Annotated in this window: 38 protein-coding genes, 1 tRNA gene and 2 pseudogenes (1 of these 41 cut by a window edge); 15 read left to right on the plus strand and 26 right to left on the minus strand. The window is 70.4% G+C overall.

The window, feature by feature from the left end:
- The 3 genes from EAO75_RS01055 to EAO75_RS01065 all read right to left on the minus strand — a co-directional run.
- Nucleotides 1–477, minus strand: partial view of a hypothetical protein gene (locus tag EAO75_RS01055; RefSeq protein WP_147993123.1) — the 5' portion only. Its footprint begins 336 nt before the window's first position; only the first 477 of its 813 coding nucleotides appear in the window; it begins with the start codon at nt 475–477; its stop codon lies off the left edge, out of view.
- 109 nt (nt 478–586) lie between these two features.
- Nucleotides 587–1,285, minus strand: coding sequence for a response regulator (locus EAO75_RS01060; protein WP_147993124.1), 699 nt, complete (start codon nt 1,283–1,285; stop codon nt 587–589).
- A 56-nt stretch (nt 1,286–1,341) separates the two neighbouring features.
- On the minus strand, nt 1,342–1,713 hold the full coding sequence (locus EAO75_RS01065; protein ID WP_147993125.1) for a DUF4333 domain-containing protein: 372 nt from the start codon (nt 1,711–1,713) through the stop codon (nt 1,342–1,344).
- Between the two features lie 150 nt (nt 1,714–1,863).
- On the opposite strand from EAO75_RS01065, the gene EAO75_RS01070 reads away from it, so the two are divergent.
- From EAO75_RS01070 to EAO75_RS01105, 8 genes are all read left to right on the plus strand, one after another.
- Nucleotides 1,864–3,045, plus strand: coding sequence for a sensor histidine kinase (locus EAO75_RS01070; RefSeq protein ID WP_147993126.1), 1,182 nt, complete (start codon nt 1,864–1,866; stop codon nt 3,043–3,045).
- A 97-nt stretch (nt 3,046–3,142) separates the two neighbouring features.
- Nucleotides 3,143–3,787, plus strand: coding sequence for a helix-turn-helix domain-containing protein (locus tag EAO75_RS01075; RefSeq protein ID WP_147993127.1), 645 nt, complete (start codon nt 3,143–3,145; stop codon nt 3,785–3,787).
- A gap of 52 nt (nt 3,788–3,839) precedes the next feature.
- Nucleotides 3,840–5,177: a M24 family metallopeptidase gene (locus EAO75_RS01080; RefSeq protein ID WP_147993128.1), complete on the plus strand. Its 1,338-nt coding sequence runs from the start codon at nt 3,840–3,842 to the stop codon at nt 5,175–5,177.
- A complete protein-coding gene (locus EAO75_RS01085; protein ID WP_147993129.1) occupies nt 5,177–6,154 on the plus strand; it encodes a thiamine pyrophosphate-dependent dehydrogenase E1 component subunit alpha in 978 nt (325 codons plus the stop codon). The genes EAO75_RS01080 and EAO75_RS01085 overlap by 1 nt, the downstream gene beginning before the upstream one ends.
- Nucleotides 6,142–7,122 (plus strand): alpha-ketoacid dehydrogenase subunit beta, encoded by a 981-nt coding sequence (locus EAO75_RS01090; RefSeq protein ID WP_147993130.1) that lies wholly within the window; start codon nt 6,142–6,144, stop codon nt 7,120–7,122. The genes EAO75_RS01085 and EAO75_RS01090 overlap by 13 nt, the downstream gene beginning before the upstream one ends.
- A gap of 22 nt (nt 7,123–7,144) precedes the next feature.
- A complete protein-coding gene (locus tag EAO75_RS01095; protein ID WP_147993131.1) occupies nt 7,145–8,497 on the plus strand; it encodes an amidohydrolase family protein in 1,353 nt (450 codons plus the stop codon).
- Entirely contained in the window at nt 8,494–9,369 is an 876-nt protein-coding gene (locus EAO75_RS01100) for a cupin domain-containing protein (protein WP_147993132.1), read from the plus strand. Before EAO75_RS01095 ends, EAO75_RS01100 begins: the two co-directional genes overlap by 4 nt.
- On the plus strand, nt 9,366–10,058 hold the full coding sequence (locus EAO75_RS01105) for an SDR family oxidoreductase (protein WP_147993133.1): 693 nt from the start codon (nt 9,366–9,368) through the stop codon (nt 10,056–10,058). The genes EAO75_RS01100 and EAO75_RS01105 overlap by 4 nt, the downstream gene beginning before the upstream one ends.
- A 36-nt stretch (nt 10,059–10,094) precedes the next feature.
- Here the strand turns inward: EAO75_RS01105 and EAO75_RS01110 are convergent, their stop codons facing one another.
- The 4 genes from EAO75_RS01110 to EAO75_RS01125 form a co-directional block, all read right to left on the minus strand.
- A complete protein-coding gene (locus EAO75_RS01110; RefSeq protein ID WP_147993134.1) occupies nt 10,095–10,901 on the minus strand; it encodes an SAM-dependent methyltransferase in 807 nt (268 codons plus the stop codon).
- Between the two features lie 158 nt (nt 10,902–11,059).
- Nucleotides 11,060–11,392 carry a DUF3140 domain-containing protein gene (locus tag EAO75_RS01115; RefSeq protein WP_147993135.1) on the minus strand — a complete coding sequence of 111 codons (333 nt, stop codon included), beginning with the start codon at nt 11,390–11,392 and terminating at the stop codon, nt 11,060–11,062.
- Nucleotides 11,393–11,441: 49 nt separating this feature from the next.
- Nucleotides 11,442–11,924, minus strand: a complete 483-nt coding sequence (locus tag EAO75_RS01120) for a Dps family protein (RefSeq protein ID WP_147993136.1) — start codon at nt 11,922–11,924, stop codon at nt 11,442–11,444.
- Nucleotides 11,925–12,050: 126 nt separating this feature from the next.
- Nucleotides 12,051–12,860: an alpha/beta fold hydrolase gene (locus EAO75_RS01125; protein WP_147993137.1), complete on the minus strand. Its 810-nt coding sequence runs from the start codon at nt 12,858–12,860 to the stop codon at nt 12,051–12,053.
- A 150-nt stretch (nt 12,861–13,010) separates the two neighbouring features.
- On the opposite strand from EAO75_RS01125, the pseudogene EAO75_RS01130 reads away from it, so the two are divergent.
- Nucleotides 13,011–13,466 (plus strand): annotated as a pseudogene (locus EAO75_RS01130) (beta-ketoacyl synthase N-terminal-like domain-containing protein); the annotation flags it as partial.
- 17 nt (nt 13,467–13,483) lie between these two features.
- Here the strand turns inward: EAO75_RS01130 and EAO75_RS01135 are convergent.
- Nucleotides 13,484–14,224: pseudogene (locus tag EAO75_RS01135) on the minus strand (thiolase family protein); the annotation flags it as partial.
- A 92-nt stretch (nt 14,225–14,316) separates the two neighbouring features.
- Here EAO75_RS01135 and EAO75_RS01140 point away from each other — a divergent pair.
- Nucleotides 14,317–15,090, plus strand: a complete 774-nt coding sequence (locus EAO75_RS01140; RefSeq protein WP_147993138.1) for a sulfite exporter TauE/SafE family protein — start codon at nt 14,317–14,319, stop codon at nt 15,088–15,090.
- On the opposite strand, the gene EAO75_RS01145 is transcribed toward EAO75_RS01140, so the two are convergent.
- Nucleotides 15,070–15,888 carry an HAD-IIA family hydrolase gene (locus EAO75_RS01145; protein ID WP_147993139.1) on the minus strand — a complete coding sequence of 273 codons (819 nt, stop codon included), beginning with the start codon at nt 15,886–15,888 and terminating at the stop codon, nt 15,070–15,072. The genes EAO75_RS01140 and EAO75_RS01145 overlap by 21 nt on opposite strands.
- Before the next feature lie 35 nt (nt 15,889–15,923).
- Nucleotides 15,924–17,390 (minus strand): hypothetical protein, encoded by a 1,467-nt coding sequence (locus EAO75_RS01150; protein ID WP_261989099.1) that lies wholly within the window; start codon nt 17,388–17,390, stop codon nt 15,924–15,926.
- 276 nt (nt 17,391–17,666) lie between these two features.
- Here EAO75_RS01150 and EAO75_RS01155 point away from each other — a divergent pair, with 276 nt between their 5' ends.
- Nucleotides 17,667–18,416, plus strand: coding sequence for a cobalt-precorrin-6A reductase (locus tag EAO75_RS01155; RefSeq protein WP_147993140.1), 750 nt, complete (start codon nt 17,667–17,669; stop codon nt 18,414–18,416).
- Nucleotides 18,417–18,634: 218 nt separating this feature from the next.
- Here the strand turns inward: EAO75_RS01155 and EAO75_RS01160 are convergent, their stop codons facing one another.
- The 3 genes from EAO75_RS01160 to EAO75_RS01170 form a co-directional block, all read right to left on the minus strand.
- Entirely contained in the window at nt 18,635–20,629 is a 1,995-nt protein-coding gene (locus EAO75_RS01160) for an MDR family MFS transporter (protein ID WP_410092140.1), read from the minus strand.
- Between the two features lie 212 nt (nt 20,630–20,841).
- The gene (gene cobF / locus EAO75_RS01165; RefSeq protein WP_147993142.1) at nt 20,842–21,615 is read right to left on the minus strand and encodes a precorrin-6A synthase (deacetylating); all 774 of its coding nucleotides are present in this window, start codon (nt 21,613–21,615) and stop codon (nt 20,842–20,844) included.
- Nucleotides 21,564–22,091: a DUF309 domain-containing protein gene (locus EAO75_RS01170; RefSeq protein ID WP_147993143.1), complete on the minus strand. Its 528-nt coding sequence runs from the start codon at nt 22,089–22,091 to the stop codon at nt 21,564–21,566. The genes cobF and EAO75_RS01170 overlap by 52 nt, the downstream gene beginning before the upstream one ends.
- Before the next feature lie 116 nt (nt 22,092–22,207).
- Between EAO75_RS01170 and EAO75_RS01175 the strand changes: the two genes are divergently transcribed.
- Nucleotides 22,208–22,281: transfer RNA gene (locus tag EAO75_RS01175), tRNA-Pro, on the plus strand.
- Between the two features lie 205 nt (nt 22,282–22,486).
- The gene (locus EAO75_RS01180) at nt 22,487–23,149 is read left to right on the plus strand and encodes an NUDIX domain-containing protein (protein ID WP_147993144.1); all 663 of its coding nucleotides are present in this window, start codon (nt 22,487–22,489) and stop codon (nt 23,147–23,149) included.
- Between the two features lie 29 nt (nt 23,150–23,178).
- Here EAO75_RS01180 and EAO75_RS01185 read toward each other — a convergent pair whose 3' ends face one another.
- Nucleotides 23,179–23,892: a TetR/AcrR family transcriptional regulator gene (locus EAO75_RS01185; RefSeq protein ID WP_147993145.1), complete on the minus strand. Its 714-nt coding sequence runs from the start codon at nt 23,890–23,892 to the stop codon at nt 23,179–23,181.
- An 86-nt stretch (nt 23,893–23,978) separates the two neighbouring features.
- Here EAO75_RS01185 and EAO75_RS01190 point away from each other — a divergent pair, with 86 nt between their 5' ends.
- Complete coding sequence (locus EAO75_RS01190) at nt 23,979–25,805, plus strand: glycoside hydrolase family 15 protein (protein ID WP_147993146.1); 1,827 nt, start codon at nt 23,979–23,981, stop codon at nt 25,803–25,805.
- Here the strand turns inward: EAO75_RS01190 and EAO75_RS01195 are convergent.
- The 4 genes from EAO75_RS01195 to galE form a co-directional block, all read right to left on the minus strand.
- Nucleotides 25,714–26,490, minus strand: a complete 777-nt coding sequence (locus tag EAO75_RS01195) for a class I SAM-dependent methyltransferase (RefSeq protein ID WP_147993147.1) — start codon at nt 26,488–26,490, stop codon at nt 25,714–25,716. The two genes, EAO75_RS01190 and EAO75_RS01195, sit on opposite strands and share 92 nt — an antisense overlap.
- Nucleotides 26,491–26,497: 7 nt before the next feature.
- Nucleotides 26,498–27,754, minus strand: coding sequence for a pyridoxal phosphate-dependent aminotransferase family protein (locus EAO75_RS48165; RefSeq protein ID WP_315986976.1), 1,257 nt, complete (start codon nt 27,752–27,754; stop codon nt 26,498–26,500).
- A gap of 18 nt (nt 27,755–27,772) precedes the next feature.
- On the minus strand, nt 27,773–30,925 hold the full coding sequence (locus EAO75_RS01200; RefSeq protein ID WP_315986977.1) for a putative bifunctional diguanylate cyclase/phosphodiesterase: 3,153 nt from the start codon (nt 30,923–30,925) through the stop codon (nt 27,773–27,775).
- Nucleotides 30,926–31,131: 206 nt separating this feature from the next.
- On the minus strand, nt 31,132–32,220 hold the full coding sequence (gene galE, locus EAO75_RS01205) for a UDP-glucose 4-epimerase GalE (protein ID WP_147993148.1): 1,089 nt from the start codon (nt 32,218–32,220) through the stop codon (nt 31,132–31,134).
- A 185-nt stretch (nt 32,221–32,405) separates the two neighbouring features.
- Here galE and EAO75_RS01210 point away from each other — a divergent pair, with 185 nt between their 5' ends.
- Entirely contained in the window at nt 32,406–33,392 is a 987-nt protein-coding gene (locus EAO75_RS01210; RefSeq protein WP_147993149.1) for an aldo/keto reductase, read from the plus strand.
- Here the strand turns inward: EAO75_RS01210 and EAO75_RS01215 are convergent.
- The 8 genes from EAO75_RS01215 to EAO75_RS01250 all read right to left on the minus strand — a co-directional run bounded on the left by EAO75_RS01215 (nt 33,389) and on the right by EAO75_RS01250 (nt 43,660).
- Complete coding sequence (locus EAO75_RS01215) at nt 33,389–34,612, minus strand: FAD-dependent oxidoreductase (protein ID WP_147993150.1); 1,224 nt, start codon at nt 34,610–34,612, stop codon at nt 33,389–33,391. The genes EAO75_RS01210 and EAO75_RS01215 overlap by 4 nt on opposite strands.
- On the minus strand, nt 34,609–35,943 hold the full coding sequence (locus EAO75_RS01220) for an ATP-grasp domain-containing protein (RefSeq protein WP_261989100.1): 1,335 nt from the start codon (nt 35,941–35,943) through the stop codon (nt 34,609–34,611). The genes EAO75_RS01215 and EAO75_RS01220 overlap by 4 nt, the downstream gene beginning before the upstream one ends.
- A 136-nt stretch (nt 35,944–36,079) precedes the next feature.
- The gene (locus EAO75_RS01225; protein WP_147993151.1) at nt 36,080–37,429 is read right to left on the minus strand and encodes a GH39 family glycosyl hydrolase; all 1,350 of its coding nucleotides are present in this window, start codon (nt 37,427–37,429) and stop codon (nt 36,080–36,082) included.
- Nucleotides 37,422–38,198, minus strand: coding sequence for a polysaccharide deacetylase family protein (locus EAO75_RS01230; RefSeq protein WP_187284256.1), 777 nt, complete (start codon nt 38,196–38,198; stop codon nt 37,422–37,424). Before EAO75_RS01230 ends, EAO75_RS01225 begins: the two co-directional genes overlap by 8 nt.
- A 20-nt stretch (nt 38,199–38,218) precedes the next feature.
- Nucleotides 38,219–39,265, minus strand: a complete 1,047-nt coding sequence (locus EAO75_RS01235; RefSeq protein ID WP_147993152.1) for a glycosyltransferase family 2 protein — start codon at nt 39,263–39,265, stop codon at nt 38,219–38,221.
- A 54-nt stretch (nt 39,266–39,319) separates the two neighbouring features.
- Nucleotides 39,320–40,567, minus strand: a complete 1,248-nt coding sequence (locus tag EAO75_RS01240; RefSeq protein WP_187284250.1) for a lipopolysaccharide biosynthesis protein — start codon at nt 40,565–40,567, stop codon at nt 39,320–39,322.
- Nucleotides 40,568–41,099: 532 nt separating this feature from the next.
- Nucleotides 41,100–42,782, minus strand: a complete 1,683-nt coding sequence (locus EAO75_RS01245) for a glycosyltransferase (protein ID WP_187284251.1) — start codon at nt 42,780–42,782, stop codon at nt 41,100–41,102.
- A 383-nt stretch (nt 42,783–43,165) separates the two neighbouring features.
- Entirely contained in the window at nt 43,166–43,660 is a 495-nt protein-coding gene (locus EAO75_RS01250) for a hypothetical protein (protein ID WP_147993154.1), read from the minus strand.
- Nucleotides 43,661–43,711 lie beyond the last annotated feature (51 nt).

A 43,711-nucleotide genomic window follows, 5' to 3' on the forward strand; every position in this document is an offset into this window, starting at 1 on the left:
GAGCCAGGCCAGCGCCTCCTGCGGGTCGGTCCGCTCATAGGCGGCCACCTGGTACAGCAGACGCGAGTCGCCCTGCTGGAAGCCGCGCAGCGCCGAGGCGCCGGACGGCTTGCCCAGCAACTGGTCGGTGTACAGGCCGTCGAGCAGCCGCTGGCAGTCCGCGGCGTCCGTCTTCCCGGTGAGGAAGTCGTCCACGTCGACGTCGCCGATGAGCAGGCTGTCGTGCCAGTTGGCGACGTCCGAGTCCTTCACCTGCGTCCAGTCGTCCTCGATGTCCGCCGCGGTGATCAGCGCGGCGACGGCACCGGCCTCGGTGAGGGTGCCGGTCGGCGAGGCGCTCGTCGTCTGCCGGGCGACCGCACCGGCCTGGGAGACGTCCTCGCCACTGTCGTCCGAGCAGGCCGCGGTGGTCAGCAACGCCCCGACCGCCAGGGCAGAGGAGAGTACACGGACAGGACGGGACGGGCGACGGATCATCTGGGGTGCCTCCTGAGGACGTGACGGGTGTCCCCAGCGCACCACCGGTTCTGACGACCCACCAGCGGCGCCGGACCGTTCGAGTGAGCGCCACCGGAGGACGGTCGAGTCACCCGCCGGGCTGCCCGTACCCGTGCTGCCAGGCCCAGGCCGCGACCTCGACGCGATTGCGGGCGGAGAGCTTCAACTGGACGCTGGACAGGTGCGTCTTGACCGTGGACAGGGAGACGTACAGCTCGGCGGCGATCTCGGCATTCGTACGGCCGAGGGCGACCAGGCGGACGACGTCGAGTTCGCGGTCGGTGAGGGGCTCCACGGGCACGGCGGGCCTCGCCGGGGCGGCGGCGCCGGTCTGCGGGGCGGTGACGTGCTTGAGCAGACGGACCGTCACCGACGGCGAGACCAGCGAGTCGCCGGCCGCGGCGGCCCGGACCGCCTCGGCGAGCAGGGTGGGCCCCGAGTCCTTGAGCAGGAACCCGCAGGCGCCGCCGCGCAGCGCCCCGTACACGTACTCGTCCAGGTCGAAGGTCGTCACCACGACCACCCGCATCGGGTCGGCCACGTCCGGCCCCGCCAGCAGCCGCGTCGCCGCCAGGCCGTCCAGCTTCGGCATCCGGATGTCCAGCAGGCACACGTCCGGGCGCTCCCGCCGGGCCAGCGCCACCGCCTCCTCACCGTCGGCGGCCTCGGCGACCACGGTGATGTCGGGCTGGGCGTCGAGGAAGAAGCGGAAGCCCGTGCGGACCATCTCCTGGTCGTCGGCGATGAGGACGCGGATGGGCGCCCCGGACGGGGAGGGGGTGGTCATGGCTCGATCATGCCTCAAGGGGTACGGGCAGGGCGGTGGTGGAGCCGTACCCCGTCTCAGCGCTCGAACGTCCAGGTGACGCTCCCTGCGTCGGCCCTGGTGACGTGGACGGGGATGCGGACGGTCCCGCCGCCGCTCTTGTGACCGGTGCAGGTGAGGGAGGCTCCGGCCACGGCCTTCAGACCGGTCGGGCAGGTGACGCCGGAGAGCTTGTCGCCGACCCAGGCCAACGGGTGGAACTTGCTCTCGGTGCGGCCCGCGACGACATACGCGGCGAGCGCCTTGTGGCCGCCCACGGATGTCGAGCTGTACTCGTCCAGAGCGCTGGTCGACTCCGTGCCGGAGATCAGACGGGTGCCGAGACCGCCCAGCGCGACCACGGCTGTCGCACCTGAGACGACGCCCACGGCGAACCTGCTGAGCTGCATCGCGAACTCCCGTATGTGCGTGGTGAAGAAGCGCCACCACACTCGCCCGCGCGCCCGGGCACGCGCCTCGGCCGAAAGGCCGGCGCCGGCGGCGAGCCCTCGGCCGATCGGCCGATCCGGCCGTGCGCGCGCTCGCCTACCGTGATCGCCATGAGGTCCGTTTCCCCCCGTGGCTGTGCCCGGGGCTTCGCCGTCGGCGTCCTGATCGCCGCGTGTGTCGTCGACGTGCTCTACGCGGGTTCCGACGGCACGAGCGTCCTGCCGACGGCGAGCCCCGCCTGGCCGACCCTGGCCGTGCTGCTGGTGGGCCTGGCCGCGGTGCTCTGGCCGCAGGGGCGGCGGCCCGCATGGCTCACACCCCAGGTGCGCACCGCGGTCCCGGCCCTCGTCTCGGCCCTGTACTCCCTGGGCTCGCTGGTGACCCAGAAGGCGAACGTCTTCGGCCCCGCCGAGGTCCTGATCCTGCTGTGCCTGCTGTTCCTCGCGGTACGGCACTGCCCGCCGCGCTGGGCCTGGGGCTGCGGCGCCCTCGACGGAGGCGCGCTGCTGCTGTTGTCGCTTCGCCCCCTCGGGCCGTTGGACGCCGCCGTACTGGGCCTGGTGGTGGCCGGCCTGGTCCTGATCGGCGTCGTCGCCGGGCTCGCCGTGTATCTGCGCACCATGGACTACCGGCGGACGCTCGCCGTCAGCGAGACCCGGCGCTCCGAACGGCTCGCCATCGCCGCCGACCTGCACGATTTCGTCGCCCACCATGTCACCGGGATCCTCGTGCAGACGCAGATGGCCCGCATGATGGCGCAGACCCAGCCGCAGGAGCTCGACCCGGTGCTGGCCGGCATCGAACGCGCCGCCACCGAGGCCCTCGCCTCGATGCGCCGCACGGTCGGCGTGCTGCGCGACGCCGGGGACGAGGCGACCGACCGCCGCCCGGTCGGCGACCTGGCGGGCATCGCCGATCTGACGGACGGCTTCGCGAGCCCGGTCCAGCAGATCACCCTGCGCCGCGATCCCGCCGTGTCCGACGTCCTGCCCCACGAGGTGCAGGCCGCCGCCTTCCGGGTCGTGCAGGAGGCGCTCACCAACATCCGCCGGCACGCGGCCGACGCCACGCACATCGAGGTCCGCCTGCGCGGCGCCGCCGGCCGGCTGGAGGTGTCGGTCGCGGACGACGGCCGGGGCGGCACGCAGCTCCCTTCGGCGGCCCACGGCGGCGGCTTCGGCCTCGTCGGCCTGAAGGAGCGGGTCACCGCACTCGGCGGCGAACTGCGCGCCGGGCCTCGCGCCGGCGTGGGCTGGGAGGTGCGGGCCGTGTTCCCGGAGGGGAAGGCCTGACGCCGTCGGTTTCCGGTACCGATACCCTTCGGGCGCCCTGCGCTGTTCAATGAGAGCGAACGGTGTCCGTCCCCGGGACGCCGAGAGGAGCCGTCCCATGCCCCCTGCCGCCGTCCCGCCCGTCGGCGCGCGCATCCGGCAGGCGCGCCTCGCACGCGGGACGAGCCTGCGGGCGCTCGCCCGGGAGATCGGCGTGTCGGCGAGCCTCGTCTCGCAGATCGAGAACGGCAAGAGCCAGCCCTCGGTCAGCACCCTCTACGCCATCACGACCGCCCTCGGCATCTCCGTCGAGGCGCTCTTCGACGCGGGAGAGCCCGTGGTGGCGTCCCCAATGGCGGCAGCCCCCGGCACCGTCCTGCACGCCCTCGCCGCCTTCGCCGCCGATCCCGGCCGCCGCATCGGCCCGCTGGTCACGCCGGACGACCGGGAGGTGCTGGAGCTGGACTCCGGCGTGGTGTGGGAGCGTCTCGGGCACGTTCCCGGCACCCACGTCGACTTCCTTCAGGTGACCTACCGGCCCGGCGGAGCCTCCTCCAGCTCGGGCGGTCTCATGCGCCACGCCGGCACCGAGTACGGGTATCTGACCTCGGGCGAACTGATCCTCACCCTCGGTTTCGACGAATACACGCTGCGCCCGGGCGACGCCGTCTGCTTCGAGTCGACGACCCCGCACCGCTACCGCAACGATGGAGAGGTACCGGCCATCGGTACCTGGTTCGTGTCCACGGACATTGTTCAGTGACACTTGACACCCGTCGGGGACAGTCGTTCACTCCGAAGTGGGGGTGGTCGCCATGGCGATCCGCACATTCGGGCCCAATGCTGTCGACTGGGAAGAGCGCGTCGACCTCGACCGGCTGCGCAGACAGCGGCTGGCCCGCCTGGGCGAGACCCTGGACCGCTCCGAGCTGGGCGCGGTCCTCAGCTTCGACTTCGCCAACATCCGCTACATGACCGCCACGCACATCGGCACCTGGGCGATGGACAAGCTGATCCGCTTCGCCCTGCTGGTGCGCGGCGGCGAACCCGTCGTCTGGGACTTCGGCTCCGCCGCCCGCCACCACCAGCTCTACAACCCGTGGCTCGACTACAGCGACGGCAAGGACGGCCCACCCACCGGCGCCCGCGCAGGCATCTCCACCCTCCGTGGCGCCTTCCACCCGGATGCCGGGATAGCCGAGGACGTCGCCCGGAAGATCGCCACCGAGCTGCGCGAACACGGCCTGGCCGGCGAACCGCTCGGCATCGACGTCACCGAGATGCCGATCCTCACCGCCCTGCGCGCCGAGGGCATCGAGGTCGTCGACGGACAGCAGGTCTTCCTGGAGGCCCGCCGCATCAAGACACCGGACGAGATCTCCCTGCTCACCCAGGCCTGCGCGATGGTGGATGCCGCGTACGAGGAGCTGTACGGCTATCTGCGCCCCGGAGTGCGCGAGAACGAGTGCGTCGGCGTGGTCAGCAAGGTGCTGTACGACCTCGGCAGCGAGTACGTCGAGGGCGTCAACGCGATCTCCGGCGAGCGCTGTTCACCCCACCCGCACGTCTACAGCGACCGCCTGATCCGGCCCGGTGACCCCGCCTTCTTCGACATCCTGCACAGCCACCTCGGCTACCGCACCTGCTACTACCGCACCTTCGCCGTCGGCAGCGCCTCCGGCGCCCAGCGCGACGCCTACGTCCGCTGCCGTGAGTACATGGACCGGGCCATCGCCCTCGTCCGCCCCGGCGCCACCACCGCCGACATCGTGCGGGTCTGGCCGCGCGCCGAGGAGTTCGGCTTCGCCGACGAGACGGCCGCGTTCGCTTTGCAGTACGGCCATGGCGTCGGCCTGTCGATCTGGGAGAAGCCGATCTTCAGCCGACTGGTTTCCCTCGACCACCCGGAAGTCCTCGAAGAGGGCATGGTGTTCGCCCTGGAGACCTACTGGCCGGCCGCCGACGGCTGGTCCGCCGCCCGCATCGAGGAGGAAGTGGTCGTCACCGCCGACGGCTGCGAGGTCATCACCAAGTTCCCGGCGGAGGAACTGCTGGTCGCGGGCCGCAAGTACTGGACGGTGGGCGGCGAGCTCAACACCCGGCGCGAGGCGCAGTCCCACCTCAACACCTCCCACGGCAACGGGACGCGCTGATGGAACCGGCCGAACTCCTCGCCGCCTACGAGCAGATGGCCGTCATCCGCCGTACGGAGAAGGCCGCCCACGACCTGTTCCTCCAGGGCCTGGTCAAGGGCACCACCCACCTCGCCGCCGGACACGAGGCCATCGCCGTCGGCGCGAGCGCCGCCCTGCGCCCCGACGACTACGTCTTCGCCACCTACCGCGGCCACCATCACGCGATGGCCCGGGGCGCCACCCCCGAGGAGTGCCTCGCCGAACTCATGAGCCGGGCAACGGGCCTGTGCAAGGCCAAGGGCGGCTCCATGCACCTGACGAAGGCGTCCACCGGCATGCTCGGCTCCTACGCCATCGTCGGCGCCCACCTCCCGATGGCGGCCGGCGCCGCCTGGTCGGCCAAGCTGCGCGGCACCGACCAGATCGCGGTGGCCTTCTTCGGCGACGGCGCGACCAACATCGGCGCCTTCCACGAGGCGCTCAACCTGGCCGCCGTATGGAAGCTGCCGGTGCTGTTCGTCTGCGAGAACAACCTGTACATGGAGTACACGCCGATCGCCGACGTCACGGCGGTGGCCCGGCCGGCCGCCGACCGGGCGCCCGCGTACGGCATCCCCGGCGAGGTCGTGGACGGCAATGACGTGGTCGCCGTTCAGGAGACGGTGACCCGCCTCGCGGCGCGGGCCCGAGCGGGAGACGGGCCCGCACTGCTGGAGGCGCAGACCTACCGGCACTTCGGGCACAGCCGCGCCGACCCGGGCACCTACCGTCCCGCCGAGGAGGTCGAACGCTGGCTCAAGCACGACCCGCTGGACCTGGCGCGCGGGCGGCTGGTCGGGACGGGGGTGCCCGAGGCGGTGGTCGGTGAGGCGGACGAGCGCGCAATGACCCTCGTGCGGAAGGCAGTTGAGGCCGCCAAGGCCGCCCCGCCGCCCGATCCGGACCAGGCGCTGACCGACGTATGGGCCGACGGAGGTGCGGCGTGGCGGACGTGATCAGCTACCGGGAGGCGGTCGCCGAGGGCATCGCGCGGGAGATGCGGCGCGATGCGTCCGTCGTCTGTCTGGGCGAGGACATCGGCGAGGCCGGTGGCGTGTTCAAGACGACCGTCGGGCTGTTCAAGGAGTTCGGGCCCGAGCGCGTGTGGGACACGCCCATCTCCGAGCAGGCCATCGTGGGGGCCGCCATGGGCGCCGCGATGACCGGGATGCGGCCGGTCGCCGAGATCATGTTCTCCGACTTCCTGGCCTGCTGCTGGGACTACCTCGCCAACGAGATCCCCAAGGTCCGGTACATGACGGGCGGTCAGGTCACCGTTCCGCTGGTCGTGCGCACCGCCAACGGCGGCGGGCTCGGCTTCGGCGCCCAGCACTCCCAGGCCACCGAGAACTGGGCGCTCACCGTGCCCGGACTGAAGATCGCCGCACCGGCGACCCCCGCCGACGTGATCGGCATGATGGCGGCGGCGATCCGCAGCGACGACCCGGTCGTCTTCTTCGAGCACAAGGGGCTCCTCGCCGCCAAGGGCACACCCGCGCCGCCGGACCACCTCGTCGAGCTGGGCCGCGCCGCCGTCGTCCGGGAGGGCGCCGACGTCACGCTCGTCGCGCTCGCCTCGATGGTGCCGGTCGCGCTGAAGGCAGCCGAGCTGCTGTCCGGCGAGGGCATCGACGCCGAGGTCGTCGACCTGCGCTGCCTGGTGCCGCTGGATGTCACCACCGTGCTCGCCTCGCTCGGGCGGACCTCGCGGCTCGTCACCGTCGAGGAGAACCCGTACCAGGGCGGCTGGGGCGCGACGCTCGTCTCGGTCGTCGCGGACGAGGGGTTTTCTCTGCTGGACGCGCCGGTCAGGCGGGTGGCGGGGGAGTGCGTCCCGCTGCCGTTCGCCGACGTGCTGGAGGAGCGGGTGATCCCCACCGTCGACAAGGTCGTGGCGGCCGTACGAGGCCTCGCCGCTTACTGAACATCCCATGGGAGGAAGGGCGATGAGCAATCGGATACTCCTGCGAGGCGGTCACGTACTGTCGATGGACCCCGACGTCGGGGACCTGCCCCAGGGGGACGTCCTCATCGAGGACGGAAAGATCGTGGCGGTGCAGCGGGAGATCAGCGCCGACGCGGAAGCGCTCGACATGACCGGCCGGATCGTGATCCCCGGCTTCGTGGACACCCACCGCCACACCTGGGAGGCGTCCATCCGCAATGTCGCCCCGGACGCCACCTTGGACGACTACTTCGTCGACATCCTCGACACCTTCGCCCCGCTGTACACCCCCGAGGACGTGTACGCGGCCAACCTCGCGGGCTCGCTGGAGTGTCTGAACGCCGGCATCACCACGCTCGTCGACTGGTCCCACATCAACAACACGCCCGCCCATCCGGACGCCGCGATCCAGGCCCTCAAGGAGACCGGGATCCGCGCCCAGTACGCGTACGGCAGCGCCAACACCTCCCTCGCCGACTACTGGTTCGAGAGCAGGATCGCGATACCCGGCGACGACGTCCGGCGCATCCGTGAGACGCACTTCGCCTCCGACGACGGGCTGCTCACGATGGCGCTCGCCACGCGCGGCCCCGGCTTCTGCGTCAACGACGTCGTCACCGCCGAGTGGGCGCTCGCCCGCGAGCTGGACATCCCGATCACCGTTCATGTGGCGATGGGCCGCCTCGCGGGCCGCTTCGGGATGGTCAGGCAACTGAGCGACCTGGGGCTCCTCGGTCCCGACACCACCTACATCCACTGCTGCTACCTCCACGAGGACGAGTGGCAGATGGTCGCCGACAGCGGCGGTACGGTCTCGATCGCGCCGCAGGTCGAGGTGCAGATGGGGCACGGCTGGCCGCCCGTGATGAAGGCCGTCGAGTACGGGCTGCGGCCATCCCTGAGCATCGACGTCGTCACCACCGTGCCCGGCGACATGTTCACCCAGATCCGCGCGGCCTTCGGAGCCGAGCGCGCCCGCGTCAACGCCGACTGCTGGAAGGCCAACATGCCGGTCCCCGACAGCATGTTGACGGCACGTCAGTTGCTGGAGATGGCGACACGCAACGGCGCCCACGTCGCCGGCCTCGAACACCGCACCGGCTCCCTCACACCCGGGAAGCGCGCCGACGTCGTCGCCATCGACGCCACCGCCCTGAACGTCGCCCCGGTGCACGACGCGGCCGCCGCGGTGACCCTGTCGGCGGACGTCTCCAACGTCGACACGGTCATCGTCGACGGAGTGGTCCACAAGCGCGACGGCCGGCTCGTCGCCGATGTCGACCGGGCCCGGCGGCTGGTCCAGGAGTCCTGCGACCGGCTCCTGGCCGCGAAGGAGGCGAAGAGCGCGGCATGACCCGACACCTGGTGCGCCTCGCCGCAGACCTTCAGGAGCCGCCCTACAGTGAACTCGGGTACGGGCGGCGGGAGTTGGTGGGCGAGGAGGACGGCAGCGTGCACACCGGCTTCGGCCTGTGCGGGATACGGCCCGACGGCCGGGTCGCCGCCCATGTGCACTCCTACGAGGAGAGTTTCCACGTGCTCGACGGGGGCGTGGTCCTCGACGTGCCCGAGGGCTCGTACCTCCTCGAAGAGGGCGACTACGGCCTCCTCCCGACCGGCGTACCGCACGCCTGGCGCGGCGCCGGGGACACCGGCGGGCGCTGGGCCGACATGCTCGCCCCGGTGCCGCGGGCCCGCTACGGCCACGACACCCAGGCCGTCCCCGCGCTGCCGGAGCGCGACCCCGTCCGCGTCGACGTCCGCGACCCGCGCACCCGGTCCCTCGGCCACTTCGAGCCCGCGCAGATGGACCCCGGCAAACAGTCTCAGGACCTGCTCGCGGTGTCGGCGAGCATGCGGACCGCGCTGCTCGTGTACAGCGGGATCACGGTGAAGACGATGGTCGACAGCGATCTCGGCGCGGTCGCCTCGACGATGTTCATGGTGCAGTACGCGCCGGACGGGGTGGCCGGCACGCACGACCATCCCTTCGAGGAGACGTACCTGTTCCTGGAGGGGGTCGTGGACGCCACCTTCGACGGTGAGCGGTACCGGCTGGGCCCGGGTGACGTGGCGTGGGCGGGCGCCGGCTGTGTGCACGGGTTCTCCAACGCGGGGGAGGGGCCGCTGCGTTGGCTGGAGACACAGGCACCGCAGCCGCCGTCGCGGCACTCGTACCGGTTCACGCGGGACTGGGAGTACCTGAGGGAGGCCCTGGGCCGATGAGCAGTGTCCTTGTCGTGGGCGGTACGTCCGGGATCGGCCGCGCGTTCGCCCGCTTGCGCGCGGGGCGGGGCGACGAGGTGGTCGTCACCGGCCGGGACGCCCACCGTGCCGGCACGGTGGCCAAGGAGATCGGGGCCGGCCAGGGCTTCGCCCTCGACCTGTCCCGGCCGCGGGAGATCGCCGCCGCGCTGGCCGGGGTCGGGCGCGTGGACCACCTGGTGATCGCGGGCATCTCGCGTGACGAGAACCGTGTCGCCACGTACGACATCGAAGCCGCTCTGCGTCTCGTCACGCTCAAACTCGTCGGCTACACCGAGGTCGTGCACGCCCTCGGCCCACGGCTGCACGAGGACAGCGCGATCGTGCTGTTCGGCGGTCAGGCCAAGGAGCGGCCCTATGTGGGGGCGACGACGGTGGCGACCGTCAACGCGGGCGTGCGCGGTCTGGTGAACACCCTTGCCGTGGAACTGGCGCCGGTGCGGGTCAACGCCGTGCATCCCGGGGTCGTGGGGGACAGCCCGCACTGGCGGGACAAGCCCGAGGAGGTGCTGGCGGGGTTGCGTGCCAGAACGCCCACGGGGCGGCTGGCCACGATGGCCGACGTCGTGGAGGCGGTCGACTTCCTGCTCCGCAACCGGTCGGTCAACGCGGTCGAACTCGCCGTGGACGGAGGGTGGTTGCTGGGCTGAGCCGCTCGTCGAGCGGGGTGCGGGCTCGGGCGCGGGTCAGCGCTTGAGGCCGACCGCTCCGTACAGGGACACGGGCTCGCCGCGCTCCCCGTCCTCGCTCTCGCCGGGCCGCCAGTCCGACAGGGAGACGATGCCCGGCTCCAGCAGCTCGAGTCCCTTGAAAAGACGACCCATTTCGGCGTGCGAGCGGGCCACGAGCGTCACCCCGCTCGCCTTGTAGGCCGCGATACCCCGATGGACGTTCTCCGGTTCGAAGTCGGCGGTCATCGCCGACAGGACCAGGCAACTGCCCGGCGCCAGCGCGCCGACCAGCGTGTCCACGAGTTCATGGGCGCCGTCGTCGTCCGCGATGAAGTGCAGCAGCGCGACCAGCGACAGGGCGACCGGCCGGCCGAAGTCGAGCGCGGAGGCGGCCTGTTCGAGGATCCGCTCCGGTTCCCGCGCGTCGGCCTGCACATACTCGGTCACACCCTCAGGGGTTCCGCGCAGCAGGGCGTCAGCGTGCGCGAGGACGATCGGGTCGTTGTCGACGTACACCACCCGTGCGTGCGGGACGACGGACTGGGCGATCTGGTGCAGGTTCGGCTCGGTCGGGATGCCGGAGCCGATGTCCAGGAACTGGCTGATTCCCGTTTCCTGGACGATCGCCCGCGTGGCCCGTTCCATGAAGCGGCGGTTGGCGCGCGCGTGCCGTGGAGCGTCGCCCTGCATCGCGGTGATCCGCCGGCCGAGTTCCTCGTCGACGGGGTAGTTGTCCTTGCCGCCGAGGAACCAGTCGTAGACCCGGGCCGGATGCGGCCTGCTCGTGTCGATCCTCGATATGGCCGGCTCGGACCCGGTCACACGAATCTCCCTGCGCTCGACGACGGTGTGTCCGAGCAGTCTGTCACGATCATGAGGCCCGACGGAGGCTGTCTTCGGCCACCTCGTCGGTCAACAGCTCGCTCCCGTCGTCGAGTTGGGTGGCTCCAAGACCAGCGATACGACGCGCGGGTCGTCGCTCATGGCCTCAGCGGATCATGGCCGATCGTCATCAGCTGATGCCGCCTGCGCGTCTGCTCCGGCTCGGGTTCGTTCTCCAGGTCCGGTTCCTCGGTCACGGTGTCCACGACGTCGTACATCACCTGGATGTCGTCGTCCGTGAGGTCCATGCGCCGCTTCTGGAGGATCGCGAGGACATGCTGCCCGGTCGGCGGGCCGGCCCGGTCCGGCAGCGGCTCGCTCTCCTCCTCCGCGTCCCTGACCCGCAGCCAGCCTGCCAGCTCCTGGGAGGTCATGTTCACCACGCGGTGGAAGTCCTCCCACAGCGCGTCGAGTTCGAGGGCGTCGGTCACGGTGTGCCCCTTGTCTCCGGGTAAGGCTGTCGGCGTGCGGCGCGTGGTGTCACTCGGCGCGCGGCCAGTTCTCGGCGTCGAACATCCACCGCTGCTTCTCCAGCTCGCTCGTGATGCCGATCAGCAGGTCCTGGGTCACCGGGTCCGGCTCGGCGGTGGCGGTGATGCGGGCGCGCAGCCGCTCGATGGCTCCCGCCAGGGTGTCCACGACCAGCTGGACGACCTCCGTGTCGCGCACCCAGCCTTCCTTCGGGCCGGGCAGCGTGTAGGCCGCGGCGATCGTCTCCGGCCGGCCGTCGGGCGGCAGGCCGAGCGCCGCGCAGCGTTCGGCGACCGTGTCCGCGTACGTGCGTGCCGTCGAGACCACCTCGTCGAGCTGGAGATGGATCGACCGGAAGCGCGGGCCCACGATGTTCCAGTGCGCCTGCTTCCCGATCAGCGAGATTCCGAGAAGATCGACGAGCGTGCTCTGCAGGGCGTCCCCGGCGACTCGGCGAGCCGGTTCGGGCAGGGTGCTGTTGACCACAGGCATTCCGGGCTCCTCCTTCTGGCGTGATCCAGGCCGACATGGAGCGTGCGGCGCCCACCACTGAGGTCACTGCGACCACTCCATGCCGGCGCGGGTGCCCAGGCCGAACCGGTGCAAACGCGACGTGTCTCAGGGTGCGAACACACCGTCCAGGAAGTGGATCAGGTCCGCGAAGACCTGCTCCTTGTTCGTCTCGTGGAACACCTCGTGCCGGGCCCCGGCGTAGACACGCTCGGTCGCGTCGTTCCCGCGCAGCTCCTCGATCCCGACGCGGCTCCCGGCGAGCGGGACGAGCCGGTCGTCGTCGCCGTGCAGCCACAGCAGCGGCAGGCGCCCGATGCCACCGCTCTTGGACACGGTGTCCAGCATCCGCACGAACGCCTCCACCGTCGGCCGCTTCATCGGCCCGTGCCAGACCAGCGGATCCCTCGTGTACGCGACGCCCACCTCCGGATCGCGCGAGAGGGCGGCCGGGCTGATGGGGGTGTCGGGGATCTCGGCGTGGGAGAGCAGCCGCCGGGGCAGCTCCCAGTCGCCGATCACGGGCCCGGACAGCACCAGGGCGGCCAGCTCGTCGCCGTACAGCTGCGCGTACCGTGCCGCCACCAGTGCGCCCATCGAGTGCCCGACCAGGACGACCGGTACATCCGGATGCGCGGCCCGGGCCAGAGCGGCGACGGCGTGCACATCGGCGACCACGTCCTCGAAGTCCTCGATCACCACACGCTCGCCCGCCGACCTCCCGTGACCGACGTGATCCGGCCCGAACACGGCCGCGCCATGCCTGGCCAGCACGTCCGCCACCTCGGCGTATCGGCCCACGTGCTCGCCGTAGCCGTGGAGCACGAGCGCGACGTGCCGAGGCCGAGGATTCGGCCATTCGCGTACGGCGATCGATCCCCGGCTTCCGTCGAGGGCATGCTCGCGGGTGTCGGCCATTGGTCCTCCGGCTGCGTTCGGCTGCTTCCGGCTCCGTCGCTGAAGCTTCCCGGGGATCTTCCCAGGGTGCCGCAGGTCGGTCTATAGTCAAAAACTAGCGGTGCTAATTAACAGGGTGCCGATCCATACTGCCCGGTCAGGAGTCCTGTCGTGCGTCCCGTCCACTTCGCGGCCGCCCGCCGCACCCCCATCGGCAAACTGCGCGGAGCACTGTCGTCCGTACGGCCCGACGATCTCGCCGCGACCGTGATCAGGGGCCTCGTCGCCGACGTCCCCGCACTCGATCCGGCGCGCATCGACGACGTCTACTGGGGCGCAGCCAACCAGGCCGGCGAGGACAACCGCAACGTCGCCCGGATGGCCGCGCTGCTCGCCGGCCTCCCGGAGTCCGTGCCGGGCGCCACGGTCAACCGCCTGTGCGCCTCCGGCCTGGAGGCGGTGACGACGGCCGCCCGCACCATCGCGGCCGGCGAGGCCGACATCGTGCTCGCCGGCGGCTCCGAGTCCATGAGCCGCGCCCCCTTCGTCCTGCCCCGCAAGGCCCTGGCCCGTGCCGACTGGACGATCGCCGACGTCCAGGAGGCCGAGTTCAACGAGGCGTTCGCCGCCCAGGCGCTCGCGTGCGTGGACCAGCTCGGGATCGACCCCGTCCGCCGCATCCGGTGCAGCAGCGTCGTGAGGATCCGTGCGCCCGAGCAACCCAGCGGATGGCCCAGCGCGATGGCGCCGCCACTGGCGTTCACCAGGTCGGGGTCGATCCCGAGCTGGTCCACGCACGCGAGCGCCTGGGCGGCGAACGCCTCGTTGAACTCGGCCTCCTGGACGTCGGCGATCGTCCAGTCGGCACGGGCCAGGGCCTTGCGGGTGGCGGGGACCGGGCCGATGCCCATCACGTCGGGATGGACGCCCGCGGAGGCGCCCGCGACGTAGCGGCCGAGGGACTCCAGGCCCAGTTCGTTCAGGGCCTCCTCGCTGACCAGGAGCAGGCCGGCGGCGCCGTCGTTCATCGGAGAGGCGTTGCCCGCGGTGACCGTGCCGCCCTCCCGGAAGACGGCCTTCAGCCGGGACAGCTTCTCGTACGAGGTGTCCTCGCGGATGCACTCGTCGCTGTCGACCAGCACGCCGTCCGGGCGCGTCACCGGCAGGAGTTCGTCGTCGAAGTGGCCGTTCTTGCGGGCCTCGGCGGCCCGTTGGTGGCTGCGCAGCGCGAACTCGTCCTGTCGCTCGCGCGGGACGCCGTAGCGCCCGGCGACCTCCTCGGCCGTCTCGCCCATGGACAGCAGGCCGTGGAGTTCCTTCATCGCCGGGTTGACCAGGCGCCAGCCCAGCCGGGTGTCGTAGGTCTCGATGCGGTGGGGCAGGGCAGCGCGGTGCTGGTGGAGCGGCACTAGCAATCTCCCAACTGGCGAGACGGTCATTACCAGTCCTGTTGTCTGCACATACCATCGGTCTCCGCATGGACACGATGACGCTTTGGCACATAACAGGCTGGGAGTTCGCCGCGCTCGCCTTCGCGGCCCTGCTCGTCGGCTTCTCGAAGACGGCCGTGAGCGGGGCCAACACGGTCAGCCTGGCGGTCTTCGCCGCCGTACTGCCCGCCCGCGCCTCCACCGGCATCCTGCTGCCGATCCTGATCGCCGGCGACGTGCTCGCCGTGCTCACCTACCGGCGGCACGCCCACTGGCCCACCCTGTGGCGGCTGTTCCCCGCGGTCGCCGCCGGCGTGGTCTTCGGCACGCTGTTCCTGGTGTGGGCGGACGACGAGATCGTGCGTACGTCGATCGGCGCGATCCTGCTGCTGATGGCGGGCGTGACGGTCTGGCGCCGCCGTACGGCGGACAGGGAGGCCGGGCCGGACTCCGTCACCACCCGGGCCGGCCGGGTCAAGGCCCGCTCGTACGGCGTCCTCGGCGGCTTCACCACGATGGTCGCCAACGCGGGCGGCCCCGTGATGTCGATGTACCTGTTGTCGGCCGGCTTCCGAAAGCTCGGCTTCCTGGGAACCTCCGCCTTCTTCTTCCTGATCGTCAACGTCTCCAAGGTGCCCTTCAGCGCCGGACTCGGCCTGATCGACGGCTCCTCGCTGCTGCTCGACGCCGCGCTGGTGATCTTCGTCGTGCCCGGCGCGGTGCTCGGCAAATGGGCCGTGGACCGCATCAACCAGCGGCTGTTCGAGCAGCTCGTGATCGCGGCGACGGTCGTGGGCGGCCTACAGCTGCTGCTGCGCTGAGCCCCGCAGCTCCCTCAGCAGGGCGGGCAGATCGGCGAACGAGTCGATCACATGGTCCGGCGTACCGCTCGCGTCCCGATGCGTCTGCGGCAGATACTTCCCGGTCCGCACCAGCACACCCGTGACACCGGCCCGCTGCGCCGCCAGCACGTCCGACTCGATGTCGTCCCCCACCATCACCGCCTCGTCCGCACCGACCCCGACATGCGCCAGCGCCGCCGCGAAGAACGCGGCCGACGGCTTCCCCGTGATCTCCGCCTCGACCCGCGCGGCCTTCTCCAGCCCGGCCAGGAAAGCGCCGGTGTCCAGCCGCAGCCCCCGGTCCGTACGCCAGTACAGATTCCGGTGCATGGCCACCAGCCGCGCCCCGCGCTGGAGATACCCGAAGGCCCGGTCGAGCGCCGCGTACCCGAACTCGGGCCCGGCACCGCCGACAACCACGACGTCCGGCGCGCTCTCCCCTCCCTCGTCCTCGCCGACGAGGGTGACTCCACCCAGATCCTCCGCGATGTCCCCGCTGTTCAGCAGCACACAGCGCGCACCCGGGAAGTGCTCGGCGAGATGGGCGGCGGTGACGGCGGGCGCCGTCAGGATGTCGTCGGCGGACACCGGGAACCCGGCGTCCGCAAGGGTGTGCGCGATCGACGCCCGTGTCCGCGAGGTCGTGTTGGTGACCAGCGCGACACGCAGCCCGGCCGCGCGGATCTCCCGCAACGCCTCGACCGTCCCGGGCAGCGGCTGCCACGAGACGGTGAGGACCCCGTCGATGTCGATGAGAACGGCCCGTACGGATCCCATGCCAGGACGATAGCGAGCGCCCCGGCCGACCCCGCTCAGGGAGCGATACCGACACCCTCGATGTCGCTCCACGCCCGCTCCTGACCGGCCGTCATGGCCGGCCACCGCAGCCCGCCCGGTCGCGGCTCGACGCGCGAGGCGTACGGCTGCGGACGGAAGGCGGGGTCGTAGAGGCAGCCCGTGCCGTACGTCTCGTCGAACGCGCCGCACGACGCCGCGACCGACTTCGGCGTGGGCTTCTTCCCCTTGCGCACCCAGGTGTCGAGGGCGGCGATGGACGTGGCGTACTCGGCGTCGCTCAGCTCACTGTGCTCGTGCTCCCGGGTGAACGTCTGCACCAGGTGACCGTCGCGCCGGGCCCCTTGGAGCGTGGCCCGGTAGGCCGCCTCGTGCTCCACGAACGCCGTCGGGTCGTCGATGGCGTGCAGCGTCAGCACCGGAATCGAGACCTTTCCGGTGAGATCGCTGTCGTAGGACAGATCCCGTACGGCCGTGGGGTCGGGGGCGAACCGTTCGACACCGGCGTTGAGCGCCTCGTCGTCATGCGACCCGGAGTAGCGAACGCCCTGGTTGCCGAAGGGGTTTCGGTCCCCGAGGCGCTCGTGCACGATGTCGCGGAACGTGAAGGTCGCGAACCGCAGATGCGACTCCAGGGTGCGCTCGGGGATCCGCGTGACCGCGAGGATGTCGTCGAGGTTGCGCTGCTGGAGCGCGGTCCGCTCCTGCGGCTGCGACGCGTATCCGGTGCACTCCTGGAGCCGGGCGCGCAGCCCGGCCGACGTCATGGTCGAGCCGGCGCGCAGCCCCTGCCACAGCGGGTACTGCGGCTCGCTCGGGCGGGGGTGGTTCCCGCAGTAGTACTGGTAGACGACGCGCAGGTCGACGCGGTAGTCGTAGCCGCGCGAGCCGCCACCCAGGACTCCGTTGGTGAGCAGCGCCCCGTCGTACGCGCCCTTCTGGCTGCCATAGGTTTCCACGACCTTCGCGGCGACGTTCCCGCCCCACGACTGGCCGTGCACATACGTCCGTCGCGGCTTGCCGAACTCCTCGACGAACAGCCGGCGCACGCTCTCCGTGTCGGCGGCGGCCATCCGCGTCCCGTAGCCGCCCCGGCGGTAGGACGAACCCGCCCAGGCGTAGCCCTCCTTCACCATCACCGACCAGCGGCCCAGGTCGTCGAGGCTGCGGGCGGGGTCGGACTCCGCGCCGAGGTCGGGGCCGCCGTGGGCGTGCACGACGAGGGACCGGTTCCACTCGTGGGGTATGGCGATCGCGTAGTAGGCGCCGTTCGCGTCCTGGCCGGTGTAGCAGTCGGCCTTGTCGACGATGGCCTCCGGGCACTGCGCGGAGGCCGGTTCCGCGCTGTCGCCCCGGGCGTTCGAGGCGCCGACGAGGATGCCGACGGCGAGGGCACCGGCCAGCACGGCGGCCAGCGTCGTACGCCGCTGTGCCGATGACGGAACAGACCTGCGGATCACTGCGTGCGTTCTCGTCCAGTCCAAGACGCTGCTCCTCGTTCTCGTCGGCACGTCTTCGAGCCGTGCGCCGTGATGCTAGGGAGCGACGGGGCGAGGAACCACGGTCTGCTCGTTTGTGTTCATAGTGTTCGCAGGGTCGAACAGGCACGGCCAGCGGGTGCGGGCTCCCGCGGGCACCGGAACTGACGGGTCCGGGCAGGGAACATGCCCGTGCGGGCACCGGCCTTCGGGGAACGACAGTCCCGGCGAGCACCCGACCTCCGAGTCCCGCGCCCCCGCCGCACCTCGTACGCTCGCCCCATGTCCCCCCGCCACATCCTGATCCTCGGCGGCACCACCGAGGCCCGCGAACTCGCCGCCGCGCTCGCGGCGCATCCCGGCGTCCGTGTCACCACCTCGCTCGCGGGGCGTGTGTCACGGCCGGGCGCGGTCGAGGGGGAGGTGCGCGTCGGGGGCTTCGGCGGCGCGGAGGGCCTGGCGGACTGGCTGCGCGCCGAGCACGTCGACTTCCTCGTCGACGCCACGCACCCCTTCGCCGAGTCGATCACGGCGAACGCGGTCCGCGCCGCGAGGTCGACCGCCGTCCCGGCGGTGGTCCTGCGCCGCCCCGGCTGGCACGCCGGCCCCGGCGACCGCTGGCACGACGCGGGATCCCTCGACGAGGCCGCCGCTCTGCTGCCGGGCCTCGGACACCGCGTGCTCCTGACCACCGGCCGCCTGGGCCTCGCGGCCTTCGCCCACCTGACGGACCTGCACTTCGTCGTACGCTCCGTCGAACCACCCGAGCCGCCCATGCCCCCGCACACCGAGGTGCTCCTGGCCCGCGGCCCCTTCACCCCGGCCGCCGAATCGGCCCTGCTGCGGGAGCACCGCATCGACGTCCTGGTGACCAAGGACAGCGGCGCACACGCCACCTCCGCCAAACTCACGGCCGCCCGCTTCCGGGCCCTCCCGGTCGTGCTCGTACGCCGCCCCCCACTGCCGGACGGAGCGGACGCGGTGCCGGATACGGCGGGGGTGCTGGAGCGACTCGGCCTCACCGCGGGGTGACCGAGGCGCGGAGGCGGTGATGGCCCGCAGCAGTGGCAGGCCCGCACGACGCCATGCCTCGTCTCGGTCGTCGTGAGCGAGTGCCTCACAGCGCGGGCAGCGCACCAGGATCGAGTCGCTGAACTCGTAGACCGTGGTGAGGGGATCGCCCAATCGCACCGGCGCGGCAGACATGCCGCGAGTATCACGGAGGGCCGTCACCGGCCGCACCCGGATTCTCAGCGGGACTTGCTCAACGCCGGCTCCTGTACGCGGCCGGTGAGGCCCGCGTCGAGGTCCTCCACCAGGAGGCGCTTGGCGATGGTGTGGACGGCGGCGCGCAGGTCCGTGCCCGGGGGGCGGCCGATGTCGTCCTGGAGGCGTTCCTCCAGCCAGGTCGCCCAGGCGGTGCCGATGATCCGGGCCTCTCGGGCGCCCGCGGGAGTGTGGGAGAGGAGGGAGCCGCCGTCGCGGGTCAGGTAGCCCTCGTCGACCATGCGGTCGAAGACGGGGAGCAGTACCTCGGGAGGCAGGTGGCGGCGGGCCGCGATCAGGTTCAGGCTCGCGTGGCCGACGAGGATCGTCAGGATCTCGACCTGCATCACCGCCCAGGCGCCGGCCACGTCGAGGCGGGTTTCGGAGGCCCCGATGATCCGGCGGGCGGTGTCGGGGCTCATGCCGCCGATGATCTGCCCGACGGACGTCTCCAGCACCCGCTGGGCATTGGGGTCGTGCGGGGACGCGAACCCGTCGCCCAGGTCGGTGGACGCCATGCGCGCACTGTCGCGCAGCGGCACCTGCTTGAGGAACAGCGCGATGACGAAGCCGAGAGCCGCGACCGGCACCGCCCAGAGGAACACGGTCTGGATCGTGTCGGCGTACGCGTCGACGATCGGCGCGGCGACCGCCGGCGGCAGCCCGTTCAGGCCCTCGGGGCTGGTCGCGGCCCTGCTGATGGCGGCCGGATCGAGCCCGGAGCCCGTTCTCGCGGCGGCCTCGACCCCGTCGGCGAGGCTGGGCGTGAGCGTGTTCGTGTAGATCGTGCCGAAGACGGCCGTGCCGAACGAGCTGCCCAGCGTCCGGAAGAACGTGACGCCGGAGGTCGCGGTGCCGAGGTCGGCGTAGTCGACGGTGTTCTGCACAGCGATCGTCAGGACCTGCATACACAGCCCGATACCGGTGCCGAGCACGAACATGTACAGCGATTCCAGCCAGGCACCGGTCGACGGCCCCATGAGCGACATCAGGAACAGCCCGACGCCCATCACCAGGGAGCCGACGATCGGGAAGATCCGGTACTTCCCGGTCTTGCTGACCACGTTGCCGCTGAACACGGACGCGATGAGCAGCCCGGCCACCATCGGCAGCGTCCGCACACCGGAGACGGTGGCCGAGTCACCGTCGACGTACTGGAGATACGTCGGCAGATACGTCAGCGCGCCGAGCATCGCGAAGCCGACGATGAAGCTGAGGACGGAGCACACCGAGAAGACCGGGTTGCCGAACAGCCGCATGGGCAGCATCGGCTCCGCCGCCCGCGTCTCCGCCCAGCAGAACAGACCCAGCGCGACCGCACCCCCGACGAACAGCGCGATGATGACGCCGGAGCCCCACGCGTACTCATTGCCGCCCCAGCTCGTCGCCAGGATCAGCGCGCTGGCCCCGACCGCGACGAGCCCGATGCCCAGGTAGTCGATGATCGGCCGGGAGGCCGACTTGACCACCGGGATGGTCCGGGCGGCCGCGATGACGACGACGATCGCGATCGGGACGTTGACGTAGAAGGCCCAGCGCCAGGTGAGATGGTCGGTGAACAGCCCGCCGAGCAGCGGTCCGATCACCGTCGCCACGCCGAACACCGCACCGATCGCGCCCTGGTACTTGCCGCGCTCGCGCAGCGGGATGACGTCCGCGATCAGCGCCATCGCCGTCACCATCAGCCCGCCGGCCCCGACCCCCTGCATCGCCCGCCAGAGGATCAGCAGCGTCATGTTCGAGGCCAGACCGCACAGGAACGAGCCCGTGATGAACACGATCGCCGAGACCTGGAAGACCAGCTTCCGGCCGAACTGGTCGCCGAACTTGCCGACCAGGGCCGTCGCCACGGTCTCCGCGAGCAGATACGACGTGACGACCCAGGACATGTGCTCGGCCCCGCCGAGATCCGACACGATCGTCGGCAGAGCGGTGCCCACGATCGTCTGGTCGAGGGCCGCCAGGAGCATCCCCAGCATGATCGTCACGAAGACGACGTTCCGGCGGCGCTTGTCCAGCACGGGTGGCTGGGAGGCGGCTGGCGGGGTGGATTCCGCGGCGAGCGTCACGGGGCCACGATCACAGCGGCCGGCCCGCGACGCATGCGGGACGGGTCCGCTCGGGTGCCGTCGGGGCCGCCCGCGCCGGGCGGCCCCGTGCAGCGCGGCCTCGGGTTCCCCTACTGCTCCTTCTACTGCTCCTTCGGGTTCCGGCGCAGCAGATACGTGTCCATGATCCAGCCCTTGCGCTCCCGCGCCTCGGCGCGCAGCCGCTCGATGCGGGGCGCGGCCTCGGCGATCGGGCCGGAGGCGAGGATCTCGTCAGGGGTGCCGATGTAGGCGCCCCAGTAGATCTCGATGTCCTGCTCGGCGTACTGCCGGAAGGTCTGGTGGGCGTCGAGCATCACGACCACGTCGTCCACGCCGTCCGGGAAGCCCTCGGCCAGCCGCCGCCCCGTGGTGATCTGCACCGGCCGGGCGACCCGGTTGAGCCCCGTCCGATGCCGGGCGACCAGCGCGGAGACGCTGCTGATGCCGGGCACGACGTCGTACTCGAAGTCGACGGCGCCCTTGTCCAGCACCTCCTGAAGGATCCCGAGCGTGCTGTCGTACAGCGCGGGATCACCCCACACCAGGAACGCGCCGGTCTCGTCCTCGCCCAGCTCCTCCGCGATCAGCCGCTCGTAGATCCCGGCGCGCGCACTGCGCCAGTCCCCGACGGCGGGGGAGTAGGAAGAGCCCCCGGCCGACCGGTCCCGCTCCGGGTCCCGCGCCTCGACGACCCGGTACGTCCCCTCCGGTATATGCGCGTCGAGCATGTCCCGGCGCAGCCGCGTCAGGTCCGCCTTCACCTCGCCCTTTTCGAGGATGAAGAACACGTCCGTACTCCGCAGCGCCCTGACCGCCTGAAGCGTCAGCTGCTCGGGGTCGCCCGCCCCGATCCCGATGACATGAATCTTTCGCACGCCCCGAGTCTGCCGCACGCCACTGACAACGCGACCACCGAGTCCACGTAGCCCGCGCCGGCCTGCGGAAACCGGCCGTGCACCGACGGCTCCCTACGCCCGCCCCCCTCCACGGCCCCGGCCCCGCGCCGCAGCAGCCTCGCGCCACCCGTCACATTCCCGCGCGCCGAGTGCGTGAGCCCCACCGCCAGCTGTGCCAGCCCGCGCCACAGAGCCCGCTCCTCCTGCGGCCCCGTCTTCCACGCGTCCTCGAAGACCTCGTGGGCATGGAACGGCTTCCCCGCGTCCAGCAGCTCCTGTGCCTGGACGACGGTCTCCTGCGGCGTGCGGACGACGCCCTCGGGCTGGCGGGCGACGCCGTCCGCGCCGTACGGCAGAGGACGCCCGAGGCCGTCCCGGGGCCGGGCGCTGCGTGCTCGACCTTCGCTGTCCCGGTCCCGTGCCGCCGTCTGCCGTCCTGACGATGTGCTCCCCATACCCCCGATTGTGCATCGCCCCGTCCCGGCGCGGACGGACGCCCGCTTCGGCCCTGCCGTCGACGTGAGGTAAAGTTCTCTTCGCGTGATCACGCGGTTCACCGCGTGAGAGGCACCGGGACGTGGCGCAGCTTGGTAGCGCACTTGACTGGGGGTCAAGGGGTCGCAGGTTCAAATCCTGTCGTCCCGACGGTGCGAAGGGTCTTCGCGGGCAGCAGCTCGCGAAGGCCCTTTTTTTGCACCGCTCGACCACCTGGGCCCGCCCGCGACACCGGCCATCGGCGTGATGACGCCCTGACGTCCCCCACCCGTCACCCGGACCGCATCCCGCAGACCGCGCCCGGATGGTAGAAGCGGGCCATGACCAACTCGCTCATCCCTGTGGCCGGTGCCCGATGACCGCCGGCATCGACACCCCCGACCGCCGTGGCCGCACCGGACTCGACCGGGTCGGCCGGGACCTGACCGGCAACCCCCGCGTCAAGGTGCGGGACGTGGAACTCCTGTCCAGCCACTGGTACGTCGAGCGCGCCACCACCTTCGACCTCCAGCACGCCGACGGCACCTGGAGCACTCAGCAGCGCGAGACCCACGACCGCGGCAACGGCGCGACCATGCTGCTGTACGACGCCGAGCGCGAAACCGTCCTGCTGACCAGGCAGTTCCGCTTCCCGGTGTACGTCAACGGCCACCCCGACGGCATGCTGATCGAGACGCCGGGCGGGGTGCTCGACGACGATGACGAGCACCCGGAGATCGCCGTGCGGCGCGAGGTCGTGGAGGAGACCGGGCACACCATCGGCGACGTCCAGCACGTCTTCGACATCTACATGAGCCCGGGCTCGGTCACCGAACGGGTCAGCTTCTACGCCGCCGCCTACGGCCCCTCGACCCGCACCCACGAGGGCGGCGGTCTGGACGAGGAGGGCGAGGACATCGAGATCCTCGAACTGCCCTTCCGCCGGGCCCTGGAGATGATCCGCACCGGCGAGATCGCCGACGCCAAGACCATCATGCTGCTCCAATGGGCGGCGCTGGAAGGGCCGTTCGCCCGCTGAAGCACCTCCCGCCGAGCGGCCCCGCTGTCTCAGCCCTCGCCGACGAAACGGTCGACCACCGCGTCCACCCCCGCGGCCAGACCCTGCGGCCCGCCCCGCTCGGCGAGGGCCGGGGCGATCGCTCGGAGCGTGGGCAGCTCCTGGGGCGGCATGCGGTGCAGGCCGAGACGGAAGGCGGGATCCGGCTCGTCGGGGTTGTCGACCATGGCCCGCAGTTCCACGGAGACGTATCCGAGGACCCACGCGGTGTAGGCGTGGAACACGGCAGCGGTCCGCTCCTCGTCCAGCCCTGCCCCGCGCAGCAGCGCGAGCACCCGCTCATGGTCCCTCAGGACGGCCGGGGGCCTGCGGGCCAGCGGAACCGCCATCATGCGCGTGGCGATCAGCGGCACCACCTGAGGGTGGGCCAGGCAGACCTCGTACGTGATCAGGGCGATGCGGTGCAGGTCGGCCCGCCACTCGGAAGGCCCGGGAGCGGGGCCCTCGGCGAGACGGTCCTCCAGTTCCAGGTAGAGGGCCTCGACCAGCCCGTCCAGCAGGGCGTCCTTGCCGGCCGCGTAGCGGTACAGGGCCATGGCCTCGACGCCGAGTTCGGATCCCAGACGGCGCATGCTCAGCGCGGAGAGACCTTCGCGATCGACCAGCTCCAGGGCGGCGGCCAGCACCCGCTCCCGACTGAGCCTGCCGTGCCGCCCACGGTCACTCGCACGCCGGGCCGGGCCTGCCTCCGGGTCCTTCGCCATACGCCTTCTCCTCTCATATACGACGTAAACGTACAGGAGAGGTACCCTGGAAGCGCGGCAACGTGCACGACGGCGTACTCCCGATCATGAGTTCACCCATCGAGGACTACGCCCTTCTCAGTGACCTGGAAACCGCCGCAATGGTCGGCAGGGACGGGTCCATCGACTGGTTGTGCCTGCCTCGATTCGACTCTCCCGCCTGCCTGGCCGCGCTGCTGGGCACTGCGGACAACGGCTTCTGGCGAGTGGCTCCGCGCACGGGCGGGCGCTGTACGCGCCGGGCCTACCGGCACGACACGCTGGCCCTGGAAACCGAGTGGCGCAGCGGCGGCGGCACGGTCCGGGTCACGGACTTCATGCCGCCGCGCACACAGTCGCCGTGCGTGGTCCGCGTCGTCGAGGGCGTGTCGGGTTCCGTCCCCATGCGCAGCGAACTGCGGCTGCGGTTCCACCAGGGCCGGGTCGTGCCGTGGGTCCGGGACACCGAGTCCGGCACGGTCGCGGTCGCCGGGCCGGACGCCGTCTGGCTGCACGCCGACGGGCCGGTCAGCGTGCCCGACCGGCAGGATCCCACCACGCTCGACTTCACGGTCTCGGCCGGTCAGCGGCTGGCCGTGACGCTCGTATGGTCGCCGTCGCACCTGCCCGAGGCACCCGCTCCGCTGTCCGTCCCGGCCGAGACGGCACTGAAGGAGACCAGTGACTTCTGGCGGCGCTGGACCGCCCGCTGCCGTTACGAGGGACCCTGGCGGGACGCGGTGGTGCGGTCCCTCATCACCCTCAAGGCGCTCACCTACGCCCCGACGGGCGGCATCGTCGCGGCACCGACCGCCTCGCTCCCCGGGTGCATCGGTGGGGAACGCAACTGGGACCACCGGTTCTGCTGGCTGCGCGACTCCACCCTGACCCTGTCCTGCTTGCTGCGCAGCGGCTACCGCGACGAGGCCACGGCATGGCTGAACTGGCTGATGCGGGCCATCGCGGGCGACCCCGCCCATCTCCAGACCGTGTACGGCGTCGGGGGACAGCGGCTCCTGCACGAGACCGAGGCACCCTGGCTGCCCGGCTACGAGCGATCACGGCCGGTCCGGTTCGGGAACTCGGCGGAGAGCCAGTTCCAGCTCGACGTGTACGGCGAGGTCCTGGACGCCCTGTATCTGTCGCTACGGGCGGGGATACCCATGCCGGCCCGGGTGTGGGGTGTGGTGGAGGCGCTGATGAGCGGTCTGATCCGGCACTGGCGTGAACCCGATCAGGGGCTGTGGCAGGTGCGTGGTCCGGGGCGGCAGTTCGTCCATTCCAAGGTCATGGCCTGGGTGGCCGCCGACCGGGCGCTGCGCATGGGGGAGCTGCTCGGCCGCAACGGATCCTCCGGCCGGTGGCGGGCGCTGCGCGACGAGGTGCACCGGGAGGTCTGCCAGGAGGGGTGGGACGCGCGACAGGGCTCGTTCGTGCAGTCCTACGGCTCCTCGGCGCTGGACGCCTCGGCCCTGCTGATCCCCAGGCTGGGCTTCCTGCCCGCCCGGGACGAGCGGGTGCGCGGCACCGTCCGGGCCGTACAGCGGCTGAAGCACGGCGGGTTCGTCCGGCGGTACGACCCCTCGGGCGACGCTGTGCACGACGTGGACGGCATGCGCGGCCCCGAGGGCACCTTCGTGGCGTGCACCCTGTGGTACGCCGACGCCCTCGCCGCCACCGGGCATCCCGGTCAGGCCCGGGAGGTCTTCGAACGGGCCCTCGCCATCCGGAACGACGTCGGTCTGCTCGCCGAGCAGTGGGACCCGGACGCGGGCCGTCAACTGGGCAACGCGCCGCAGGCGTTCAGCCATATCGCCCTGGTGGAGACGGCGTTCGCCCTGTCATCAGAACCATCCCCGAGTCGCCGTAGTCGGGGAGGGTCGGGTCGGCGTTGATCCGGGTGACCGAGAGTCGCTCGGTCAGCGGCGCGAACACCTCGCGGACCGCGTCCACGTCCACGGGGCAGCCCGGCCAGCGTGAGGCGCGTCCGATGCGGTACGTCGGCATGTTCTCCATGAACGCGGCCACCAGGTACCCGCCCGCGCCGACGCACCGGGCGAACAGACGGCAGAACTCGGTGAACTCCGTGAAGTCCTCGGTCGCACCCTCGGCCACGAAGTGCATCGACGCGAGACCGTAGGCGCCGGCCGGCAGGGCCCGGACGTCGCCGTGCACGACCCGTACCCGCGCCAGTGCCCCCCCGAGGGTCTCCGGCAGACTCGGGACGTGTCGCCGGCACAGCGCGTAGAAGGGCTGCCAGCAGGCATCGGGGCCGTCGCGGAACTGCCCGGTCAGATAGCGGACGTTGGCCGCACCCGCCTCCACGGCGTCGATGCGGCGGCTGACGGAGGCCGCCAGCATGAGCGGGTACAGATTGGGACCGGCGCCGAACTCGACGGACCGTGCGATGCCGCCGGGCGTCAACTCCCGGTACAGCCCGGCGTGGTGGGCGATGACCGCGGCGTCGGACGGGTGCAGCTCACGGTAGTTCTCGGCGAGGTAGTCCTGGACGGGCCAGCTGTCCCAGTCCACGTCGTCGTTGCGGATCGGAACGGCACCGGGGGCCCCGGACGTGACCATGCCGCGCTCACCCCCGCAGCCCCAGGACGCGCTGCTCGGCCAGCCGGCTCAGCGTGTCGTTGAGCCGGTCGATGTCCTCGTCGGAGTTGAGCGCCGTGATCTGGATCCGGAAGCCGACCCGGTCGCGGGGGATGAGGGGATAGGCCGCCAGGGTCACGTAGATGCCGCTCTCCCAGAGGAATTGGGCGACCGTGTCCAGATCGGCGGCGTCGGCGAGCGGGATCTCCACGATCGGGAACTCACGGACGCCCGGCGTGTCCAGGCCGAGGTCGCGGACGTGCCGCAGGACCCGCACGGTCTTGCGGTACAGGTCGGCACGGATCGCGTCCCCGCGGCGGTCGTTCACCGCCAGCCCGGCGAGCGCCGTGGCCAGGGACGCCGTCGGCGAGGGACCGGAGTAGAGATAGGGGCCGGCGGCGGTCTTCAGGTGGTCCTTGAGCCGGGAGGGCAGGGCGAGGAAGGCCAGCAGGGAGGAGTACGCCTTGGAGAAACCGCCGACGAGGACGATGCCGTCGTAGCTCTCACCCGTGTGCCGGACGACGCTGTTGCCACGCGATCCGTACGGGCAGGGCTCCGCTGCCGTCCGCTCCCCGATGACACCGAAACCGTGGGTGTCGTCCACGTACAGCGTCGCGCCCCGGTCCCGGCAGATCCCGGCCAGCACCGGCAGGTCGGGGATGTTCCCGCTCATGCTGTCGACACCGTCCAGGCAGACCAGCCGGGGCCCGTCGGACGGCAGGGCCCGCAGCAGGGCGTCCAGTTCGTCGGGCCGGTCGGCGCGGAAGCGTTGCAGCCGTGCGCCCCGGCCCCGGGCCGACACACAGCCGTCGTACACCGTTTTGTGGGCCCTGGCCTCGACGAAGACATGGCCCGCCCCGGCGAGGACCGGGATCACCGAGCCGTGGATCAGGGTGGCGGTGGGCAGCAGCAACGTGTCCGGTGCGCCGAGCAGTGCGGCGAGCCGCTCCTCGATGTCCGTGTAGAGCCGGGGGCTGCCCAGCAGCCGCGACCAGCTGGGGTGCGTCCCCCACCGCCGTACGGCCGGTTCGATCTCGTCGATGATCTCGGGGTCCCAGTCGAAGCCGAGGTAGTTGCAGGACGCGAAGTCGATCAGCCAGTGGCTGCCGCTGCGGATGTGCCGCCCGCGCACCTCGTCCAGCACGGCGTCGCTCATGGGGCTCGTCCGCCGCAGGTGGTCGAGGTGGTTCAACCGTTGGTCGGGCCGGCTTCCCGGGGGTGCTATGTCGCCGTCGATTGCGCGCATGGTGGTGCTCCCTTGGTTTCAGGCTTGCGGAGACGGCCGGACGTCGCCGTGCCGGCGGAGCACGGCCTCGCCCTGCTCCACGGTCATCGGCCGTGCGAACAGGTAGCCCTGCCCGTACCCGCAGCCGATGTCCGCCAGCAGCTCCCACTGCCGCTGCTCCTCGATGCCCTCGGCGATCACCTGAAGCCCGAGCGTGTCGGCGAGGTGGATGATGCCCTCGACCAGAGCGACCTGTCGGGGGTCATGGGGAATGTCGTCGATGAACGTCTTGTCGATCTTGAGTACGTCGATGGGGAAGTCCCGGAGATAGCGCAGCGAGGAGTATCCGGTGCCGAAGTCGTCCACCGCGATGCGGACACCGAGGTCCTTCAGCGCCCGGATGAGCGTGTCGATCTGCTCGGTCCGCTGCATCAGCACCGACTCGGTGAGCTCCAGCAGCAGCGTTTCCGGGTCCAGACACGCGGTGTCCAGGGCCCTGCACACCTCGCTGAGGAAACCCGTGTCCCGCCACTGCCGCGCGGAGACGTTGACGCTGAGGTACGGCTGTCTGGTCGGCAGGGCATGCTGCTGGAGCCGGGCGATGTCGGCCGTGGCGTGGTGCAGCACCCAGCTGCCCAGCACCGAGATGTTGCCGGTCTCCTCGGCGAGGGGGATGAACTGCCCCGGTGGCACCGGATCGGTTCCGAGGCGCGGCCAGCGTGCCAGTGCCTCGAAGCCCACGACCTCGCCCCCGACGATGTCCACGACGGGCTGGTAGAGCAGCGTGAACTCCTGGCGGGCGATCGCACCGTTGAGGCGCGCCCGGAGGTCGTGACGTTCCATCACGCGGGCGCGTTGCCGCGGCTCGAAGCGTCGCCACTGGCGCTTCCCGGAGGTCTTCGCCGCGTACAGGGCCAGATCGGCGAGGGCCAGCAGTTCCTCGGCGTCCGTGGTGTCCCTGGCCGTGGCGACCCCCACGCTGGCGGAGACGCTCACCGATTCGTCGGCCAGCTGGAACGGCCGGTTGAGCGTCTGGATCACCTGAGCGGCCAGCAACTCGGCGTCGAGGGGCTGTTTCGCGTCCTCCATCAGCACGGCGAACTCGTCGCCGCCGAGCCGGGCCGCCGTGTCGGTCCGGCGCAGCGTCGCCGACAGCCGCTCGCCCACGGCGCGCAACAGCCGGTCGCCGACGGTGTGGCCCAGCGTGTCATTGACCATCTTGAAGTCGTCCAGGTCGATGAAGAGCAGACAGGTGATCTTCGACTCCCGGCGACTGCGCAGCAGTGCGCGCTCCGTACGCTCCAGCAGCAGGGTCCGGTTGGGCAGGCCGGTCAGCGAGTCGTGAAAGGCCCGCTGGGTCAGCTCGTGCTCCAGCTGACGCTGCTCGGTGACGTCCCGCAGCGTCACGACCAGACCACCCACGGTCCGGTCCTGGCGCAGGTCACGGCAGCGCGCCTCCACCTCGATACGGCCCTCCTCGCGCACCACCCACCAGTGGTCGTGCGCCTCCTCCCGCCCGCTGTTCCGCAGGGTCGCGAGCGTCCGGACCACCCGGCCCCGGTCCTGCGGATCCAGCAGTTCCGGCAGCTGCCGCCCGGTCAGCTCGACGCTGCCGCCGAACACGGCCTGCGCGGAGGGAGTGGCGTAACGGACGGTGGTGTCGTCGTTGACGATGAGGATGACGTCCGTGGCGTTGTGCACCAGCGTGCGGAAGTACGCCTCGCTCTCCGTGCGGATGATCTCCCGCCGCAGCGCGATGCGCTCCGTCGCCAGTCCCGCGTGCGAGGCGAGGATCTCCAATGAGCCCCGGGTCTCGGCGAGTTGTCGTTCGGGGCCCGCTGCCAGCATCGCGCCCCGAAGTTCGCCGCCGGCCGGGCGGTCGGGCTGGATCATCGGGCAGACCAGGGCCGTCGGCAGATCCCCGAGCCGGGCGGCGATGGCCGGCCCCAGCACGGTGCCGGGAAGAACGAGGGTGCGGTGGCGGGCGGGATCGGCCGGCCTGCTCCGTGCGGGCTCGGCACGGTCCGTGATCCACCGTCCGCCGATCCGTACGGGGGACCGCGCGAGACGTATGTACAGCTGCTGGGCGTCCCGGGCCGACAGGAGCATGGCCACGTGCGGGGCCTTCGGCCCGAACAGCGTGGCGATCGCCGTGTCGCAGGCCCGGGCGACCTCCTCCGGCCAGGTCGCTCCCACCAGCGAGGCGGCGGCGGTGCGCAGCGCCTGCTCCCGCGCCATGGCCTTGCGGTGCGCCACGACCATCACCGCCAGACGCAGGATCACCAGCAGGAACAACACACTGGAGAACGCGCCCAGTACCGCCGCGTCGCGCACACTGCCCACGAGCTCCTCGAACATCAGGACCGCGGGCGGGATCAGCGTGGCCACCGTGAGCAGCGCGAGCCGGCGCCAGGGCGGCACCAGGGACTGCGGCTGGGACTCCGAGGCGGTCAGCTCCGCCATCGAGGGGTGCAGCGCGGCCAGTCCCCATGCCGTGTAGAAGATGATCCAGCCCGAGTCCAGCAACGTGCCGGTCTGCCATGTGTCGTTGAGCTGGAGGATCCCGTAGGCGATGTCGAAGCAGAGCAGGGTGAGCGTGCCCAGCACGAGGAGTTGGACGGCGCGGTTGGAGCCGGACACGGGGCTGGGGGCGAGCAGCCGCGCGAGCAGGGCCAGCACCAGGATGTCCCCGAGCGGGTAGGCGATGCTGATCGCGCGCTGCTGCCAGGTGAGGCCCTCCAGTTGGGCGAGCGGCTGCACCAGATACACCCAGACCGGCAGGGCGAGCCCCGCGGTGATGATCAGCGCGTCCAGCAGGCTGGGCAGGTCGTGGCCCACCCAGCGGTAGCGCACCAGACCGAACAGGCCCGCGGCGAACAGGGGATACACGGCGAGGTAGCAGGCGTCCGCCGGAGACGGGAACGGATTGGACGCGGCGAAGTACGACTCCTGCACGTTGTAGTAGGTGTCGCCCGCGGAGAAGGCCAGCAGCCCGGCGGCGAGCACCCACCACGGCCACCGGTGCGCGGGCCGGTGCACGTGCACGCCGACGAGCATGGCCCCGGCACCGGTCATCCCGATCACGGCCCACAGCGGCGTGCGCAGGTCCGGTACGGTCATGTACAGGCCGGTGATGGCCCCGACCAGCACGATGAGGGCGGCCATCAGCCGGTGGGCCAGCAGCAAGGTCAAGCGCCTCCCCGAATCGGAGGACACCGCGCTGCGCGGACTGTGCCAACTTGGGCTTCCTGTATTGATCGTAGGCACGGCGGCTGCCCCGCTGCATCTTGTCGCCCGGCTCGCGAGCAGCGTCGTGAGGCCTCCCGGCGGCGATCGTGGCAGGCGCCGCAGTCGGCCCGCCTCAGGGGGCTCGGGGACTGCCGAGGACCACACCAGCACTACTCCTTCGGGTCCGGTCGCCAGGCGGAATCTGCGTAGCCGTGCGGGTTGAGCCGCTGGAAACGCCACGCGTCCCGGCACAGGTCGGTGAGATCCCGGGTGGGGTGCCAGCCCCAGGCCCGCGTCACCGCGGTCGGGTCGACGACGAGTTCGGCGACGTCTCCGGGACGGCGGGGCCCGCTGTCGTAGGGGACGGGCCTGCCGCACTCCGTGGCGAACGCGGAGACGACGTCGAGGACGGAGCTGCCCTTTCCGACGCCCACGTTGTACACATGCATGCCCGGCCCGTCGGCGAAATGGTCGAGCGCGACGCGGTGCGCGTCGATCGCGTCCATGACGTGGAGATAGTCGCGGATCGCGGTCCCGTCAGGGGTCGGGTAGTCGTTCCCGAAGACCTCCAGCCGCTCACGTCGGCCGTCGGCCACCTGGGCGAGGTGGGGCAGCAGGTGATCGGACGCGGAGCGGGTGTCCTCGCCGAGCAGTCCGCTGGGGTGGGCCCCGGCCGTGGTGGTGTACCGCAGGCACAGCACCGTGTACTCGGGGTGGCGGCGGCAGACGTCCGCGAGGATCTGCTCGCAGATCCACTTCGAGGCCGCGTAGGGGCTGGTGGGGCGGGCCGGGGTCGACTCGTCGAGCAGGCCTCGGCCGGCGTCGCCGTAGACCGCACCGGACGACGGGTACACGAGCCGGTGCACCCCGTGCTCGTGCATGGCCGCCAGCAGGGCGGTCGTACCGCCGACGTTGATGTCGTAGTACTCGATGGGCATCCGTGTCGACCTGCCCGCGGCCTTGTGCGCGGCAAAGTGCACAACGGCGTCCACGGAGTGGCGGTCGAAGACGGCCGACAGGGCATGTCGATCACGGATGTCCAGCTCGTAGACGGCACCGACGAAGCGGCCGGCGATCCGTTCCATGCGGGCGAAGACCTGCGAAGTGCTGTTGGAGTAGTCGTCGACCACGATCACCTCGTAGCCGTGCTCCAGGAGTTCCACGCAGGCATGACTGCCGATGAAGCCGGCCCCGCCGGTGACCAGAACGGTCGACGGCGTCCACGGCGCTTCACTTCCTTCATCTGCACTGCTCGCCATGGCAGGACACTCCTGCTGACAGCATCGAAAGCACCGTATATTTACGGTGTATATGTACACTTTGCTGCATTCGTCCCGTGGAGTCAAGGCGGTCCGGCGCGCGTGAACGCTTGACTTGAAGAGCACTTCAAGCTGAAGACTCCTGGCACGTGCCCCGAACGCGGGCACGCACGGGAGGGACCACCATGAAGTACCGCACCATCGGCACCGACTCCGGCACTCGCCGCGAGGTCAGCGTCCTCGCGCTCGGCGCGATGCTGTTCGGCTCACGGACCGACGAGGCGACCTCCTTCGCCGTGCTCGACCGCTATGTCGAGGCCGGCGGGACCTTCATCGACACGTCCGACAACTACGCCTTCTGGGAGGACGCAGGCCAGGGCGGACAGAGCGAGGAACTGCTCGGCCGGTGGCGGCGCAGCCGCGGCGTCGGTGACGAGATCGTGATCGCCACCAAGCTCGGCGCCCGCCCGCTGGCCCCCGGCACCGGCTTCGTCGACAACCCGGAGGGCCTGTCGGCGAAGGTGATCCGCGAGTCCGCCGAGCGCAGCCGCGACCGGCTCGGCGTGGCCAGGCTGGACCTGCTCTACGCCCACATCGAGGACCGGAAGGTCCCGCTCCAGGAGACCGTCGAGGGATTCGCCGAGCTGGTGAGCGAGGGCACGGTCGGCCTCCTCGGCGTCAGCAACCACGCGATCTGGCGGGTGGAACGGGCCCGCGCCCTCGCCGCCGCGGCCGGCCTGCCCGGCTACGAGGTGCTCCAGTACGCCCACAGCCACCTGCGGCCCCGCTTCGACGTCCCCGACGGCCTGTTCCCCGACGGCAGCCTGGGCCACGCGGGCCCGGAACTCCTGAGCTACTTGCGCGCCGAACCCGGCCTGGCCCTGGTCGCCTACTCACCGCTGCTGAAGGGCGCCTACACCCGCCCGGATGTCGCGCTGCCCGCCGACTTCGACCACGCGGGCACCGCGTCCCGCCTGAAGGTGCTGCGCGAGGTCGCCCAGGAGACGGGCGCCACCGTCAACCAGGTCGTCCTGGCCTGGCAGATCGGAGCCGAGCTGCCGATCGTCCCGCTGGTCGGGGCCTCGTCCGTGGCGCAGCTGGAGGAGAGCCTGGCTGCTGTGGACTTGGAGTTGAGCCGGGAGCAGCGGGCCCGACTGGACGCGGCGCACTAGAGGTCCGACGCCGCCAGGTGCCGCGCCAACCGCGGGGAAGCGAACTGCGTCCCGCACACGAACCGCATGACCGGGCCGTACGAAGCCGCAGCGGGAAGCCCGGTGAAGTACAGCCCCGGCACCGACGAGCAGTATCCGGCGCCCAGTTTCGGCGTCCCCCTGCTGACCGCCAGTTCCGTGCGCAGCTCAGGGCTGAGGAAGTCCATCGCGGCGATGTCGACCCGGTATCCGGTTCCCGCGATGACGTGGTCGGCGGACAGTTGGCGGGTACGGCCGTCGTCGGTACGGACGGTCAGTACCGGACGTCGGTCGGGCGCGTCCGCGCGGATGATCTCGGCGACCTCGGTGATCTCGGCCTTGCCCTCGAAGCGATCGCGCAGCCACCACGCTCCGAGGGGGCCGAGCACATGGCGGACCAGGTAGTGACGGAGTTGGGCGGGGAGGTAGCGGTAGGGATGCGGGTAGTAGCAGAGCGCCCACAGGGACCACGCCCGGCCGAAGGGTGACTGGGGGCGCAACCTCGGCTGCTCCCACGGAGGCGTACCGAACCCGACGCTGCCGCGCCCGCGAGTCACCACACGCACGCGCGCTCCCGCCTCCGCCGCCAGCGCCGCCGTCTCCAGCGCGGACTGACCGGCACCTACGACCATCAGGTCCTTGCCGGAGAACCGGCTGAGGTCATGGTGCTGGGAGGCGTGCGAGACGGGGCCGGCCGGCGACGGACCGTCCGGTGCGGCGCCGGCGAGTTCCGGCGGGAGGTGGGCGAGGCCCGACAGGCCGGTCGCCACGACGACGGCTCGTGCGGCGAACAACTCGCCCGAGGACAGCTTCAGTTCGAAGCCCACGGAGGCGGATCCGGGCCCGACACCGCCGCGCCGGTCCACGGAGACCACCCGCACCCGCTCCAACTCCGGTACGAGCTTGTGCTGGAACCATTCCCCGTAGGCGATGAACGTCTCGATCGGGATGATGTCATCGTCCTTCACCAGCCGGGGTATCCCGGCCGCGTCGCAGAAGTCGACGAGGGTGTGTCCGCGCTGGGGCGCGTCGATGTTGGTGGCGGCGGGGGTCGACTTGAGGAGCATGCCGGCGGGCATGTGGTCGCGCCAGCTCACCATGGGTTCGCCGAACACTCGCACCGGAATGCCGAGTGCCCGCAGATGAGCGGCGGTGGACAGGCCGAACGGCCCCGCACCGATGATTGCTACCGGAACATTCACGGAGTCCCTCCCAGGACGTCGGACGGCCTTTGGCGCTTGGCGGGCCGATGCGGGTGGCGGGCAGGTGTGGTTGAACTGGTGGTCTTGCTGCGGCGGTTGGTGCGCCACAGCTGGTACAGGTGCCTCGCGCCCGGTCGCACGAATCGCGCGAGCATCGTGAGGAACGGCAGCGGGTCGTCACCCGCGAGCCACGCCAGCTCGGTCCCGCTCGCCCGCGCCGGGGCGTGCGGCGTCGTATAACCGCTGCGGCGGTAGGCGAGCAGGGCGGGCAGGTCGATGTTCTCCACGATGTACCGGTGACCGGCTCGTTGTTCTCCGTGCGGAACGGTCCGTCCGGTCAGATCGAGATGCATGGCGCGGACGACGTCCACCCCAGACGCGTTCTCGAACAACCGGAACTGGGCGCCCATGCGGGGGTTGAAGTCGAGGAGTTTGTACTGACCGTCGCGGCGGTCGAAGCGCAGATCGAGGTCGATGATTCCGGTGAAACCGATCTGCTTGACGAAACGCGCGATGAGATCGGCGAGTTCAGGGTTGTCGACGACGTACGCGTTCGCCGTCATGCCCGCGTGTGGCGGCCAGGAGCGCACCTTGACCCCGGTGAACATCGCCAACGGGGCGCAGTCCGCGTCGAAGTAGGCGTGCACGATCCAGTCCTCGGCGTCCTCCCTCGGCAGGTACTCCTGAAGGATCACCCCGGGCCGCTCGCCCCACTCGCGGGCCAGGGCGAGCAGCCCCTCGCGGGTGGCGATACGGGTGGTGCCGTTCACGGCCGGCCGGGTGCGCCGTACGAACGCCTCACGGTTCTTGGCCACCATCGGGAAACGGGCCTTCTCGGCCAGGGCGACGATGTCGTCGTACGACTGCGGGAAGGCGGCCGTCGGACTGGCTATGCCGTGTTCCACACACAGTTCGTGCAGCCCCTGCTTGCTGGCGAGGCGACGCGGCAGTGCGGGATCGACACGGGGGAAGAGGAAATGGCCCCCCAGCGCGTCCTGGTGCTCGGCGATCAGGACGGCGGCTTCCTCGTCGGTGGGTATCGGCACGGTGGGGCGGCCGATGCGTCGACCGATGCGCACCAGCCCTTCGACGAGCCGTGCGGTGTCCTCCGTGCCGGTGGTCGGCCAGACGAACGCGCGCTCCAGGAAACGGGAGGAGGCCGCGGGCGTGTAGCGGTCCTCGGTGATGGCGTACATCGGGACGCCCAGTCGGCCCAGGGTGCGGATCGCGCCCACCCCGCCATGGTGCAGCGGATAGTCGCCGATCTTCACGATCAGGCCCGGCACTTCACGGTCGGCCACGAAGGGTATGGCGGCAGATTCTGGGGTCATGGGTCTCTCCGCTTGTCCCCACCTGCGGAACCGAACCCACCCCATCCGCACCTATAGGACCAAGCATACTGAACTATAACTAAGGTTACTAGAGTGGCAATTCGTGCATTTCTCCATTCTTTCGCTTCCGGCCCTGTCAGTCCCCCTTGAGCCAGCGCACCTGATAGCCGTCCAGGTCGACGGTCCGCCCGTCGATCTCCGCTTTGACGGGCCGATCGAGCGTGTTGACGACGAGCATCGCCTTGTCATCGGCGAGGACCCGCACCCTCGGTACGTCGTCGGGCGCCACGTCGACCCGTCGGTAGGCGGTACCGGGCGGGAACTCCTTGTCGAACCGGCGTATCAGGTCCAGCGCGGGCAGCGTCCGACCGCCGCTGCCGTCGGTGAGTTCGGTACTGCGCCACAGACAGCGGGTGCACCGACCGCCACGGTCCTGCGGGTTCCAGTAGAAGCCCGTGGTGGCGCCGCCCTTGACCATGGCGATCATTCCGGCCGCCTGCAGGGCGTGGTCGAGTGCCTCGCTCCCGCGGTCGCCGTTGCCTGCCCGTTCGACGTAGTACTCGGCCCACCACAGTGGTACGGACGTCCGCTGCCGCACCCACCGGCCGACGGCCGTGAACTTGTCGGTGGCTCGGAACTCGTCGGGCAGCGCTTCGCCGTTGCGGGCGTGGCTGGCACCGTCGACGGCGACGAAGTCGGCCCCGGCCTTGTGCTGGTTCCAATACTGGAAGGCGTCGAGGACGCGCCGGTCGATGCTGCCCCATGGGCCCTTGAGGTTGGAGGCGTACGTCGTGACGTTGGACGGGTGGCTGTCCATGGTCAAGTACGGCCCGCCCACGAGGTTGTCCTTGTCCACCTTCTTCAGGGCCCGGTAGACCCGGTTGTAGAGCGCGGTGTATCCCTCGTAGTTCCAGCGGTTCTTGCGCTCGTCGAAGAAACCCTTGAACTCGTTCCAGACCATGAAGTGCCGCACGTCCGGGTAGCGTTCGGCGACGGTCGCGGCGAGTGCGGCGAAGTCGTCGTAGTGAGCGGGGCTCGGGGCTGTTTCCAGACGCGACCAGTCCGTGTGGCCCGGCGTGCCGCCCTTCATCCAGTCCGGGGCACAGCACAGGGTGATGACCGGGGTGCCGCCGGTTTTCCTGATGAGGTCGATGCGGCGGTCCAGGGCCGCGAAGTCGTAGCGGCCGGGCGACGGTTCGGGATTGGTGGCGCCCCAGCCCATGAGGTGCTGGTTCTGCGGGAGCGACTGCACTGACAGGGACTTCCGCACGGTTTTGAGGGCGGTGGGGTCGCCCACATCGGCGCTGTACTGAGTGTGAGTGAGCCCCCAGCCGAGCGACGACTCGGGCGGTCCGGTGGCTGGGGCGGGCGTGCAGGAGAGGACGGGGGCGAGCACCATGGTGACGACTCCAAGGGCGACGAGCCAAGTTCGTCGGCGGGCCCGCGCCGAGGCCGAGCCCGCTTCCTTGCGGCCGGGGTCAGACATGCGCCTGGGATGCCTTCCGCATCAGTCGGCGGGATCCGCGGACCAGGGCGTAGCCCTTCGTCAGGGCGCGGTCCCGGGCGAAGTTGCGGGCGATGGCCCTTCCTTCCACGAGCCGTGCGAACTCCTCGATTCCGGTGCTGCGCCGCACCGTCATTCTCCTCAGCGCAAAGGGATCTTGGTGTGGGCCGGCCGTAGCGTTGCCCACCACCAGAGCCTGGGYGAAGCCGGCCGTGCGTACCGCCTGTCGCACCCGGCGGTCGGAATAGCCGTACGGGTAGGCGAAGGACGTGGGCGGGGAGCCGAGTTGCTCGGCGATGATCTCCTTGCAGCGCCCCACCTCATGACGCAGCGCGTCGGCCGGGATCTGGTCCAGTTGTGGGTGGCTGTGGCTGTGCCCGCCGATCTCGAACCCCTCCGCGACGAGTTCGCGTACCTCGTCCCAGCCGAGCATGGTGTCAAGGGCGGCGCCGTCGATCTCGTACGGGCCGCGAAGCCATCCCGTGGCGACGAACACGGTGGCAGCGAATCCGAATTCGCGGAGGGTGCGCAGGGCGTATCGGTGCACCCCCAGGTAGCCGTCGTCGAAAGTGATCAGTACGGACCGGTGCGGCAAGGGCTGTTCGCTGCGCCAGGCGGCAGCGAGTCGGGCTGTCGTCAGTGCGGTGTATTCACGCTCGGCCAGCAGCCGCATCTGTTCGGCGAACGCATCCGGGGAGACGGACAGGGCTCGCATCGATGACGCAGGTGCGTGCGCGACCGAGTGGTACATCAGGATGGGCACGGGACGTATCACGGGAAGCTCCCTTGCGACAGCGATTCGTTCCGGCCCGTGTCGGGCACGGACGGCACATCCGCTATGCGGAAGGTGGAACCGTTGCCGCGGCCCTGGAAGGTACCGACCGCGTATCCCGCTGCCGCGGACACCACCCCGGTCACGATCGCTCCTGCGCGGCCCGCGCCTCCCCGTCGCCCCAGCAGTGCGTCGCGCAGCCCGCGCGCCACCCCGGCGGGGAGCACCCGAGCGGTGTAGCGGCGTTCGGACTCAAGGCCCCTGCCCACGCCCACGTGCCGGGTGACCTGGGCCTTCGACAGCCCTTCGGCGTACGTACGATGACGGAAGTAACGGAAGCGCTCGCGGGCGGTGGGGACCTTGTGGTGGATGACCGCACGGTCGTCGAGCAGCAGTACCGCCTCGGGCGTGGCCCGTGTCAGCCGGATGCAGAACTCGGTCTCCTCACAGCCCAGCGGGCGTTTGTCGCCGTCGCGTCCGATGCCGGTGGCGAAGCCGCCCACCGCGTCGAAGGCCGTCCTGCGGTAGGAGGCGTTTCCGCCCAGCACATTGCGGACCGGCGCCCGTCCTTGGGGCAGCCCTTTGTACGCGCAGCCGACGACCCAGTCGAACTCCGGGGGGAACCAGGCAGGGCGATGCCCGGAGGCCCACGCCGGCACGGTGCGACCGCCCACTGCCATCACCCGTGGGTCGGTATAGGCCGACGCCATGTGTCGCAGCCAGTCCTGTTCCGCCACCGCGTCATCGTCGAGGAAGGCGACGACCGTGCCCCGGGACGCGGCGATCCCGGAATTGCGGCCTGCGGACAGGCCCCGCGGGCCCGTGTTGGGAAGCACCCGGACCGGCGGACCTCTGTGTCCGGTGGCCTTGTACTTCTCGTACCGATGGTCGAGCCGATCGAGGAGTTTCCGGTTGTGGTCGACGACGAGCAGTATTTCCAGCGCGGGCCAGGACTGTTGGCGTACCGATTCGCACGCGGCGAGGATGTCCGCCCAACGGTCCTGCGTGTACACGCAGATCACTACTGAGATGTCGGTTCGTGTCACGATCTTCTCCTTGTCCGAGGGGCGGCATGATGCCGCCGAGCCACGACCGTCCCGTCAAGCGTTCTCCGGACCCGTGAACAGCCAATGCGACCGCCGGATCAGGAGGTAGAAGGCCAGCAGACACTCGGCCGTGAGCCAGGCAGCGCCCGCTCCGGCGAGACCGAATACCGGCAGCAATGCATGTGACAGGCCCAGCACCAGTACGCACAGCGTCAGCTGCAGCCCGACTACCAAGCGCAGTTGGCGACGTACGCGGGCCACATCGATGGCCAGACTCACCAGGGTGTTCGGAAGCGCCGAGAGAGCCAGCAACCGCAGCAGCGTGGTGCCCTGTTCCGCGTACTGCGGGCCGAAGAGCGAGAGCAGTGTGGGCGCGACGATGATGATCGCCGCGGCTCCGACGGCCATCGCCAGTGCCGAGTGGCGTAGAACCCGAACCGCGTGGTGCGTCAGCTGACCGGGGTTGCGCGCCGACTCCACGATCAGGGAGCTCCCCATGTTCGCCACCAGCATGTAGGGGATGCAGCCGACGGACCAGGCGATCAGGAAGTAGGCGCTGTACTCGGCGCCCATGGCGTTCAGCACCAGAAGGGGCACCAAGCTGTAGGCGGCCATCCGGAACAGCGAGCCGACATAGTCCGCGGCCGCGTATCCGACCAGGCGGGGCGGGCGTTCCGCGTCCGGGGCCTCCTTCTCGTGGCGAGGCACCGCGCGTCGCAGCAGGAAGTAGTTGGCCACCAGGAGGGCCACCACGAGGGCGCCGGCCCACGAGATCAGGATGCCGGCGAAGAGCGTCAGCGCAGCCCCCACCGCCAGGAGAATGATCTTTACAACAGCGAAGATCAAATTCTCGTTGACGACCCAGCCCGGGTTTCGCACTCCGGTCAGGGCGCCGTCCTGCAGGGTGAAGACGGCGTAGCCGGCGGTGTACGTCACGAAGAAGACGGCTGTCACCGGGTTGAGGAGGAAGCCGAGGCCAGGGGCGACGACGGGCACCAGCAGGAGGAAGGCGACGGCGGCCAGCACGCTGCACGCAATGCCGGCGACGTAGCAGGTGAGCACCAGTTTGCGGRTGTGACGCCCGGCGGATGGTATGAAGCGCACCAGGAAGTCGGAAAGGTTGAGCTGGCCGATCGTGGACAGCAGCGTGGCGGCGGACACCGTGGCGAAGTTGAGGCCCACGGTCCTTGCGTCGTACCAGTGGGTGGCGAACACCCAGAAGAAGGCTCCCAGGATGGTGCTGACGAGGGAGCTGACGGCCAGGAGATGTCCGTTGCGCAGCAGGGGCTCGCGTGGCAGCACTGCGGCCAACTTCGCCCGTATGGCCGCAGGTTTCGCTGTGGCGTCGGGTGGAAGGGTTCGGCCTGTTTGCACGGCTTTCCCTCGATCCCCGCGTGCGCGCTAGGAGATCCTGGCGTGTTTACGGCGTATAGATACATCTTAAGCGCTGGGGTTGATTAGTCAAGAAATGAAGGCGTCCCTCGCTCGTGGCAGGGCAGGTGCCAACGCCGCGACCGAGGTGAGAACCGCGAGGACGAGCAGAGCCCGAATCGGGGTGAATATGTGGCTCAGGAAAAGTGCCTCCGCGACCAGAGCCGAAAGAGAAAGGCTGATGGCCCCGGCGAGAACAGCGGCTTCCAACACAGCCGCCCGACCGGCTCCTGAAGTGAACGCGCCAGCTGTGAACAGCACAGTGACAGCAAGTCCCGGACAGGTGAGCAAAAAGACGACCGTCACCAACACCCGAAGCGGGAATGCCGCAGGTAGAGCCATTGCGGCAAGGGCCACCCAGCCTGATGCGGCAAGGGCCCAGCGCAGTCGAGTCATTCTGACGTCAACCTCCCTTAGCACGGTCGAACCGATAGACCACCGCGTCCTTGTTGCGGTAGACCGGGGTGAAGTTCGGTGCCTTGGCCAACGCCAAGTCCAGTCGCCTCATGAAGTCGGCAGGCATATCGCCGTTCAGGTACACCGCCGCCTGCTGCGCTCGGTTGAGAACAATGTAGGTCGGTCTGCCCTGTGCTCTCGCCAGGAGCGGTTCCAGGCCGGTCAGCGGGTCTTTCACCAAAAGCCGCTTGGTTTCCAGGTTCCGATCGACCATCTGCAGGTTCTCGTGCCGGTCGTAGCGCATCTCAAGACCGGGAGCGGCGAAGGTGATGGAAATGATCWGGGATCCGGGTGGGGTCTTGGTCGTGACGAATCGTGCGGCTGCTGCCTCCCGGGTGGTGAACTGGTTTTCCTTCTCCTTGGCGTAGTAGCCGAACACTAGGCCGCCGAGCATCGCCAGCAGCAGGACGCACACAACGGGCATCGCCACCGGCAGGCGTCCACCGGGCGGCAGCAGCAGGGCTGCGACCAGAAACGCGGCGGCGGGCAGCGCGAACAAGTAGGCCCGGAAGACCATCTCCCCTCCGTAGGCGTTGGCCAGCCCCGGCAGAAAGGGAGCGAGTGCGAGCAGCGGCAGCGGGGTGCGACGGATCCAGGGCCGTACGGCAAAGGCCATTGCCGCCAGCAGGAACACGCCCCCGGTCAGACCTCGCTCGATCCAGGCCACCATGATCTGACTCGGGGCGGCGTCGGCCAGCCTGCTCACACCGGACCAGAGGTTGGCATCGGGCCGTGTGAGTGAGTTGATGAGGGTGCCCAGGTTCTCGGACACGTACGGTCTCGCCACGGTCACGTCCCAGATCAAGGTGAGCGCGACCGCACCGGCCAGTGCGGGCAGCGTCACCCGTCGGTTGCGCCGGGGAAACGAGAGCAGCAGCAGTGCACTGATCAGCATCATCGGCGTGAGCTGATGGGAGGAGACGATCGCGGCTTCGATGATCAGCACAAGGACCAGCCGGGTCGGCGGCCAGCCGTGACGCGCCTCGTCCGGGCTCTGCCGACCCGATGCCTGCAGTTGCCTCAGGACAAGGGCGACTACGCACGTGAAGAGCAGGAAGGCGAAGGCCTGCGGTGCGAAGTAGTCCTGCGCCACCCATGAACAGGCGTAATAGATCCAGGTGGCTCCCCAGATGAGTCTGCGGTCGTCTGTGATCGACCGGTAGATCAACACGAGCGGGCCGACCAACAACAGGTTCGTGAGCGGCTGGGCCCACATGGCATAGCCCAAGGGCGACTCCAGCCCGGTGGCCTTCAGGAGCAAGGCGTTGAATTGGAAGAAGCCCGGCCACTGGTTGTAGATGTCGAAGCCGCCCGCATCCGGCACTTGGCCGTTGTGCCGGACCATGGCGTCGATGACGGCCACGTGTTTCCAGGCCCAGGCGTAACGAAGCTCCGGATAGAGCAGCGAAGGCGTGGCATGGATGATCGCGATCAGGGCGATCACATACCCCGCGAACAGGCCGCTGGGGGTCCGCCGGTCGCTTGCCGCGACGCAGAAGCCAATGGTGAGGAGAGCAAGCGCGATCCAGAATGCCGCAGGCAGCACCTGGAGCAGCCCGAGATCTCCCATTCGATCGAGGTGCACGCCTCGGAGCGAGAGCAGCCAGAGCGTGAGAGCGGCAGGCAGCACGCCGATTGCCGTCCAGGTACCGGAGCCCGCCCGTCTCAGCCGATTCCAGGCGGGCCGCAGCGGCTCAGAAAGCCGATGGGGTGCGCTCTCTGGCCGGGTCCCGCTCCCGGCGCTTGCTCGCGTGGCGTAAGCCTCCGCCGCGACCTTTCCGGGACTTGCGGGATCGCGCCGCCTGTTCACTGATGACTCCGACCGAGAACCCACGCTGCGTACAGCGCTGTCTCGGAGGGGGTGGTGAAGGTCTGCGCGTCAATCATGGCCAGGCTTCCGGGTGACGGAACGGCTGATTTGGTCAGATGGCGACAGCGCTCACTGCCCGCAGAGGTAATTCCTCAGACGTCTTGGGGTTCAGCGGACGCCGGCTGCAAGGTCATCCAAGTCCATCACAAGCCCTGTGCCGCAGCCACTCGACGCGGGTCACGACGGTGTCCGTCACGCCCGCGATCGCGGCCGGAAAGGCGGCTGCGCAGATAACCCAGTGGGCCGTACAGCATCCCTTGCATCTCCAAGAGAGTGAGTCTGCTGGACCATCCGGCGCCGTCATCGTTGTTGAGCCTGCGGGACCTTGCCGCCATGTAGCGGATGCCGCCGGGAAGCTTGCGCAGGAGAACGGGCAGCATGCGGGGCTCGTGGACGAGCGCTGCGGTCAGGTAGGCAGTGAACCCGCAGCCGKACGCGAATACCTGCGTCGACAGCGCTTCCAAGGACCGTCGCTGACTGTGCCAGACGATCGCGTMCGGCTGGTAGGTGAGCGTGCTCCCGTTGACGAGAACCTGGAAGAAGGCCAGCAGATCCTCGCCGCCGTGCGCCGGTGTTCCGGTACTGGTGGCCGTGTCGAAGCCGCCGAGGGCCTCCAGCAGATCCGTGCGAAAGGCCATGTTGGCCCCACGGGTCGTCGACCTCGACCTTCTTGCCGTACTTGGCGGTCT

The sequence above is a fragment of the Streptomyces sp. UW30 genome, assembly GCF_008042075.1.
GTDB lineage: Bacteria > Actinomycetota > Actinomycetes > Streptomycetales > Streptomycetaceae > Streptomyces.

Excerpts from the sequence above, each read along its gene's own strand:
- EAO75_RS01060 (WP_147993124.1), bottom strand. The coding sequence starts at position 1,285 with ATGACCACCCCCTCCCCGTCCGGGGCGCCCATCCGCGTCCTCATCGCC.
- EAO75_RS01065 (WP_147993125.1), bottom strand. The coding sequence starts at position 1,713 with ATGCAGCTCAGCAGGTTCGCCGTGGGCGTCGTCTCAGGTGCGACAGCC.
- EAO75_RS01070 (WP_147993126.1), top strand. The coding sequence starts at position 1,864 with ATGAGGTCCGTTTCCCCCCGTGGCTGTGCCCGGGGCTTCGCCGTCGGC.
- EAO75_RS01075 (WP_147993127.1), top strand. The coding sequence starts at position 3,143 with ATGCCCCCTGCCGCCGTCCCGCCCGTCGGCGCGCGCATCCGGCAGGCG.
- EAO75_RS01080 (WP_147993128.1), top strand. The coding sequence starts at position 3,840 with ATGGCGATCCGCACATTCGGGCCCAATGCTGTCGACTGGGAAGAGCGC.
- EAO75_RS01085 (WP_147993129.1), top strand. The coding sequence starts at position 5,177 with ATGGAACCGGCCGAACTCCTCGCCGCCTACGAGCAGATGGCCGTCATC.
- EAO75_RS01095 (WP_147993131.1), top strand. The coding sequence starts at position 7,145 with ATGAGCAATCGGATACTCCTGCGAGGCGGTCACGTACTGTCGATGGAC.
- EAO75_RS01100 (WP_147993132.1), top strand. The coding sequence starts at position 8,494 with ATGACCCGACACCTGGTGCGCCTCGCCGCAGACCTTCAGGAGCCGCCC.
- EAO75_RS01105 (WP_147993133.1), top strand. The coding sequence starts at position 9,366 with ATGAGCAGTGTCCTTGTCGTGGGCGGTACGTCCGGGATCGGCCGCGCG.
- EAO75_RS01120 (WP_147993136.1), bottom strand. The coding sequence starts at position 11,924 with ATGCCTGTGGTCAACAGCACCCTGCCCGAACCGGCTCGCCGAGTCGCC.
- EAO75_RS01125 (WP_147993137.1), bottom strand. The coding sequence starts at position 12,860 with ATGGCCGACACCCGCGAGCATGCCCTCGACGGAAGCCGGGGATCGATC.
- EAO75_RS01140 (WP_147993138.1), top strand. The coding sequence starts at position 14,317 with ATGGACACGATGACGCTTTGGCACATAACAGGCTGGGAGTTCGCCGCG.
- EAO75_RS01145 (WP_147993139.1), bottom strand. The coding sequence starts at position 15,888 with ATGGGATCCGTACGGGCCGTTCTCATCGACATCGACGGGGTCCTCACC.
- EAO75_RS01155 (WP_147993140.1), top strand. The coding sequence starts at position 17,667 with ATGTCCCCCCGCCACATCCTGATCCTCGGCGGCACCACCGAGGCCCGC.
- EAO75_RS01160 (WP_410092140.1), bottom strand. The coding sequence starts at position 20,629 with ATGCTGGGGATGCTCCTGGCGGCCCTCGACCAGACGATCGTGGGCACC.
- EAO75_RS01170 (WP_147993143.1), bottom strand. The coding sequence starts at position 22,091 with ATGGGGAGCACATCGTCAGGACGGCAGACGGCGGCACGGGACCGGGAC.
- EAO75_RS01180 (WP_147993144.1), top strand. The coding sequence starts at position 22,487 with ATGACCGCCGGCATCGACACCCCCGACCGCCGTGGCCGCACCGGACTC.
- EAO75_RS01185 (WP_147993145.1), bottom strand. The coding sequence starts at position 23,892 with ATGGCGAAGGACCCGGAGGCAGGCCCGGCCCGGCGTGCGAGTGACCGT.
- EAO75_RS01190 (WP_147993146.1), top strand. The coding sequence starts at position 23,979 with ATGAGTTCACCCATCGAGGACTACGCCCTTCTCAGTGACCTGGAAACC.
- EAO75_RS01195 (WP_147993147.1), bottom strand. The coding sequence starts at position 26,490 with ATGGTCACGTCCGGGGCCCCCGGTGCCGTTCCGATCCGCAACGACGAC.
- EAO75_RS48165 (WP_315986976.1), bottom strand. The coding sequence starts at position 27,754 with ATGCGCGCAATCGACGGCGACATAGCACCCCCGGGAAGCCGGCCCGAC.
- galE (WP_147993148.1), bottom strand. The coding sequence starts at position 32,220 with ATGGCGAGCAGTGCAGATGAAGGAAGTGAAGCGCCGTGGACGCCGTCG.
- EAO75_RS01210 (WP_147993149.1), top strand. The coding sequence starts at position 32,406 with ATGAAGTACCGCACCATCGGCACCGACTCCGGCACTCGCCGCGAGGTC.
- EAO75_RS01220 (WP_261989100.1), bottom strand. The coding sequence starts at position 35,943 with ATGACCCCAGAATCTGCCGCCATACCCTTCGTGGCCGACCGTGAAGTG.
- EAO75_RS01225 (WP_147993151.1), bottom strand. The coding sequence starts at position 37,429 with ATGTCTGACCCCGGCCGCAAGGAAGCGGGCTCGGCCTCGGCGCGGGCC.